The sequence below is a fragment of the Binatus sp. (SeqCode) genome (assembly GCF_050013435.1).
In the GTDB taxonomy this organism is placed as follows: domain Bacteria; phylum Desulfobacterota; class Binatia; order Binatales; family Binataceae; genus Binatus.
Genome location: NZ_JBEKFG010000015.1, coordinates 1 through 51,158, shown reverse-complemented (window position 1 = coordinate 51,158; position 51,158 = coordinate 1). Strand labels below are relative to the sequence as shown.

45 protein-coding genes are annotated in these 51,158 nt (G+C 62.3%); 37 read left to right on the top strand and 8 right to left on the bottom strand.

Annotated elements, in window-relative coordinates; all coding sequences use genetic code 11:
* Positions 1–60: 60 nt before the first annotated feature.
* From rpsT to ABSB13_RS04995, 3 genes are read right to left on the bottom strand one after another with little or no spacing between them, the layout of a single operon-like run.
* Entirely contained in the window at positions 61–348 is a 288-nt protein-coding gene (gene rpsT / locus ABSB13_RS05005) for a 30S ribosomal protein S20 (RefSeq protein WP_428106023.1), read from the bottom strand.
* 52 nt (positions 349–400) lie between these two features.
* Positions 401–1,222 (bottom strand): nucleoside triphosphate pyrophosphohydrolase, encoded by an 822-nt coding sequence (gene mazG / locus ABSB13_RS05000; RefSeq protein ID WP_428106021.1) that lies wholly within the window; start codon positions 1,220–1,222, stop codon positions 401–403.
* A gap of 4 nt (positions 1,223–1,226) precedes the next feature.
* Positions 1,227–1,889 (bottom strand): alpha/beta hydrolase, encoded by a 663-nt coding sequence (locus ABSB13_RS04995; protein WP_428106019.1) that lies wholly within the window; start codon positions 1,887–1,889, stop codon positions 1,227–1,229.
* 185 nt (positions 1,890–2,074) lie between these two features.
* On the opposite strand from ABSB13_RS04995, the gene ABSB13_RS04990 reads away from it, so the two are divergent.
* From ABSB13_RS04990 to ABSB13_RS04980, 3 genes are read left to right on the top strand one after another with little or no spacing between them, the layout of a single operon-like run.
* On the top strand, positions 2,075–5,245 hold the full coding sequence (locus ABSB13_RS04990; protein WP_428106016.1) for a phospholipid carrier-dependent glycosyltransferase: 3,171 nt from the start codon (positions 2,075–2,077) through the stop codon (positions 5,243–5,245).
* Positions 5,242–6,021 carry a hypothetical protein gene (locus ABSB13_RS04985; protein ID WP_428106014.1) on the top strand — a complete coding sequence of 260 codons (780 nt, stop codon included), beginning with the start codon at positions 5,242–5,244 and terminating at the stop codon, positions 6,019–6,021. The genes ABSB13_RS04990 and ABSB13_RS04985 overlap by 4 nt, the downstream gene beginning before the upstream one ends.
* Entirely contained in the window at positions 6,018–8,036 is a 2,019-nt protein-coding gene (locus tag ABSB13_RS04980; RefSeq protein ID WP_428106012.1) for a PA14 domain-containing protein, read from the top strand. The genes ABSB13_RS04985 and ABSB13_RS04980 overlap by 4 nt, the downstream gene beginning before the upstream one ends.
* 118 nt (positions 8,037–8,154) lie before the next feature.
* Here ABSB13_RS04980 and ABSB13_RS04975 read toward each other — a convergent pair whose 3' ends face one another.
* Positions 8,155–8,874 carry a hypothetical protein gene (locus ABSB13_RS04975; RefSeq protein WP_428106009.1) on the bottom strand — a complete coding sequence of 240 codons (720 nt, stop codon included), beginning with the start codon at positions 8,872–8,874 and terminating at the stop codon, positions 8,155–8,157.
* 176 nt (positions 8,875–9,050) lie between these two features.
* Between ABSB13_RS04975 and ABSB13_RS04970 the strand changes: the two genes are divergently transcribed.
* Genes ABSB13_RS04970 through ABSB13_RS04950 form a run of 5 tightly spaced genes read left to right on the top strand, consistent with a single transcriptional unit; the run spans position 9,051 to position 12,824 of the window.
* Positions 9,051–9,803 (top strand): YebC/PmpR family DNA-binding transcriptional regulator, encoded by a 753-nt coding sequence (locus ABSB13_RS04970; RefSeq protein ID WP_428106006.1) that lies wholly within the window; start codon positions 9,051–9,053, stop codon positions 9,801–9,803.
* A gap of 31 nt (positions 9,804–9,834) precedes the next feature.
* Positions 9,835–10,380: a crossover junction endodeoxyribonuclease RuvC gene (gene ruvC, locus ABSB13_RS04965; RefSeq protein ID WP_428106004.1), complete on the top strand. Its 546-nt coding sequence runs from the start codon at positions 9,835–9,837 to the stop codon at positions 10,378–10,380.
* Positions 10,377–11,018 carry a Holliday junction branch migration protein RuvA gene (gene ruvA / locus ABSB13_RS04960; protein ID WP_428106001.1) on the top strand — a complete coding sequence of 214 codons (642 nt, stop codon included), beginning with the start codon at positions 10,377–10,379 and terminating at the stop codon, positions 11,016–11,018. Before ruvC ends, ruvA begins: the two co-directional genes overlap by 4 nt.
* A complete protein-coding gene (gene ruvB / locus ABSB13_RS04955; RefSeq protein WP_428105999.1) occupies positions 11,005–12,060 on the top strand; it encodes a Holliday junction branch migration DNA helicase RuvB in 1,056 nt (351 codons plus the stop codon). Before ruvA ends, ruvB begins: the two co-directional genes overlap by 14 nt.
* Before the next feature lie 53 nt (positions 12,061–12,113).
* On the top strand, positions 12,114–12,824 hold the full coding sequence (locus ABSB13_RS04950) for a type 1 glutamine amidotransferase (protein ID WP_428105997.1): 711 nt from the start codon (positions 12,114–12,116) through the stop codon (positions 12,822–12,824).
* Positions 12,825–13,048: 224 nt separating this feature from the next.
* Here the strand turns inward: ABSB13_RS04950 and ABSB13_RS04945 are convergent, their stop codons facing one another.
* Positions 13,049–14,263 (bottom strand): acyl-CoA dehydrogenase family protein, encoded by a 1,215-nt coding sequence (locus ABSB13_RS04945; protein ID WP_428105995.1) that lies wholly within the window; start codon positions 14,261–14,263, stop codon positions 13,049–13,051.
* 428 nt (positions 14,264–14,691) lie between these two features.
* On the opposite strand from ABSB13_RS04945, the gene icd reads away from it, so the two are divergent.
* From icd to ABSB13_RS04820, 25 genes are all read left to right on the top strand, one after another.
* Entirely contained in the window at positions 14,692–15,939 is a 1,248-nt protein-coding gene (icd, locus tag ABSB13_RS04940; RefSeq protein ID WP_428105994.1) for an NADP-dependent isocitrate dehydrogenase, read from the top strand.
* Positions 15,940–16,068: 129 nt separating this feature from the next.
* Positions 16,069–16,974, top strand: coding sequence for an ABC transporter ATP-binding protein (locus ABSB13_RS04935; protein ID WP_428105991.1), 906 nt, complete (start codon positions 16,069–16,071; stop codon positions 16,972–16,974).
* A complete protein-coding gene (locus ABSB13_RS04930; RefSeq protein WP_428105989.1) occupies positions 16,967–18,241 on the top strand; it encodes an ABC transporter permease in 1,275 nt (424 codons plus the stop codon). The genes ABSB13_RS04935 and ABSB13_RS04930 overlap by 8 nt, the downstream gene beginning before the upstream one ends.
* A 236-nt stretch (positions 18,242–18,477) precedes the next feature.
* Complete coding sequence (mdh, locus tag ABSB13_RS04925) at positions 18,478–19,425, top strand: malate dehydrogenase (protein ID WP_428105986.1); 948 nt, start codon at positions 18,478–18,480, stop codon at positions 19,423–19,425.
* A gap of 17 nt (positions 19,426–19,442) precedes the next feature.
* The gene (locus ABSB13_RS04920) at positions 19,443–20,105 is read left to right on the top strand and encodes a succinate dehydrogenase/fumarate reductase transmembrane subunit (RefSeq protein WP_428105985.1); all 663 of its coding nucleotides are present in this window, start codon (positions 19,443–19,445) and stop codon (positions 20,103–20,105) included.
* An 11-nt stretch (positions 20,106–20,116) separates the two neighbouring features.
* Complete coding sequence (gene sdhA / locus ABSB13_RS04915; RefSeq protein WP_428105982.1) at positions 20,117–21,859, top strand: succinate dehydrogenase flavoprotein subunit; 1,743 nt, start codon at positions 20,117–20,119, stop codon at positions 21,857–21,859.
* 20 nt (positions 21,860–21,879) lie between these two features.
* Positions 21,880–22,629, top strand: a complete 750-nt coding sequence (gene sdhB, locus ABSB13_RS04910; RefSeq protein ID WP_428105980.1) for a succinate dehydrogenase iron-sulfur subunit — start codon at positions 21,880–21,882, stop codon at positions 22,627–22,629.
* 94 nt (positions 22,630–22,723) lie between these two features.
* Positions 22,724–23,887 (top strand): ADP-forming succinate--CoA ligase subunit beta, encoded by a 1,164-nt coding sequence (gene sucC / locus ABSB13_RS04905; protein WP_428105977.1) that lies wholly within the window; start codon positions 22,724–22,726, stop codon positions 23,885–23,887.
* Between the two features lie 9 nt (positions 23,888–23,896).
* Positions 23,897–24,775, top strand: coding sequence for a succinate--CoA ligase subunit alpha (sucD, locus tag ABSB13_RS04900; RefSeq protein ID WP_428105975.1), 879 nt, complete (start codon positions 23,897–23,899; stop codon positions 24,773–24,775).
* Between the two features lie 4 nt (positions 24,776–24,779).
* A complete protein-coding gene (gene ndk / locus ABSB13_RS04895) occupies positions 24,780–25,196 on the top strand; it encodes a nucleoside-diphosphate kinase (protein WP_428105972.1) in 417 nt (138 codons plus the stop codon).
* Between the two features lie 94 nt (positions 25,197–25,290).
* Entirely contained in the window at positions 25,291–26,364 is a 1,074-nt protein-coding gene (gene rlmN, locus ABSB13_RS04890) for a dual-specificity RNA methyltransferase RlmN (protein ID WP_428105970.1), read from the top strand.
* A gap of 30 nt (positions 26,365–26,394) precedes the next feature.
* Positions 26,395–27,258 carry an S-methyl-5'-thioadenosine phosphorylase gene (gene mtnP / locus ABSB13_RS04885; RefSeq protein ID WP_428105968.1) on the top strand — a complete coding sequence of 288 codons (864 nt, stop codon included), beginning with the start codon at positions 26,395–26,397 and terminating at the stop codon, positions 27,256–27,258.
* A gap of 86 nt (positions 27,259–27,344) precedes the next feature.
* A complete protein-coding gene (locus ABSB13_RS04880; RefSeq protein ID WP_428105965.1) occupies positions 27,345–28,268 on the top strand; it encodes a PfkB family carbohydrate kinase in 924 nt (307 codons plus the stop codon).
* The gene (locus tag ABSB13_RS04875; RefSeq protein ID WP_428105963.1) at positions 28,253–29,191 is read left to right on the top strand and encodes a glycosyltransferase family 2 protein; all 939 of its coding nucleotides are present in this window, start codon (positions 28,253–28,255) and stop codon (positions 29,189–29,191) included. The genes ABSB13_RS04880 and ABSB13_RS04875 overlap by 16 nt, the downstream gene beginning before the upstream one ends.
* Positions 29,192–29,200: 9 nt before the next feature.
* Positions 29,201–30,508, top strand: coding sequence for a UDP-glucose dehydrogenase family protein (locus ABSB13_RS04870; protein ID WP_428105961.1), 1,308 nt, complete (start codon positions 29,201–29,203; stop codon positions 30,506–30,508).
* A 15-nt stretch (positions 30,509–30,523) separates the two neighbouring features.
* The gene (locus tag ABSB13_RS04865; RefSeq protein WP_428105958.1) at positions 30,524–31,465 is read left to right on the top strand and encodes an NAD-dependent epimerase/dehydratase family protein; all 942 of its coding nucleotides are present in this window, start codon (positions 30,524–30,526) and stop codon (positions 31,463–31,465) included.
* 1 nt (position 31,466) lies between these two features.
* Complete coding sequence (gene lepA, locus ABSB13_RS04860) at positions 31,467–33,269, top strand: translation elongation factor 4 (RefSeq protein WP_428105956.1); 1,803 nt, start codon at positions 31,467–31,469, stop codon at positions 33,267–33,269.
* Positions 33,270–33,276: 7 nt separating this feature from the next.
* A complete protein-coding gene (gene lepB, locus ABSB13_RS04855; RefSeq protein ID WP_428105953.1) occupies positions 33,277–34,029 on the top strand; it encodes a signal peptidase I in 753 nt (250 codons plus the stop codon).
* A gap of 26 nt (positions 34,030–34,055) precedes the next feature.
* Entirely contained in the window at positions 34,056–34,655 is a 600-nt protein-coding gene (locus ABSB13_RS04850; RefSeq protein WP_428105951.1) for a hypothetical protein, read from the top strand.
* A gap of 172 nt (positions 34,656–34,827) precedes the next feature.
* Positions 34,828–35,370 carry a bifunctional pyr operon transcriptional regulator/uracil phosphoribosyltransferase PyrR gene (pyrR, locus tag ABSB13_RS04845; RefSeq protein WP_428105949.1) on the top strand — a complete coding sequence of 181 codons (543 nt, stop codon included), beginning with the start codon at positions 34,828–34,830 and terminating at the stop codon, positions 35,368–35,370.
* Positions 35,371–35,408: 38 nt separating this feature from the next.
* Complete coding sequence (locus ABSB13_RS04840; RefSeq protein WP_428105946.1) at positions 35,409–37,349, top strand: aspartate carbamoyltransferase catalytic subunit; 1,941 nt, start codon at positions 35,409–35,411, stop codon at positions 37,347–37,349.
* Positions 37,346–38,704, top strand: a complete 1,359-nt coding sequence (locus ABSB13_RS04835; RefSeq protein ID WP_428105943.1) for a dihydroorotase — start codon at positions 37,346–37,348, stop codon at positions 38,702–38,704. Before ABSB13_RS04840 ends, ABSB13_RS04835 begins: the two co-directional genes overlap by 4 nt.
* A 7-nt stretch (positions 38,705–38,711) precedes the next feature.
* The gene (carA, locus tag ABSB13_RS04830; protein ID WP_428105941.1) at positions 38,712–39,905 is read left to right on the top strand and encodes a glutamine-hydrolyzing carbamoyl-phosphate synthase small subunit; all 1,194 of its coding nucleotides are present in this window, start codon (positions 38,712–38,714) and stop codon (positions 39,903–39,905) included.
* A gap of 51 nt (positions 39,906–39,956) precedes the next feature.
* Complete coding sequence (carB, locus tag ABSB13_RS04825; RefSeq protein WP_428105938.1) at positions 39,957–43,166, top strand: carbamoyl-phosphate synthase large subunit; 3,210 nt, start codon at positions 39,957–39,959, stop codon at positions 43,164–43,166.
* A gap of 25 nt (positions 43,167–43,191) precedes the next feature.
* Complete coding sequence (locus ABSB13_RS04820) at positions 43,192–45,321, top strand: ATP-dependent DNA helicase RecG (protein WP_428105936.1); 2,130 nt, start codon at positions 43,192–43,194, stop codon at positions 45,319–45,321.
* Positions 45,322–45,330: 9 nt separating this feature from the next.
* Here the strand turns inward: ABSB13_RS04820 and ABSB13_RS04815 are convergent, their stop codons facing one another.
* Positions 45,331–46,671, bottom strand: coding sequence for a hypothetical protein (locus ABSB13_RS04815; RefSeq protein WP_428105934.1), 1,341 nt, complete (start codon positions 46,669–46,671; stop codon positions 45,331–45,333).
* Positions 46,668–47,309, bottom strand: a complete 642-nt coding sequence (locus tag ABSB13_RS04810; RefSeq protein ID WP_428105931.1) for a septal ring lytic transglycosylase RlpA family protein — start codon at positions 47,307–47,309, stop codon at positions 46,668–46,670. Before ABSB13_RS04810 ends, ABSB13_RS04815 begins: the two co-directional genes overlap by 4 nt.
* Before the next feature lie 203 nt (positions 47,310–47,512).
* On the opposite strand from ABSB13_RS04810, the gene ABSB13_RS04805 reads away from it, so the two are divergent.
* The 4 genes from ABSB13_RS04805 to ABSB13_RS04790 all read left to right on the top strand — a co-directional run bounded on the left by ABSB13_RS04805 (position 47,513) and on the right by ABSB13_RS04790 (position 50,724).
* The gene (locus ABSB13_RS04805) at positions 47,513–48,673 is read left to right on the top strand and encodes a deoxyguanosinetriphosphate triphosphohydrolase (protein WP_428105929.1); all 1,161 of its coding nucleotides are present in this window, start codon (positions 47,513–47,515) and stop codon (positions 48,671–48,673) included.
* A 22-nt stretch (positions 48,674–48,695) separates the two neighbouring features.
* A complete protein-coding gene (locus tag ABSB13_RS04800) occupies positions 48,696–49,301 on the top strand; it encodes a tetratricopeptide repeat protein (RefSeq protein ID WP_428105927.1) in 606 nt (201 codons plus the stop codon).
* A gap of 54 nt (positions 49,302–49,355) precedes the next feature.
* Positions 49,356–49,685 carry an EthD domain-containing protein gene (locus tag ABSB13_RS04795; protein WP_428105925.1) on the top strand — a complete coding sequence of 110 codons (330 nt, stop codon included), beginning with the start codon at positions 49,356–49,358 and terminating at the stop codon, positions 49,683–49,685.
* 361 nt (positions 49,686–50,046) lie between these two features.
* Entirely contained in the window at positions 50,047–50,724 is a 678-nt protein-coding gene (locus ABSB13_RS04790; protein ID WP_428105923.1) for a hypothetical protein, read from the top strand.
* On the opposite strand, the gene ABSB13_RS04785 is transcribed toward ABSB13_RS04790, so the two are convergent.
* Complete coding sequence (locus tag ABSB13_RS04785; protein ID WP_428105921.1) at positions 50,721–51,029, bottom strand: hypothetical protein; 309 nt, start codon at positions 51,027–51,029, stop codon at positions 50,721–50,723. The two genes, ABSB13_RS04790 and ABSB13_RS04785, sit on opposite strands and share 4 nt — an antisense overlap.
* Positions 51,030–51,158 lie beyond the last annotated feature (129 nt).

Below are 51,158 nucleotides of genomic sequence, written 5' to 3'. Positions count from 1 at the left end.
GGATTGATCCTCGATCTGATGAGCGCGCCCGACTAGAAACCGCCCGTGCGAGCGGCTCGCTTACGCTTTCTTGCCGAACTTGCGATGCAGGCTGGAGGACAGCCGTGCAACTTTGCGGCGCACCGTGTTGCGATGCATGGTGCCGCTGCTGATCGCCTTGTACAGCACCTTGGTGGCCTGCTTGAGCGCTTCGCGCGCCGCAGCTTCGTCGGTGCTTGATGCGATAGTTTCCGCCGCGGTCTTGGCCAACGTGCGGGCACGTGTCCGGACGACGCGGTTGCGCTCGGCGCGCTTGACGCTTTGCCGATGGCGCTTCTCGGCCGATGGATGAACTGGAATATGAGGCATAACCAGTCATTTCTAACAGTGCGCGAGCGCCGGAGCAATAGAGCGGTTCAATTCATTGCTTCATGCGGGGGCCCGCGGCGCGCATCGCGGCTTTCGCTTCGGTCCACAGCGCGTCGATTTCGGACGGGGTCATCGCTTTGAGATCGAGGCCGCGCGATGCGGCGATTCGCGCGACTTCGTCAAATCGCGCGACGAACTTGTCGCAGGCGGCGCGCAGCGTCTGTTCGGCATCTTTACCGATGAAGCGGGGCGCATTGGCGACCGCGAGCATCAGGTCGCCGATTTCCTCGGTGGCGCCGGCGGTGTCGCCGCGATCGACTGCATGCTCGATCTCGGCGATTTCCTCGCGAGCCTTCGCCAGCACTTCGCGAATATTGCCCCAATCCATGCCGGCGCGGCGCGCCTTCTCGCCGAGCTTTTCCGCGCGCATCATCGACGGCAGTCCGCGGCCGACGTGCGCGAGACTATTCGCGCCGTCGGGCTCCTTGCGCTCGCGTTCCTGCTGTTTGATCCGTTCCCAATTTTCGAGGACCTGCCCGACACTATCGGCCCGCGTGTCGGCATAGATGTGCGGATGGCGCCGAATGAGTTTTTCCGCGGCGTTTCGCAGGCCGGTGGCGATGTCGAACTTTGACTGCTCGGCAAGAATCAAGCCGGCGAACAGGCATTGCACGATCACGTCGCCAAGTTCCTCCGCGACGTCGGGAAAGTTGCCGCGCGCGATCGCGTCGCCCACCTCGTACGCTTCCTCGATCAGATGGCGCGGCGTGTCGGCGAGTTTCTGTTCGCGATCCCACGGGCATCGGGCGCGCAGTTCCGTGACGACCGCGAGCAGTTTCGCAAACGCTTGCGCTGAAGTGGTGTCGTCACTCATGGCTTTACACCGCGACGATCGGTTCGAGCACCTTCTCGGTGAGAAAGTTTGACAGATCGTTCAGCCCCTCGGCGGTTATCTCGTGACCGCAATCGTACTCGCGATAGGTCAGCGGAACCTTCAGGGCGCGCAACGATTCCACCGACGCGCGCCCGCGCGCGATCTCGATCATCTCGTCAGCGCGGCCATGCTCAACGAGCGTCGGCAGCGCTTCGAGAGCGGCGGGATCGCTGACTTCATCCTTCAAGTCGGCGGGAAAGTAGGTCGAGAGGGCCACCAGCGCCGCGAACTTCGAGGGATTTCTGAGCGCGAGCCGATACGCCAGCATGCCGCCCTGGCTGAATCCCAGCACCACCAGTTTTTTTCGATCGACCGGATACTTCTGCAGCGCCGCATTGAGAAACGCGGTCAGCATTTTGTTTGCGTCGTCAATCGCGGCGCGATCGGGGGAGGCGCCCATCCGAATCGGAAACCATGCGTAACCGCGCGTGGGACCGATCGGCACTTCCATCGGACCCTGCGGACAAATCACCATGAAGCGGCCGCCCGCAACATACGGCGCGAGTCCCAGGAGGTCGAGCGCATTGGCGCCGAACCCGTGCATCGCGATTAGCGTGGGATGAGGTCCTTCGCCGGCGGGCTCATATACCGTATGAATCAGTCGCATCGATGGGTTCTCCTTCACACCAGTCTCGCATCATAGATCGCACCCCAACGGCGTCGCCAGCCGACTTGCGAGCGCGCCGGCCGGCGGTGGCCCGGCCGGGCCTGATGCCCGAGGCTGTTCATCGCAGCCTCAATAACCGCTATCTTAGCGGCGCGCGATATGGGCAATAGCAGGATGATCGAGCGTTGAAGGTCGCGGGCGACAGCGATCGGGGATGGATTGCGGGGACACCATTTTTGCGGTGGACCGCTGCCGCGTTGTCGGTATTTTCGATCGCGGCCGCATCGGCTCCTGAAGGGCCCAGCGGCAAACTGGCGGGATTCATTGCCGGCGCGATTCTGATCGGGCTGGTCGCCTACGCGCTCTTCGACTACCTCCGCCCGCTCATCGACGATCGCGACTCCGGGATTACCGCCGCGCTGCTCGTGCTCGGCGCGTTGGCCGCCGTGAAGCTCGCGGTGATGCCGTTTTTTCCCGGCTTCGGCCCCGACGTTGGCGACTACCAGGCGTGGGCGGGCCAAATCGCGACCTACGGTCCGGCGCACACTTATCAGGCGGGATTCTTTCTCGACTATCCGCCCGGCTACCTGTACGCGCTGTGGGTGGTGGGGCTCATCGCGCATGTCATCGGCGCGTCGGGAGATTTTTACCGGGTCATAATCGAGAGTCCCGCGATCGTCGCCGACTTCGCGCTGGCGCTTCTGATGTATGCGTTCGTGCGGCGTGGCAGCCGGCCCGCGATGGCATTTATCGCGATGCTGATGGTCGCACTGAATCCGCCGCTGCTGTTCGACACCGTGGTCTGGGGTCAAAGCGATTCGGTGATGGCGTTCGTGACGCTGCTCAGCATCGTGGCGATTCTCGGCCGGCAGTACGAGATCGGGTGGGGACTCGCCGCGATCGCGGTGCTGGTCAAGCCGCAGGGATTGATGATCCTTCCGGTGCTCGGCGTCTGGACGATGCTCGAGGCCGACTTCGCGACGTGGGTCAAGTCGGGAGTCGCGCTGATTGCGGTCGCGATCATCGGCATCGCGCCGTTCCAAATCGGCCATGAGTGGAGCTGGATTTTCAAGCTCTATACTTCCACCGCGGCCTACTACCACGAGACTTCAGTCAACGCATTCAACCTGATGGCGCTGATCGGCGGACTTCGCCAGGCGGATTCGGGCACTTTCGCGGGAGTATCGTACTTTGCGCTCGGGATGAGCCTGCTGGTGCCGCTCTACGGATTCATCGCGTGGATCTTGTGGCGCGGCCGCACGCCGACGCGCCTCCTGTTCGCCTCGTTCATCGCGATTTTTGGATTCTTCATGGTCGCGCCCAGGATGCACGAGCGGTACCTCTACCCCGCGGTCGTACTTGCGGTGCCGTTGGCTCTGGAAGCGCCCGAGATGCTTGCAGTCTTCGTAGTTGTCTCGCTCACCAGCTTGATCAATCTGGCTTACATCCTGCACACGCTTAACACCGTGGTGTTCCTGGACGCGCGCGACGGGCTGGCGATGGCGACCTCGGCGCTCAACGTGGTAGCGCTTGCGCTGGCCGTTTACTACGGCGCAACGCGGCTGCAGGGCAAAAGCGAGCTGAATGCCGCCGTCGCTGCGTTCTTCGGGAGATTCACCATGCCCCCCCGGCAGGTCGAGGATTACATTGAGGAACCGGCCGTCGCGCCCGCGTGGATCGCCACCGATACCATCATCATCTCGGCGCTGTTGATCCTCGCCGCGATCACGCGCTTCTGGCACCTTGGGCATCCCAACGAGATCGTATTCGATGAGGTCCATTTCGTCGCGCAAGGACGCCATTATCTGCACGGCGAGTCCTTCCTCGATCCTCATCCGCCGCTGGCCAAGCTCATAATCGCCGCGGGCATTTTCATTTTTGGCGATCATCCGTGGAGTTGGCGGGTCGGCAACGCGACGCTTGGGACCGCAATCGTGGGAATCACCTACCTGCTCGGGCGCCGGATGTCGGGCTCGCGGCTGGTCGGAGCGATCGCCGGCGCGATCATCCTGTGCGACGGGATGTACCTGGTCGATTCGCACTACGCCGTCATCGACATCGTCTATCTTACCTGTGCGGCGGTCGCGTACCTGCTGTTTTTCAGATTCGCGCAGACCCACGATGCGCCCGCGCGCCGGCGCATCCTGCCGTGGATTGGTCTGGTGCTGGGCCTGTGCCTGGCGAGCAAATTCTATATCCCGGCGATAACCTTTCTGATGGTGATGGGTTTCATTCTCTATGTGCTGGCGAAGGACCGTCCCAAGGCCGCGCCCGCCGCGCCACCGGTCGTCGAGCCAAAGGCGCCAATCGATTCCAAGCCGAAGAAAATCAAAGTGCCCGCTCCGGTCCCGGTTCGGATCGATCCCTTCGATCTGCCCGGGATAGCCTTCACCGCACTCATCTGTATTGTCCTCGGCTTGGTGCTGCTCCTGTTCGGCGAAACATTCGCGCACATCCTGCTGATCGTTCTCGTGGTTCTGGCAATCCGCTTTGCTGAGATTTTCTGGCGCAGCCGCTCGTCATCGGCGGCGACGGCGTGGCGGATGCCATCGCTGGCGATCCTGCTGGAGCCGATGAGCGTTGGCGCAGTCGCGCTGGTTGGGTCGGTCGCCGCGATTGTATACCTGGCGGTGTTCCTGCCGCATTACTGGTTCGGATGGTGGGGCGGCATCTCAGATCTGTTCTTCTACTACAAAGACATCGTCTGGTATGAAAAGAGCGTCGCGTCCGCCAGCCATCCGTACGCGTCGCCGTGGTGGAGCTGGCCGCTGATGCTGCGCCCGATCGCATACTGGCAGAACTTCCCCAAGACGGGCGATGTGCAAACCGTGTGGGGCGGAGGCAACCCTCTCCTATGGTGGGGCGCGCTGACCGCGATCACGATCACCGCCGTCAACGCGCTCGAGCGCCCGAACCTGACCCGATCGTTCCTGGTCATCGGCTATCTCAGCTATCTGTTGATCTGGGCCTGGATCGGCCGCACGCTCTTCCTCTACCACTACATGGCCTCGGTTTACTTCGGATACCTCGCGCTGGCCATTTTGCTCGGCGAATGTTTCAAGGAGCGCGCCGAGCCGTGGGAGCACCTCGCGCTGTTGCTGACGATGACGCCGGTCTTTTTCCTCGGGATGCCGCCGACCTGGGGATGGATCACTTTCATCGTCGTCCTCGGCGCGTACGGCTTTTTCCTGCTGCAGACTCGATACGCCGGCCGATACGTTGGCAGCGTGTTCGTGGCCGTCGCGCTGATTCTGTTCGTGTACTACTTTCCGATTTGGGTCGGCATGTCGATCAGCCGCGACGGATACTACGCGCGGATGTGGCTGCAAGCCGCGGGGCTGCGCAATTGGATATGATCGCTTACCTGCATTCGTATCATCGCCGCCGCGCGATTTTGCTCTGCGCAGTTTTCCTTGGCGCGACGTTTGCCGCCGCGCTGTCCACACCGCGAAGCGCCGCCGCCGCGCAGAACCTGCTGGCTAACGGCGACTTCGCCAAGGGCTCCGAGGATCAGCCCGATTTGTGGCGTACCGAAGCCTGGGTTAACAAGCCCGACTCGTTCCAGGCCCATTGGCATTCGTATTCCGACAAGCCCAGCGAGCTGGAGGTCGATAATCTCAAGGCCAACGACGGGCGCTGGATGCAACCGCTGACCTTGCAACCCGGATGGTATCAGCTCAGCGTCGACGTCCGCACGGAAGATGTGGGCGCCAAGGAAAGCGGCGCGTCGATTTCAGTCATGGAAGACGGCATCATGTCGGCCGACATCCACGGCACCACCGACTGGCAGCACGTGACGCTGTACCTCAAGGTCGGGGGACACGGCGCGGACATCGACGTCGCGCTGCGAGTCGGCGGATTCGGCAGCCTCAACACCGGCAAGGCATTCTTCAGAAATGCGACGCTGGTCCGGATTGACGCGCCTGGGCCCAGCGCGACTCCGACTTACGACTTGCTGGCGATTCGGCAGCAGGCGGCTCCGGTGCCGCATGGCGCGCCGATCTCGCTGGCGGCCACATTTTTGGCGCTCGCGGCGATTGGATGGGCGGGCTGGCGCATATTCGGCGACGACGATTTTCGCATCTTCAACACATTTCGCGCCGCCATGTCCGGGCGCTCGAAGAAAAGATGAAGTGGGGCGCCGCGAACTCTGCTGTCGCGATCGCACCGGAAGATCGCGTTCGACAAATCGAGACTGCGGTCTTCCTGATCCCGTTCATCACCTACGCCTACTTTTATCAGGGCGCCGATCAGAGCGTCGCGTGCCGCTTCGACCTGATGCGCTCGATGATCGAGAAGAGCGCTCTGTGGATCAACGATTTCTGCGGCTACAACACCGCCGACATCATCACTCTCCACGGCCACATTTATTCGGTTAAGGCGCCGGGCACGTCCTACACGGCGTTGATTCCGTGGATGGTTTTCCGGCTCGGGCTGCTGCCGCTGAGCGCGGCTCACGAGCCGGTGTACTGGGCCTTTGTCACTTACCTGACGACAGTGTTCACGACCGGGCTGCTGGTCGCGGCGATGTGCGTGGTGATGTTTCGCTTCGCGCGATTTCTCGGCGCTTCGGATGGCCGTGGCGCCGGCGTCGCGCTGATCCTCGGCCTTGCGACGATCGCGTTTCCGTACGCGACGGAACTCACCGGCGAGCCCGTCGCCGCGGTATGCGTTTTCACCGCGTTCTACCTGCTGGCGACGTTCGCTTCGCGTCCGTCGCGGACGCGCGCGCTGGCGGCGGGGTTTCTGGCGGGATGGGCGGTGCTCAACGATTACCCGGTCTTCCTGGTCGCCGCGGCGGTCGGAATCTACGCCCTGTTCAAACTGCCCGAATGGAAGCATCTGGCGGCGTTCTCCGCCGGCGCCGCGATCACCGTCGCGGTGATGCTCGCTTACAACTGGGGCGCCTTCGGAAATCCGCTGTTCTTCAGTTACCAGGCGTTCAAGCTCTCGCCCGCCGAAAATCGTCAATTCCCCGAGCAAGCGGTCGGATTCGTCGGTCTGACCTATCCGAAGATCCGCATTCTCTGGAACGTGCTGCTCGATCCTCAGCGCGGATTGTTTTTCTGCAACCCCGTGCTGTTGCTGTCGATCGTCGGCGTCGGCTATTTCGCGCGGCTGAAGCGATGGCGCGCCGAATTCATCGTCACGGTCTATTCGTTCGTCGTGCTGTTCCTGTTCAACGCTTCGTACGGCGAATCGATCATATCGTGGGGAGGCGGCACCGCGACCGGCCCGCGGCAAATTGTCGCCTCGGTTCCGTTCATGGTCCTTGCGCTTGCTTTTCTTCCCGCCGCCTGCGACTACCTGCTCGGCGCGATGGGCGCGCTGTCGGCGGTGTTCATGCTGATGGCGACGGCGACCAATCCGCACTTTCCCTACGAATATGACAACCCGGTGCGCGATTTCGCCCTTCAGCAATTCATGCGCGGCGACTTCGCCACCAACCGCGACGCATTTTTCGGCGGCGGCATGATCGTCGGCGACTCGGTCGCCTTCAACCTCGGCAAGCTCATCGGACTGCCCGGCCCGTTTCAGCTATGGCCGCTGGCGATGCTTTGGATCTTCGGCTCGTTCGATCTGTCGGAATCGCTGGGGCTGTGGGGACGTGGCGTGTCGCGCCACTTGGCGCAAATCGCCATGACGATGGGAATCGCGGCGGTGTTCCTGCTCTCGATTAATCAGCGAGTCAGGCAGGGGTTCTCGGTTAGTGGCCGCCAGGGATTACTGGGCAGGTACTACGTGGGCGAGCAATGCGGCAATAGCGCGCCGCACATAATGCGAGTCGATCGGCAACTGGACTTCGATGACATTGCGGAGATGGGCGCGATGCCGTTTCCGTCGTGCGACATCTGGCGAGGCCAGCTGATCGCTCCAACGACCGGCGAATACGAGTTTACAATCGACGTTGACGATTCGGGATGGGTCACGGTGGATGGCACGCAGGTGATTCACGATCCCGGCTTGGTAAGCAAGGGTCATGACGCCGGCCGTATCCAGCTCAGCGAGGGGCCGCATCGGATTGAGGTTGGCGAGCGAAATCTCGAAGGCGGCTCCTACCTGCACCTGTATTGGAGAATCCCCGGCTCGACCGACAATCAAATCGTGCCCGCCGACGCGCTCGTCCCCGACCGCCCCGGCACCTAAGCGCGACCAGTGCTAGTCGCGCGCGGGGATCAATCGTGCGTGCGTGAGTTTGCGGCGTTCGCGTTTGTCCAGCGCCTCTGCCGCGCGTGAATGCCAAGCCCACGCGAATCCTCGGGCATCAGTTCGGAGGGGGCGCGGGCAATTTGGGGGTATTGGAAAGCCCGTTGAGCGAAAACCCACGCATCGACGCCGGCACATCGCTTTGAGTTTTATCGATCGAGGACGGGGGCCTCGGCTGACTCCGCACCGTCGCCGGCGCCGGCGCCGGCGATTGCACCCTGGCTGAGGACGCCGCCGGTTGCGGCGGGGCGATTGGCTTGGCGAACGCCGGGCGATGGGTCTGCTTCGCCGCGACCAATACTTCGCGGAGCAGGTCCGATTCCTGGATTCCATGCGATACGCAATCGACGTCGGTGGCCGGACGCAACGGGACCTTGACCGACGAGTTGAACGTGGCGCGCACCTTGACGATGCTCGCTTCGGGACCCCGTGGCCGCACCAGGAAATTGTACACCGACGACGAATTCAGCTCCGGCTCGGCCGTGTAAGTGCCGGCGATACTCTTTATTTTCCCGCAGTCGGCGTCGTGCAGCGTGAAGCGGGGGCCGACCGCCTCGATGATCCCGTTGGTCATGTCCTGCGCCTGTACGTGGAACGCATTTTGGGTGATGACCGCGTTAACCGCATCCCACGCGAGATCGTACGGCAGCGGAATCACCACTTCCTGCTGTTCGTCCGGCGGTGGCTGTGTAACCGGCGGATAGAAGCACCCAGTGGCGAACAGCGCCGCAATCACGCCCAAAATCGAAAGTTTCACCCCAATCATTACCCCGTTCATCGGCTCGTTTGCCCCGACATGATAACAGAAGCGGGCGGTTGTGAGTCCAACTTTTCCACACTCGCCGGGCGCGGCGCTATCGCCTCCGCGCCATTCCCCCTTGGACGAATCTTTATGATAATCTCGGCTTCGCCGGGACCTGCCCGCCAAGGCGGCTCCGGTCGAGGGTATTTGTCATGTCGGGTCATTCGAAATGGAGTTCGATCAAACATAAGAAGGCGATTACCGATTCCAAGCGCGGCCGCGCCTTCACCAAGCTGATCAAGGAAATCACGATCGCGGCGCGACTCGGCGGCGGCGACCTCAATTCCAATCCGCGCTTGCGCACCGCGGTGACGGTGGCCAAGAAGCAATCGATGCCCAACGACAACATCGATCGCGCCATCAAGAAGGGCACCGGCGAAATCGGCGGCGCTTCGCTCGAGGAAATCACTTACGAAGGCTACGGCCCGGGCGGCGTCGCGATAATGGTTGACGTGCTCTCGGACAATCGCAATCGCACCGTCGCGGAGCTGCGCTTCATCTTCTCCCGGCGCGGCGGGAACCTGGGCGAGGCGGGATGCGTCGGGTGGATGTTCAAGAAGCGCGGCGTGATCGGAATCGAGAAATCCGCCATCGACGAGGACAAGCTGCTCGAACTCGCGCTCGACGCCGGCGCCGACGACGTGACCAGCGACGGCGATACCTTCCAGGTGCTGACTTCGCCCGACAAATTGAACGCCGTGCGTGACGCGCTGGAAAAAGCCGGGCTTGCGATCGCGCATTCGGAACAAACGCGGATTCCCGAAAATACGGTCGCGGTTTCCGGCCATGCGGCCGAGCAGGTGCTCAAGCTGATGGAAGAATTAGAGGATCACGACGACGTGCAGAACGTCGCCGCGAACTTCGACATCAGCGACGAAGAGATGGCGCAGTTCTCGGCGGCCTAGCGGCGCGCGGGTTCTGCTGCGGAGGTGGGGTATGCGGATACTCGGGGTGGATCCCGGGAGTGCGGTATGCGGTTACGGCGTCGTCGAAGGTCCCGGCGCACGCTACGTGACGGCAGGCACGATCCGATGCGCATCGCTGGCGCCGGGACCCGGGCGCTTGCTCCGAATCCACGAAAATCTTCTCGCCATCATCGACGAGTTCTCGCCCCAGGCGCTGAGCCTCGAGCGTCATTTCGTCGCCGCCAATGTGCAGAGCGCATTTCGCCTCGGCGAGGCGCGCGCGATGGCGATGCTGGCGGCGGCGGAGCGCGATCTCGCGATGTTCGAATATCCGCCCAACGAAGTTAAACTCTGCGTCGCCGGTCACGGACACGCCGACAAGGCGCAGGTGAAATACATGGTCCGCAAGACGCTGAAACTCGACCCGGCGATCGATCTCGCCGACGACGCCGCCGACGCGCTCGCGCTGGCGCTTTGCCATCTTGGCCGTGGACGCGTCCCCAACCTGGTCGAGGCGATCGAGCGCATTCGTCCGAGCGCGCCGCGCCGAGGCAAGCCCCGGATGGTGCCGCAATGATCGCGACGCTGACGGGCGCGCTGGCGGTTCGCGATGCGGGCCGGATCGTAGTCGAGACCGGCGGCGTCGGCTACGAGGTGCTGATTCCGCTGAGCACCTACTACCGATTGCCGCAACTCGGCGACCGCGTCGCGCTCGAGATACGCCAAGTCGTGCGCGAGGATGCGCTCACGCTTTACGGATTTTCCAGCGCCATCGAAAAACGCGCCTTCGACCTGCTGATGAGCGTGCAGCACGTCGGCCCGAAACTCGCGCTTGCGATCCTGTCGGTCCTTGCGCCCGAGGAACTGGTCGCCGCAATCGGCAAAGGCGACGTCGACCGAATCGACGCGGTACCCGGCGTCGGTCCCAAAGTCGCGGAGCGGGTCGTGCGCGAACTGCGCGACAAAGTTGCCGACTTGAAGATGGCAGCGCCGTCAACCACCGGGCCCGGCGGTTATCTCCGCCCCGCGCCGGATGGAAACGGAAGACCGGCCGGCCCAGCCGACGAAGCAGTTTCCGCGCTCGTGAACCTCGGCATGAAACCGGTTGAAGCCAAACGCACGGTTGACGCGGTCGTCGCCGCGGACGCCGGCGCGGCGGAAAATCCGGAAGTGATAATTCGCAAGTCATTGGCGGTGCTGCTTGGCGAAAAGTAAGCCTACGGAAAATTCAAGCACGGCCGCGCCCGCCGCCGAAGGACCCGTCACCGCGCGCGCCGGTCGCGATGACGATCGCCGGCTCGATCTCGCGCTCCGCCCGCGCGCGCTTGCCGAATTCATCGGGCAGGAGCGCACCAAAAAAATTCTGGGCATGTCGATCAAGGCCGCCCGCGGTCGCGCCGAAGTGCTCGATCACGTGCTCTTCGCCGGACCTCCCGGCCTCGGCAAGACTTCGCTGGCGCACATCATCGCGCGCGAGCTCGGCGTCAACCTCCACGTCACTTCGGGTCCCGCTATCGAACGCGCCGCCGACCTAGCCGCAATCGTGAACAACCTCGAAGCGCATGACGTGCTCTTTATCGACGAGATTCATCGCCTCCAGCGGGTCGTCGAAGAGCGGCTCTACTCCGCGATGGAGGATTTCGAGTTTCATATCGTGGTGGGCGAGGGGATGGGCGCGCGCACGATGAAGCTGTCGGTAAATCCGTTCACGCTGGTGGGCGCGACCACGCGCTCGGGGTTGCTGAGCTCGCCGCTGCGCGACCGATTTGGCCAGCATTACCATCTCGACTTTTACGATCACGCGGAACTGGGCGAGATAGTGCGCCGCTCCGCCGGCTTGCTGAAGGTGGCGATCGACGAAAAAGGAGCCACTGAAATAGCCTCGCGCTCGCGCGGGACGCCGCGCATTGCCAACCGCCTGCTGCGCCGGGTGCGCGACTTCGCGCAGGTCAACGAGGCGCCGGTCGTCACGCGCGAAATCGCGCTGGGCGCTCTGGATCTGCTCGAAATCGATAGCGCGGGCTTCGACAAGATGGACCGCGCGATTCTCGGCGCGATCATCGACAAGTTCGACGGCGGACCGGTCGGCGTCGAGAGCCTATCCGCCGCGGTCGGCGAGGAATCCGACACCATCGAGGAAGTTTACGAGCCCTACCTGTTGCAGGAGGGATTTCTGGCGCGGACTTCGCGCGGCCGCGTCGCAACCCAGCGCGCCTATACGCATCTCGGCCGCATCCGCCGCGGCACGATGCTCTAGGGATTTGTTTCGATCGCGTCGAAGAGTGAAAGAACGAAGAGGCGTTTCGGTCGATGGCGAAGATTTATGTTCTGCAGCATCATCGGGTCGAAAATCTCGGTGCCATAGCTGACGCGCTCGAAGGCGCGGCACTCGCCTGGCAATACCTGCGCGTTCACGACGGCCAGCCGGTGCCGCCGAGCATGAAGGGTGCCGGCGGCCTGATCGTGATGGGCGGTCCGATGGGTGTCGATCAGACTGACCGGTATCCGTGGCTGCGCGACGAGATGCGCCTAATCGAAGACGCGATGAAATCGAATCTGCCGGTGCTCGGCGTATGCCTGGGCGCGCAGATTCTTGCGACGGTGCTCGGCGCGAAGGTCGATCGCAATCCAAACGGCAAGGAAATCGGATGGCACCCGATCCGGCTCGACGATTCGGCCAAACACGATCGTCTGATGTGCGATTTGTCCGAGACGATGACGCCGTTTCATTGGCATGGCGACATCTTCGATCTGCCGCCGGGTGCAGTCTCGCTCGCATCGTCGGAGAAGACGCCGTGCCAAGCGTTTCGCCACGGCGACAAGGCGTACGGCTTCCAGTTTCATTTCGAGGTGACGGGCGAAGGGGTCGCGGCGATGGCCGAGGCGTTCGCCAACGAATTAAATCGCGAGAATATCGCGGCCGATCGAATGATCGCTCAGGCCGCCGAGTTCACGGCGTCGCTGGAAAACATTTCCGACACGGTTTTCTCGCGATGGGCCTCCCCAATCCAGGGCACGTAATAAATGATCCGGGTTCCTTCGCTGCGCTCAGGATGACACAAAAAACGGGCGCGCGGGTCCTTGCATTGCGTAGTCGCGAAAAGATGCGTTGCGCAGATTTTCGCGTCTTCCTAACACCGGGTGCAAGGGTCAGCCCTGCCCAAGGAAGCGTGAAACCCACGGTGGGTTTCACATAAAACCAAGTTCTTTGATTTTAGTTTCGCACCCCGAGTGCGCGGCGCGCGTTAGCCGCGGGGCAGCTTGAGGACCCGCTCGCCGATGATGTTGTGCTGAATCTCGCTCGAGCCCGCCGCGATCGTCAACCCGCGCGCCGCGAGCGTCCGATGCATCCAGCGGCCGCCATCGATCGCGCCGAGGCTGCCACCTTCGACGTTGGCGAACGCGCCCAGCATCTCATCGGCGAACATCGCCGCTCTCAAGTTCAGCTCGGTGGCGAAAAGTTTGCCGAATGAACTCTCCGCGCCCGGCAGCTTGCCCTTGAGCTGTGCCGACAGCGAGCGATGACGCGACAGGCGCAGGCATCGCGCCTCGATTGCGAACTGTGCGAGTTTCTGGCGCACGTACGGATGCTTCCACGCGGGGACGCCCTCGAAATCCACTTTCATCGCGAGCTCGAGCAGCTCGCCGATGGTGCGTTCCACCGGATGGCGCGTGCCGCCGGAAACTCGTTCGTACATGAGCGTCGCGATCGACACCTGCCATCCCGCGTTCAGCTCGCCGACCAGGTTTTCCTTGGGCACCCGAACGTTGTCGTAAAAAACCTCGTTGAATCCGGCGTCGCCCGTGATCTGAACCAGCGGACGCACCGTAATTCCGGGGCTATGCATATCGACCAGCAGGTAGGAAATCCCCTTGTGCTTGGGCGCCGCGGGATCGGTGCGGACCAGCAGCACCTGCCAGTCCGCGCGATGCGCCAAACTGGTCCATACTTTCTGCCCGTTGATCACGAAGGTGTCGCCGTCGAGCACCGCACGCGTCTGCAGGGCCGCGAGATCGGAGCCCGCGCCGGGTTCGGAATAACCCTGGCACCAGATTTCCTCGCCGGTCAGCATCTTGAGCAAGTAGCGCTCTTTCTGCTGCTCGGTGCCCAGATGCATGATGGTCGGGCCGATTCGATCGATCGCGAGCTGATTGGCGCCGTAGAGCGGCAGCGCGAGCCGCAGCACTTCGTCCTGGTAGATGGCCTGGTCGATCATGCTTGCGCCGCCTCCGCCCCATTGCTTGGGCCAGTGCAGCGCTACGTAACCCGCCTTGTAGAGACGGCGATGGTAGTCGAGCAGTTGATCCCATCGCCCGTCGTCGCGAACGTCGAGCAGGCTGGCGGTCGAGCCGCCGAGACCCTCGCCCGTGCGCCCGAAGGCTTCGGCGGAATTCTTTTCAAGCCAGCGGCGCAGTTCGTCGCGAAATGTTTCCTGTTCCGGCGTGTAGCTGAAATCCATCGGATGCTCCGCGGGCGGCCTCGTCGATCGTCGAACGCTTATGCTACATACCAGACGATGCCGAAGCGTGAAACCGCGCGGGTCTTCAAGATCGGCCGGATTCAGGCGGTGCGGATTTTCCCCGCTGTTTGGTCTGGTGGCCGCTGCATTTTTTCGCTCTTGGCCTGGGCACGCGGTTACATGCTTCGGGTCAAAAGCAGCAAGCCGCTCTAATCTCCGCGCTCGCGTCAAAGAAGCGCAGGCGATGGACCGTGTATCCTTCCGATACACTGCCGAAAGCGATTTACCTCTGGTATCGCAAGCGCATTGATGTATGATGAGCGGATAAATCAGAGTGACTGCGCGACGCCGTGGAAAGCGAAAATGCGGAAATGTGCGTCGCGTCTGCGCTCAATCACTGAACATAAGAGAGGCTAAACGAGAGACCGATGGCATATCAGTACATCAAAGTTCCCACCAACGGCGAAAAGATTACTCTTGGCGCCAACCAGACCCTGAAGGTTCCTGACCGCCCGATTATTCCCTTCATCGAAGGCGACGGCACCGGCCGCGACATCTGGCGCGCATCGCAGTACGTCTTCGACAACGCCATCAAGAAAATTTATGGCGGCAAGCGCCAGATCGCGTGGATGGAAGTGTACGCGGGCGAGAAGCCGTTCGAGAAGTGGAAGACCTGGCTGCCCGACGAAACCGTCGAGGCATTCCGCGAATTCCTGGTCGGCATCAAAGGCCCCCTCACCACTCCTATCGGCGGCGGCATCCGCTCGCTCAACGTGGCGCTGCGCCAGATGCTCGATCTCTACGTATGCCTGCGCCCGGTGCGCTACTTCGCGGGCGTGCCCAGTCCGGTCAAGCATCCCGAGAAACTCGACGTGGTAATCTTCCGCGAGAACACCGAGGACATCTACGCGGGAATCGAATGGCCGGCGGAGTCGCCCGAGGCAAAAAAAATCATCAAATTCTTGCTTGAGGAAATGGGCGTCAAGAATATGCGCTTCCCCAATACCTCGGGAATCGGCATCAAGCCCATCTCGCGCGAAGGCTCCGAGCGTCTGATTCGCGCGGCGCTCAACTACGCCATTAGCCACAAGCGCAAGAGCGTGACCTTCGTCCACAAGGGCAACATCATGAAGTTCACGGAGGGCGCGTTCCGCGATTGGGGTTACGAACTCGTAAAACGCGAGTACAAGGGCAAGGCCGTGGGATGGGACGATTGCAACGGCAAGCCGCCCGCCGGCCAGTTGCTGGTCAAGGATGCGATCGCGGATATCACCCTCCAGCAGATTCTCACCCGCCCCGATGAATTCGACGTCGTCGCCACGATGAACTTGAACGGCGACTACCTCTCCGACGCGCTCGCGGCGCAGGTCGGCGGACTCGGAATCGCTCCAGGCGCCAACATCAACTACATCACCGGCCACGCGATCTTCGAAGCCACCCATGGCACCGCGCCCAAGTACGCCGACCAGGACAAAGTCAATCCGGGCTCGGTTATCCTGTCGGGCGTGATGATGTTCGAGCACATGGGATGGCAGGAAGTTGCCGACGGGATCATCCGCGGCATGGAGAAGACCATCGGCAAGAAAGAGGTTACCTACGACTTCGAGCGTCTGATGACCGGCGCGAAGCTGCTCAAGTGCTCAGAGTTCGGCAAGGCGATCGTGGACAATATGTAGCGCTCCTGACTGACTAAGGTCGAATCCTTGACGGGGCTGCCGCGCGCCTGCGCGACAGCCCCGTTCTCTTTGCAGGGGTGCCCCCGCCGGTTCTCTTTTGTGCTGATCCGGCGTAATCATTCACTCGCAGTGACTCCAACCGTCGAGCTGATCCGGGTCCGAAAGTCGTTCGGCGGCTTTACCGCCGTTGACGATCTCTCGTTCGAAATTCCGCCGGCGCGCATTTTCGGCCTGCTGGGACCCAACGGCGCCGGCAAGACCAGCACCATCCGCATGATGATCGGCATCACCGCGCCCGATTCGGGCTCCGTGCGTATCTTTGGCGAGCCGCTGCGCCGCCGCGCGCTGCGCCGGGTCGGCTATCTGCCCGAGGAACGCGGTTTGTACCGCCGGATGACGGTGGGCGACAACCTGGTTTTTCTCGGCCGGCTGGCAGGGCTGTCGGTCGCCACGTCGAAGGAACGAATCGAAGCATGGACGCGGCGGCTCGAGATTGCGGACTGGGTCGATCGTCGCGTCGAGGAGTTGTCGAAGGGGATGCAGCAGAAGATCCAGTTCATCGCGGCGCTATTGCACAATCCCGACTTGATCGTCATGGATGAGCCGTTCGCCGGCCTCGATCCGGTCAACACCATGCAGCTCAAGGATGTGCTGGTCGGGCTTCGCACGGCGGGAAAGTCGATCCTGTTCTCGACCCATCGGATGGACCAGGTGGAAAAGCTGTGCGACTCGATCTGCCTGATCGATCGCGGCAAATCGGTGCTGCAAGGGAGCCTGAGCGAGATCAAAGCCGGTAACGGCCGGCGCTATGTGCAGATCGACTATGAAGGCGACGGCCGATGCCTGGCCGGCAACCCGTTCATCGATTCGTTGAATGACTACGGCAATCACGCCGAAATCCGCCTCAAGCCGGATGCCGACCCGCAGGAACTGCTGCGGACCGCGACGCGCGGGTTGCGCGTGATCCGATTCCAGGTGATGGACCCCTCGCTCGAACAAATCTTTATCGATCTAATAGCCGGCAGAGATGACTGAGTTCTCGATTCACAAAGTCTGGATCATCGCGAAACGGGAATACCTCGAGCGGGTCAAGACGCGCTCGTTTCTCCTTTCGACATTCGCGACCCCGGTGTTGATGGCGGCATTTCTGGTGCTGCCCGCGATGATCAGCGAATCGATGGCGCGCGGTATCGTGCGCGACAGCGAGCGCCCGGCGCGAGTCGTGATCGCATCCGACAATCGCGCGCTGGCCGAACTTGCCAGCGGCGAATTGATGCGCCAGCGGGGTACGCGCTACGCGCCCTCGGTCGTTTCTCCGGCGTCGCCGGACGAGCACGAGCAACTCGACAAGCGCCTCGATGCGGGCGACATCGAGGGCTACGTGTGGCTCGACGGCGCGGCGCGCGCTTCCCGTCACGTCGTCTTCACGACCGGTCGCATGGGCGACTTCATTCTTGAGCACCGGCTCGGCGACGCGCTGTCGTACGCGTTCGCCGCGGATCGCCTGGTGGAGCAGGGCGGCAGCTCCGGCGACGTGGCCGCGACGCTGCAGCCCGTCGACCTCACGGCGGTCCGCGCGGGCAAGTCGTCCACGGCCTACAACGCGGTGCGCGGCGCCGCGGTCGTGTTGGTTCTCATGTTCGTGATGTTGTTTTCGCTGCTGTCCTACGGCGTGATGGTGATGCGATCGGTCATGGAAGAAAAGAGCTCGCGCATTACCGAGGTGTTGCTGTGTGCGGCGAGCGCGCAGGAACTGATGACCGGCAAGATTCTCGGCACCGGCAGCGTCGGTCTGACGCAGATCGCGGCATGGCTTGCGATGGCGGCGTTCGGCGCATCGCGAAACCTGTACTTCCGCACCACGATGACGGTGCTCGACGTGGGTCCGTCGCTGATTGTCTATTTCGTCGTCTTCTACATATTAGGTTACCTGCTGTACAGCGCGATCTTCGCCGCCGTCGGCGCGATCTTCAATTCGATCGATGAAGCGCAGCAGTGGAACTTCGTGATCATCCTGCCGCTGATCGCTGCGTCGGGATTGATTCTGCCGGTGGCTACGTCGTCGGACTCGCCGGTCTCGGTGGCAGTTTCGTTATTTCCGTTCTGCTCGCCGATCCTGATGTTCGAGCGCATCGCGGTCCACGATCCGCCGCGATGGCAGCTCGCGCTGTCATTGCTGTTGCTGGTCGCGACGATTGGCGCGGTGATGTTCATCAGCGGGCGAATCTACCGAATCGGAATTTTGATGTACGGCAAGCGCCCCACGATTCGCGAGCTCTCGCGATGGCTACGCCAGGCTTGAGTGTGGCCGGGAGGGCGTACCGCCCGCGCCGTCACCGATAGCCTGATCCGATTGCTTCACAACCTCATCAAACGCTGCTATCTATCGGGCGGTTGGGCGCCGCGTCCGGGCGGCGCCCGCGATGCGGTGAGGGCGGCGGTCTGGTTGCCTCGGCCGCTTAAGTCTTGCTCATTACCAAATACATGAATATAAGGTAGGCTTCAGAAGAAGAACGACCCGAAGTTAGGGAGCAACCCATGGCTCGGAAAAAAATTGCGTTCATCGGAGCGGGTAATGTCGGCGCGACTTGCGCCCATCTATGCTTCCTGCGCGGACTCGGCGATATCGTGCTCTACGACATCATCGACGGACTGCCGCAGGGCAAAGCGCTGGACATGCTCGAATCGGCGCCGGTGCTCGGCATCGACGCCAACGTCATCGGCGGCACCGACATCAAGCTCATCGAGGGCGCCGATTGCTGCGTCGTCACCTCGGGCTCGCCGCGCAAACCCGGCATGAGCCGTGACGACCTGCTCAAAATAAACGCCGCGGTGATGACCGACGTCGGCGCCGCAATCAAGAAACACGCGCCCGGCGCTTTCGTGATCGCGGTGACCAATCCGCTCGACGCGATGGTTACGCAGCTCAAGCGCGTGACCGGTTTCGCGAAAAGCCGGATCGTCGGGCAGGCGGGCGTGCTTGACTCGGCGCGCTACCGCACCTTTCTGGCGTCGGAGCTGGCCGTGTCGGTGGAAAGTATTTCCGCGATGGTGCTCGGAGGGCACGGCGATGACATGGTGCCCATTCGCAGCTACACGACGGTCGGCGGCCAGCCGGTGGAACGCCTGGTGGGGGCGAAGCGGCTGGAAGAAATTGAGAAGCGCACGCGAGGCGGTGGCGGCGAGATCGTCCAGCTGATGAAGACTTCGTCGTATTACGCGGCAGGGGCCGCGGCTTACAAAATGGTCGAGGCGTACATGCTCGATCGCAAACAAGTGCTGCCGTGCGCCGCGTTTCTAGACGGCGAATACGGCGTGAAGGGACTCTTTGCGGGAGTTCCGGTCGTGATCGGCGCGGGCGGCGTCGAGCGGGTTGTCGAAATTCAGCTGAGCGCCGCCGAAAAGGCAGCCTTCGACAGTTCGGTGGCACACGTGCGCGAACTGGTCGAGGCAATGGACAAGGTAATCGCGGCCGGACAGGGCTAGCGATTCGGGAAAGGCTTATGGCAGAAGCAGAGGCAGTTGCGGCGCCTGCGATCGCGGCAGGGATGACGGCAGACGAGCGGCACTGGCTGCTGCGCAGGTTGCACTCGCTGTCGGGAATCATTCCGATCGGCGGATTCTTATTTTTCCACTTCTTCGAAAACGCCTACGTCCTTAAGGGCGGCGCGATGTGGTGGAAGGAGACCGAGTTCACCCGCAATCTCCCGTTTCAGATCGCGGTCGAAGCGTTCGTCCTATGGATTCCGATTCTCTACCATGCGATTTACGGATTGGTCATTACCGCCACCGGGCGGCCCAACGACTACCCCTACGAGCGCAACTACCAGTACACTTTGCAGCGCATCACCGGGATACTCGCGTTCCTGTTTATCGGCTTTCACGTCCTCTCGACGCGCGGGGTCTACTACGCCACCGGCGTCGAGGCGGATTACCTGCGGATGCATAACTTCATGATGAATCCGCTGATCCTGACCGCTTACGTGGTCGGGACGCTGGCCTGCGTCTATCACCTGACCAACGGCATTTTCACCTTCACGATCACGTGGGGAATTGCGGTCGGCCCCAAGGCGCAAACGCTGGTGAACCGCGTGTGCATCGCGCTGTTTATCATCATGGCGATCGCCGGCGTTTCAATTCTGATCGCATTTCGCGCACCCGCCTGAGGAGAGAACCAATGCCAGGGAATCATATAATCGTAGGCGGCGGGCTGGCGGGTTTGACCGCGGCAATGAAACTCGCGGAGCAGGGCGAGCAGGTCGATCTCTTTTCCATCGTCCCGGTCAAGCGTTCTCATTCGGTGTGCGCGCAAGGCGGAATCAACGGCGCCGTCAACACCAAAGGCGAGGGCGACTCGCCGATGATTCACTTTGACGATACGATTTACGGCGGCGACTTCCTGGCGCATCAGCCGCCCGTCAAGGCGATGTGCGAGGCGGCGCCCGCCATCATCTACCTGTTCGATCGGATGGGCGTGATGTTCAATCGCACGCCCGAAGGCCTGCTCGACTTCCGCCGCTTCGGCGGCACCAAGCATCATCGCACCGCATTCGCGGGCGCCACCACCGGGCAGCAGCTCCTGTACGCACTGGACGAGCAGGTCCGCCGCTACGAGGCCGCCGGCCTGGTGCGCAAGTTCGAAGGCTGGGAGATGCTGAGCCTGGTGCAGGACGAGTCGGGGAACTGCCGCGGGATCGTTGCGATCGACACGCGCTCGCTCGAGATGCGCGCGTTTCCCGCCGATACCACGCTGATCGCAACCGGCGGCCCGGGCCTGGTCTTCGGCCGCTCGACCCAGTCGCTGGTCTGTACCGGATCGGCGGTCAGCGCCTGCTACCAGGCGGGCACGACCTACGCCAACGGCGAGTTCGTCCAGGTGCATCCCACCGCAATGCAGGGTGAGGACAAGAATCGCCTCATCTCGGAGTCGATTCGCGGCGAGGGCGGGCGCGTGTGGACCTATCGCGACGGCAAGCCGTGGTACTTCCTTGAAGACATGTACCCGGCGTACGGGAACCTGGTGCCGCGCGACATCGCGACCCGCGCGATTCACAAGGTGGTGTACGAGATGAAGCTCGGCGTTGACGGCAATCCGCTGGTTTACCTCGACGTGAGCCATCTCGATCCCGAGGAACTCCAGCGCAAGGTCGCGGGCGTGCTCGAAATCTACGAGAAGTTTGCCGGCCAGGATCCGCGCAAGGTCCCGATGAAGATTTTTCCGGCGATGCACTACTCGATGGGCGGTCTGTGGGTCGATTACCATCAGCAGACCAACGTCCCGGGGTTGTTCGCAGCCGGCGAGTGCGACTTTCAATATCACGGCGCCAACCGGCTCGGCGCCAACTCGCTGCTATCGTGCATACACGCCGGCAACATTTGCGAGCCGGCAATGATCAACTACGCCAAGTCGCACAAGAGCGCGGCCAGTTCGCAGATCTTTGATCAGGAGCTCAAGCGTCAGCGCGAATCGTTCGACCACATTTTCAAGATGAGCGGTCCGGAGAACGCGTTTGCCGTGTGGCGCGAACTCGGCGACATCATGACCGAAAACGTCACCGTCGTGCGCTACAACGACAAGCTCAAAGCGACCGACAACAAGCTGCTCGAGCTCAAGGATCGATGGAGCCGAATCGGGCTCAACGACAAGGGCAAGTGGGCGAACCAGGAAGTGTTGTTCGTCCGCCAGCTATGGAACATGCTCGAGCTCGCGCGGCCGGTGACGCTCGGCGCGCTCAATCGCAACGAATCGCGCGGCGCGCATTACAAGCCGGATTTTCCCGAACGCGACGATCAGAATTTCATGAAGACCACCATGGCTGCGTGGTCGTCCGACGGCCCGCGGTTCAGTTGGGAGCCGGTCGACGTGAGCCTCATCAAGCCGCGGCCGCGGCGCTACGACATCGAGAAATCCGCCGCGTAGTCCCCAGCAGGAGCATCCCAGTGGCAGAAAAGACGCAAGTCTTGAGAATCAAGCGCCAGGAAACGCCGAACTCCGAGCCTTACTACGAGGAGTTCGAGATACCGTATTTGCCGCATCACAACATCGTCTCGATGCTGATGGAGATTCGGCGCAACCCGGTCACTCGTCAGGGCAAACGCGTCGCGCCGCCCGTCTTCAACGCCAACTGCCTGGAGGAAGTTTGCGGCGCGTGCACGATGGTGATCAACGGGCGCGTTCGCCAGGCGTGCTCGCAGCTCGCCAACAGTCTCCACGGGCCGGTGACGGTCGAACCGATGACGAAGTTCCCGGTGGTGCGCGATCTATGGGTCGATCGATCCACAATGTTCGCATCCTTGAAGAAAGCGCGCGCGTGGATTCCGATCGACGGGACTTACGATCTCGGTCCGGGCCCAAAAGTCGCGCCCGACGTTCAGCAGTTCGCGTACCTGTTCTCCCGATGCATGACTTGCGGATGCTGCCTGGAGGCGTGCCCGCAGATTAACTCGCATTCGAAATTCATGGGCGCATCCGTCATCGGGCAGGTCTATCTGATGAGCCAGCATCCGACCGGCAAAATGAACCTCGAGGAGCGGCTCGAAGCGATGATGGGGGAGGGCGGAGTGGCCGACTGCGGCAACGCGCAGAACTGCGTCGAGGTCTGCCCCAAGGATATTCCGCTCACGACCGCAATCAGTGCGATCGGGCGCCAGACGACGATCAAATGGCTCCGCGACCTCTTTATGAAGTGACATTGCCGCCGCGCTAATGTCATTGTGAGCAAGCGGGTCGATTCGACAGATTCCGGATCCTTATCCAAAATGAGGTTGATGCCTGGGTAACTGAATGAACATCCACGAATATCAAGCCAAGCAGGTTCTGGCGCGCTTCGGCGTTCCCGTTCCAAAGGGGCAGTTCGCGACCACGCCTGACGAGGCTGCTGCTGCATTCACCGCGCTGGGCAAGCCAAAAGCTGTGGCCAAGGCGCAAATCCATGCGGGCGGCCGCGGCAAGGCTGGCGGCGTCAAACTGCTGACTGTTGCCTCCGACGTGCGCGATTTCGCAGCCAAGCTGCTCGGCAAGCCGCTCGTCACGCATCAGACCGGCCCCGAGGGCCGGGTGGTGCGCCGAATTTACGTCGAGGAAGCGAGCGACGTCGCTCGCGAGCTTTACCTTGGGATGCTCGTCGATCGAAAGGCGGGAACGGTTTCCGTGATCGCGAGCACCGCGGGCGGCATGGATATCGAGGAAGTCGCCGCCAAGACGCCCGAAAAAATCCTCACCGAGCCGATCAATCCCCTGCTGGGAGTGGCCGGGTTTCAGGCGCGCAAGATCGCATTCGCGCTCGGTCTCAAGGACAAACAAGTCGGCCAGTTCGCGGCGCTGCTCACGTCGCTCTATCGGGCCTTCATCGAAACCGACGCGTCGCTCATCGAGATCAATCCGCTGGTGGTGACGACTGACGGCCGTGTCATCTGCCTGGACGCGAAGATGTCATTCGATGACAACGGCTTGTTCCGCCATCCGGACATCCGCGAACTGCGCGACGCCAATGAGGAAGATCCCGCCGAGACCGAGGCGGCGAAGTACGATCTCAGCTACGTGCATCTCGACGGCAACATCGGATGCATGGTCAACGGCGCCGGTCTCGCGATGGCCACGATGGACATCGTCAAGCTTTATGGCGCCGAGCCGGCCAACTTCCTCGACGTTGGCGGCGGCGCCAGCACCGAGAAGGTTGCCGCTGCATTTCGCATCCTGCTCGCGGACAAGCGCGTCAAAGGCGTGCTGATCAACATCTTCGGCGGCATCATGCGATGCGACGTACTGGCGCAGGGCGTCGTCGAGGCGGCCAAGCAAGTGAAACTGAACGTGCCGTTGGTGGTCAGGATGGAAGGCACCAACGTCATCGAAGGCAAGAAGATCCTTGCCGACTCCGGGATCAAGGTGGTCAGCGCCAGCGACATGGCCGACGCCGCCCGGCGCATCGTAAAAGAAATCGGAGCCTAGAATTTTCAGATGAGTATTTTAGTTGACAAAAACACCCGCGTGCTGACGCAGGGAATTACCGGCGCGACCGGCCAACTCCACACGCGCGCGTGCAAAGAGTACGGCACGCAAATGGTCGGCGGAGTAGTGCCGGGCAAGGGCGGCACCGACTTCGAAGGTATCCCGATCTTCGACACCGTCGAGCAGGCGCGCAAATCGACCGGCTGCAACGCGACCGTGATCTATGTGCCGCCGGCGTTCGCCGCCGACGCGATCCTGGAAGCCGCCGCCGCCGGCATCGAGCTGGTCATCTGCATCACCGAAGGCGTTCCGATCCTCGACATGGTCAAAGTGAAGGCCTACCTGGCGGGCACCAGGACGCGCCTGATTGGTCCCAACTGCCCGGGAATCATCACGCCGGGTGAATGCAAAATTGGCATCATGCCCGGCTACATCCACAAGCCAGGCGATATCGGCGTCGTGTCGCGCTCGGGCACGCTGACTTACGAGGCGGTGTATCAACTGACCCTGCTTGGAATCGGGCAATCGACCTGCATCGGGATCGGTGGCGACCCGATCGTCGGCACAACGCATATCGACTCGCTGAAGTTGTTCAACGAGGACCCCAAGACGCGCGCGGTCATCATGATTGGCGAAATCGGCGGGACGGCTGAGGAAGAAGCCGCCGAATATATAAAGCAATACTTTAAGAAACCCGTGGTCGCGTTCATCGCGGGACAAACCGCGCCGAAGGGACGGCGGATGGGTCACGCCGGGGCGATTATCTCAGGCGGACGCGGCACCGCGGCCGATAAAATCGCGGCGCTCAAGGCCGCGGGAATCACGGTTGCGATGAGCCCGGCCGACCTCGGCTCGACGATGAAATCCGTGCTCGAGGCCAAGCGGTAATTCGATGGAACGAACTTTCGCAATCGTCAAACCCGACGCGGTGCGGCGCGGGCTCACCGGCGACATACTCAAACGAATCGAGGCTTCGGGGCTGACGATCGTCGCGCTGCGCAAGCTTCATCTCCCGCGCGCCGACGCCGAGAAGTTTTACGAGGTGCACAAAGCGCGGCCGTTCTTCCGCGGGCTGTGCGACTATATGACTTCCGGCCCGGTGGTGGTTGCGGTGCTGCAGGGCGACAACGCGATCAGCAAGTGGCGTCAACTGATGGGCGCAACCGATCCCAAAAAGGCCGACGCCGGCACGATTCGCAAGGACTTCGGAATCGACGTCGAACAGAACGCGACGCACGGCTCGGATGCGCCCGAGACGGCGGCCCAGGAAATCGCCTTCTTTTTCCCCGCTCGAGAGATTCTGGCATAGACACATCGCAAGCGTCCCGTCCGCAACTACCGGTGCTCGCGAAGCAAGCGACCGTCCTGCTTTCATGGCTGCGTTTCGACTAGAATAGTTGGCCGTGAACGCGAACAGCCAAATATCGGGCGAGCCGGCGCCCACGGGCACGGATTTCCGCGACCTGACGCTCGATGAGGTCGAGCAAGTGGTCGCGAGCCGGGGCGAACGCTCATATCGCGCGCGCCAGATTCTGCATTGGGTACACGCTCGCGGCGCGGAGTCGTTCGACGAGATGCGCGATCTACCGGCTGCGCTTCGCAATTTTTTGAAGCAGAGTTTCACCATCGGGCATCCGGTGTCGTCATTCGTTTCGCGTTCGTCGGACGGCACCCGAAAACTGCTGATTGCGCTCGACGACGGGGAAGAAATCGAATCGGTGATAATTCCCACCGAAAAACGCGTCACGCTTTGCATGTCGAGCCAGGTGGGATGCGCGCTGGCCTGCGAATTCTGCGCGACGGCGCGCATGGGACTGCGTCGCAACCTGACCGCTTCCGAGATGCTGGCGCAGATCCCCGCCGCTCGGCGCGAGCTGGCCGCGGGCGAGGAACTTACGAACTTTGTTTTCATGGGGATGGGTGAGCCGCTGGCAAATTACCCGCGCCTGGTGCGCACGCTGGCGATAATGACTTCCGACTGGGGGATGGGCATCTCGGCGCGCAGGATTACCGTCTCGACGGTTGGCCTGGTCCCGATGATGGAGCGGTTGCTGGGCGAGACTCCGGTTAACCTGGCGGTCTCGCTGCATGCGACGACCAACGAGCTTCGCGACCGGCTAGCGCCGATCAACCAGCGCTATCCGCTGGAAGTGTTGCTCGACGCATGCCGGAATCTGCCGATCAAGCGGCGCAGCCGGATCACGTTTGAGTACGTGATGCTGGCCGGGGTGAACGATTCGCCGGCGGACGCGCGCCGGCTGGTGAAGTTGCTCGCGCCGTTGCGCGCCAAGGTGAACCTGATTTTTTACAATCCGCTGGCGGGGTCGGCGCTTGCGGGCAGCACGCGGGCGGCGGTGGAGGCCTTTCAAGCGATCCTGAAGAACGGTAATTTGACCGCAACAATCCGCGAAAGCCGGGGTCTCGATATTGCGGCGGCATGCGGCCAGCTTTACGCCGAACAGCACAATCCGGCCTGACGCCAGTTCAGGATTAGCGCCAGAAACACGATGCCACAAAACATACTCGGAGTGATCGGGGGCAGCGGCTTCTACCAGATGAAGGGCCTGGACAAGGTCGAGCCGCGGGAGCTCGAGACACCGTTCGGCCGTCCGTCGGATTCGTTTTACCAGGGACGAATCGGAGAAACCGAGGTCGTTTTCCTGGCGCGACACGGCCGCGGCCATCGATTGTTGCCGTCGGAAATAAATTTTCGCGCCAATGTTTTCGGGATGAAGCAGCTTGGCGTGACCCATCTCGTTTCGGTGTCCACGGCGGGCAGCCTGAAAGAGGAAATTCATCCGGGCGAACTGGTAATTCCAGATCAGTTTATCGATCGTACGTTGAAGCGCCCCATGACATTCTTCGGTGACGGTCTTGTGGTGCACGTTTCGATTGCCGATCCCGTGTGCGCAAATCTCGCGAGCGATCTGTCCGTCGCAGCGCGCGCGGGCGGCGCGGTGATTCACGACGGCGGGACCTATCTATGCATGGAAGGTCCGCAATTCTCGACGCGCGCCGAGTCGAATCTTTTCCGGAGTTTTGGCGCCAGCGTGATCAGCATGACCGCGATGCAGGAAGCGCGGCTCGCCCGCGAGGCGGAGATGTGTTACGCGACGCTGGTGCTGGTGACGGACTACGATTGCTGGCACGATACGGCGGCGGCGGTGGATATCGGCGAGATCCTGCGCGTGATGAAGCTGAACGTGGACAAGGCGCAAAGCGCGGTGTCGGTGCTGGCGCACCGGCTTAGCAATCGTCCGCGGACATGCGGATGCCAGGACGCGCTCAAGAACACGATAATTACCGATCGCGCGGCAATTCCGCAGCGCTTGATCGACGACTTGCGGCCGCTGGTGGGCAAGTATCTTTAGGATCATCGAAATCCGGGGAGAGGATCCGGGGTCCCTCGGCTTCGCTCGGGATGACAGAATAAGAGGGGGCGCGGAAGGTGCAATAGATGAGTATCGTTGTGGTCGGATTTCTAGCCTACGACACGGTCGAAACGCCCGGTGGGAAAGTCGAGGAAGTGTTGGGCGGCGGAGCGAGCTATTTTTCGATAGCGGCGCGATTTTTTTCCCCGGTCAGCATCGTCGCGGTGGTCGGCACGGATTACCGGCCCGAGGATTTCCAGTTGTTCACGGATCGGAATATCGACGTGCGCGGAGTAGTGAAACGCGAAGGGCAGACCACGCGATGGCACGGCCGTTATCACGAAGACATGAACGTGCGCGACACGGTCAAGCTTTCGCTCAACGTGCTGGAGAACTTCACGCCGGAATTGCTGCCCGATCAATGCCGCGCGGACTACCTTTACCTGGCGCCAAACGATCCGGTGCTTCAGGAACACGTACTGGACCAGGTGCTTAGTCCCAAAGTAGTCACGGCAGATCTCTATGACTATTGGATCCAGACCACGCGCCCCGGCCTGACCAAGGTGCTCGAGCGAATCCAGATACTGCTTTGCAGCGACAGCGAGGCGCGCACGCTTACGGGAGAGCACAACCTGGTGAAGGCGGGGCGCGCGATTCTGAAAATGGGCCCGTCCACCGTTCTGATCAAGCGCGGCGAGTATGGCGTGCTTCAGTTCAGCGATGAAGGAATGTTCGCGGTGCCCGCGTATCCGCTGGAAGAGGTGGTCGATCCCACCGGGGCGGGCGATACGTTTGCGGGCGGCATGATGGGGTTCCTGGCGCGGCATGGGCGGGTGACAGAATCCTCGCTGCGCACGGCGGTGGTGTACGGCAGCGTGATGGCGTCATTCGTGGTCGAACGTTTTTCGCTGGAGAGGCTATTAGCACTGACCTGGGAAGAGATAGACAATCGCTATCGAGAGTTTATCAATCTAATCGACTCTCATCATTCGAGATGGAATACTCAGTAGTTATTCCGCTCTACAACGAGCGCGATAACCTCGCCCCGCTGCATGCAGAGTTAAGCCGCGTGATGCAGGGGTTGGGCCGCGCCTACGAACTTGTGTTCGTGGACGACGGCAGTATCGACGGGAGCCTCGAGGTGCTGCGCCAGATCAAGTCCGCGGACAAACAGGTGCGCGTGATCTCGCTGGCGCGCAACTCCGGACAGACGGCCGCGCTGGCCTGCGGCTTCACGCACGCCACCGGCGACGTAATAATCGCGATCGACGGCGACGGACAAAACGATCCCGCCGACATCCCGCTGCTGCTGGCCAAGCTCGACGAAGGCTACGATCTGGCCAGCGGCTGGCGCACCGAGCGGTGGCAAGCGGAGCGGTTTACGCGCCGGCTGCCTTCATTGGCGGCAAATTCGCTGATTTCGGCGATGACCGGCGTCAAGCTTCACGACTACGGATGCACCTTCAAGGCCTACCGGCGGGAGCTTGCGCGCAGTTTGCAGCTCTACGGCGAGATGCATCGATTTGTCCCGGCGATTGCGGCGGAGCAGGGCGCGCGAATCGCGGAAGTCGAAGTCGGATTTAGGCCGCGCCGTGCGGGCACCTCGAAGTATGGACTGTGGCGCATCGTGCGCACGCTGCTCGACCTAATTACGGTAAAATTTCTGTCGGGCTATTCCACCGCGCCGATACAAGTGTTCGGCCTGATCGGGATCGTGCTGGGCGGACTCGGCGGTCTGTGGACGTTCATCCTGGTGCTGGAGAAGATACTACTGGGACGCGAACTGGGTAATCGGCCGGCGTTGCTATTGGCGGTTTTGCTGGTAGTCGTCGGAGTACAGTTTGTGAGTATCGGACTGCTGGGCGAGATGCTCGCGCGGACCTATCACGAATCGCAGGGAAAGCCGATCTACGTAATCAAGGAAGAATTCTAGGGGCTATCGATGAACATCGCAGTCGTGGGGAGCGGATATGTCGGGTTGGTGAGCGGCACCTGCTATGCGGAAAGCGGCAACGAAGTATTCTGCGTTGACATCGACAAGGATCGAATCGCCGGCCTTTGCGAGGGCAGGATTCCGATCTATGAGCCGGGCCTCGAAGAACTGGTGCGCCGCAATTTGAAGGAAGGCCGGATTCATTTCACCACCGACGTCGGTGAAGCGGTCAAGCAATCGATGGTCTCGTATATCGCCGTGGGCACTCCGATGAGCGCGTCGGGCGCGGCGGACTTGACGGCGATTTTCCAGGCGGCCGAGGATATCGCAAAAGCGATCACCGGCTATCACATCGTGGTGATCAAGAGCACCGTACCGGTCGGCACCAGCGACCGGGTGCGGGAAATCGTCGGCCGCTTCGCCAAGCATCGCGCCGACGTGTGCTCGGTCCCGGAGTTTCTCAAGGAAGGCTCCGCGATAGAAGATTTCATGCGGCCGGACCGGGTCGTGATCGGAAGCCTGAGCGAGCAGGCGACGGCTATCCTCAAGGAAATTCACAACCCGTTCGTGCGCACCGACAATCCGATCCTGGTGATGGATCCGCGCTCGGCGGAGCTGACCAAGTATGCGTCCAACGCGATGCTCGCGATGCGCATCTCGTTCATCAACGAGATGGCGAATCTGTGCGACGCGGTGGGCGCCGACATCAATGCGGTCCGGCGCGGACTGGGCTCCGACAAGCGCATCGGCCCGTCGTTCCTGTTTCCCGGTGTCGGTTATGGCGGCTCATGCTTTCCCAAAGACGTGCGGGCGATGATTCATACCGGCAGCGAGTACAACCTTGATTTCGCGCTATTGCGCGCGGCGGAAGCGGTGAATTCCCGGCAGAAGCGGCTGATTCCGGCGCGCGTGAAGCAGCATTTTGGAGAAAATCTGAGCGGCCGCGCGTTTGCGATTTGGGGGCTTGCCTTCAAGCCGCGTACCGACGACATGCGTGAAGCGCCAGCGCTGGTGGTGATCGAGGAACTGCTGCAGGCGGGCGCGAAATGCCGGGTGCACGACCCTGAAGCGCTGGAAAATGCGCGCAAGATTTTTGGCGATCGCGTCACCTACCACAAAACCAACTACGAGGCGCTCAAGGGCGCCGACGCGCTGCTGATTCTGACCGAGTGGAACGAGTTCCGGCATCCCAACTTTCAGCGCATCAAGGCCGAGCTCAAACAGCCGGTGATATTCGACGGCCGGAACCTGTATGATCCAGATCTGATGAAGGCGCTCGAGGTGCGGTACTACTCGGTCGGACGCCACCCGGTTTAGGACAAGGACGCTACAATGAGAATTATGGTGACCGGCGGCGCCGGCTTTATCGGCTCGCACACGGTGGATGCGCTGGTCGCGTCGGGCGCGGGCGAGGTGTCGGTGCTGGACGATCTTTCCACCGGCAAGCGCAACCAGGTGAACGCGAAAGCCACGCTCTATCAGACCGATCTGCGCGACGCCGCGGCGGTTGGGTCCGTCGTCGAGCGGGCGCGCCCCGAGATTATCTTCCATCTCGCGGCGCAGATGGACGTGCGGCGTTCGGTCGCCGATCCTGCGTTCGACGCGCAAGTGAACCTGGTGGGATTTCTCAACCTGATCGAATCGGCACGCCGCCACGGCCTGAAGCGGGTGGTCTTTGCTTCGACCGGCGGCGCGATTTACGGCGAGCAGGACGAATTCCCGTGCAGTGAAGAGCATCCGCGCCGGCCGGTAAGTCCCTACGGCGTCGCGAAGCTGGCGACCGAAGCCTATCTGTTTTTTTACCAGGCCGAGTATGGAATCGACTACCTGGCGCTGCGCTTCGGCAACGTTTACGGCCCGCGCCAGGACCCGCACGGCGAAGCCGGGGTGGTTGCGATCTTCTGCGGACGAATCCTCGACGGCACGCCGGTGACGATTTACGGCGACGGCACGCAGACGCGCGACTACGTTTACGTCGGCGACGTGGTGCGGGCGGTGGTCGCGGCGGCGAAATCGAGCGCGTCGGGAACCGCGATCAACATCGGCACCGGTATCGAGACCAACGTGAACGATCTTTATTCGACGCTCGCTGGCATCGCGGATTTCCCGACCCGGGCGGAGCACGCGGCGGCGCGTCCGGGCGAGCAGAAGCGCTCGGTCATATCGCCGGCGCGCGCCGGGCGGGAGCTTGGCTGGCGCCCCGAAAAGAAGCTCGCGGACGGACTCGAAGAGACGTTCAAATATTTCAAGCAGCAGCGCGCGCGCCCGAGTTGAAATGACCGAAGCCGCCTTGATTCGCAATTTTTCGATCATCGCGCATATCGATCACGGCAAGTCCACGCTGGCCGATCGAATCCTCGAGCGCACCGGTGCGCTCACGATGCGCGAGTCGAAGGATCAGTTTCTGGACTCGATGGACCTCGAGCGCGAGCGCGGAATCACGATCAAGGCGCGCTCGGTGCGGCTGAATTACACGGCCAAAGACGGAAAAGGCTACGTGCTGAACCTGATCGATACGCCCGGTCACGTCGATTTCGCCTACGAAGTTTCGCGCAGCCTGGCCGCGTGCGAGGGTGCGCTGCTGGTGGTCGATGCGAGCCAGGGCGTGGAGGCGCAAACGCTCGCCAACGTTTATCTCGCGCTCGATCACGGGCTCGAAATTATTCCGGTGATCAACAAAATCGATCTGCCGAGCGCGGATGTCGAGCGCACCCGGCATCAAATCGAGGAAATCATCGGGCTGGATGCCTCCGAGGCGATTCTTACCAGCGCCAAGGAGGGCGTGGGGATCGACGATGTGCTCGAAGCGATCGTCGCGCGAATACCGGCGCCGAAAAGCACCGGCGAGGACGCGGTTCGCGCGCTCATCTTCGACAGTTGGTACGACGTGTACGAGGGCGTGATCGGATTGATCCGCGTCTTCGGCGGCGAAATCCACGTCGGGATGAAAGTTCGGCTGATGGGCACCGACAAGCTGGGCGAAGTGATGCGCCTGGGGCATTTCACGCCGCACGAACGGCCCACCGACGCGCTCGGCCCGGGCGAGGTCGGGTTTGTCGTGGCGGGGATCAAAACCGTCGCGGACATGCGGGTGGGCGATACGATTACCGATGCGGACAATCCCGCGGCGGCGCCGCTGCCAGGCTTCAAGGAGTTGAAGCCGATGGTGTTCGCGGGCCTGTATCCGACCGAGGCGAATCAGTACGGCGCGCTGCGCGACGCGATCGAAAAGCTGCGGCTCAACGACGCGAGCCTCATCTGCGAACCCGAGACCTCGCAGGCGCTGGGCTTCGGCTTTCGCGCAGGGTTCCTGGGCTTGCTGCACATGGAAATCGCGCAGGAGCGCCTGGAGCGCGAATTCGGAATCAACCTGATCGTGACCGCGCCGACGGTCGCCTACCAGGTGCGCACGGTTTCGGGCGAGCTGATGACGGTGGACAATCCCGCGCATCTGCCCGATGAGAACACGATCGAGGCGATCGAGGAGCCGTTCATCCTCACTTCTATCCACATGCCCGAGGAGTACCTCGGCGCGGTGATGAAGCTGTGCGAAGACCGGCGCGGCATCCAGCGCGATCTGCGTTTCCTCGGTGAAAAGCGCGTGATCCTGCACTACGAATTGCCGCTTGCGGAGATCGTCTTCGATTTTTACGATCGGCTGAAATCGGTGAGCCGTGGCTACGCGTCGTTGGACTACGAGTTTCTGGACTTCCGTGCCGGGCCTCTGGTTAAATTGGACATTCGAATTAACGGCGAGGTGGTGGACGCGCTTTCGATTATCGTGCATCGCGACAAGTCCTACGAACGGGGCCGGGCGTTATGCGAAAAGATGCGCGAACTGATTCCACGCCAGATGTTCGAAGTCGCGATTCAAGCCGGGATCGGTTCCAAGATTATCGCGCGGGAATCCGTGAAGGCGCTGCGCAAGAACGTCACCGCCAAGTGCTACGGCGGCGACATCACGCGAAAACGAAAGCTGCTCGAGAAGCAAAAGGAAGGCAAGAAGCGGATGAAGCAGGTCGGGCGGGTCGAGATTCCGCAAGAGGCTTTCCTGGCCCTGCTCAAGGTCGGGGAGTAGGGCAATCGTGGCCGAAACAGCGCGCAACATTTCCAAAGCTCAGCCGCAAAACGCCGCCGAGACCGCCAATCACGCGCCGGCGCAGAAGTCCGTCACGCGCGAGTATGGCGAGGCGATGTTCATCGCGCTCGTGCTCGCGATCTTCATCCGCACGTTCTTCGTGCAAGCGTACAAAATTCCGTCGGGCTCGATGGAACCGACGTTGCTCATCGGCGACCATATACTGGTCAACAAGATTGTTTACGGACTGCGGATGCCGGACTCGCTTCTCGGCCTCGAGATTCCCGGCCTGCCGTTGGGCGACTATGTTTTTCATCTCGCGCCGGTGCATCGCGGCGACGTCGTAGTGTTCGTCTTCCCGCCCGATCGCACCAAGGATTTCATCAAGCGCGTGATCGGCGTCGCCGGCGACACGATTGCGGTGAAGAACGGCGTCGTCTGGCTCAACGGTTCCGAGATGCCCGACCCGCATCGGCACTGGGAGGTTTCCCCGCAGGATCGATCGCCGGTCTCGCCGCGCGACAACTTCGGACCCGTAACTGTCCCGCCCGGCAAGCTATTCATGATGGGCGATAATCGCGATCGCAGCTACGACAGCCGTTTCTGGGGCTTCGTCGATCTCAACGACGTCGAAGGGCGCGCCACAATCATCTACCTGCCCTGGAATGAGGAGAAGGCGGATGGCGCCTCGATGCTGAGCGACATCCTCTTGTGGTTCGAGTACATCAGGTGGGATCGAGTCGGGATGATCGTGCACTGACCGGAGATCCGAAAAGGGAGCATCAGGTGGCGGACGAAGCGGTAAACCGGATTGGCGCGATCCTCGAGGAGCTGGGCGCCCGCTTCGATCTTGTGATCGAGGCAGTCTCGGGCTTCGGCGGACGCATGGACACGCTGCGCGATGAGATCTTCGAACAGTTCGCGGAGGTCGGCGGGCAGATTCGCTTCCTGTCCGAGCAGATTGCCGAAAATCGCCGCGGTATCGTCGCGACGCGCGACGATCTCGGCGCCGAGATCGTGCGCATCGGCGAGGCGCTTGGCAAGGCGCGCATCGAGTTCCGCGACGAGCTGCTCGGCGCTGAGAAGGGCCTGCGCGGCGAGTTCGCCGCACGCGCCGTCGAGTTCCGCGAAGAAGCCGCCCGCGCAGTGGCGTCCACCGGCACGCAGGCGGCGGACTCAAGGAGCGAGACGACCAGGATTCTCAAGCGGGAAATAGCGGCGTCCGCGGAAATGGCCGCGAAGAAACTCGGCGCCGAGCTCAGGCAAACCAGCAAATCGCTGGCCAATCTCGCGCGCAAGTTCGACCGCTTCGATGACCGGATCACGGTTCAGACCCGCGACCAGGATCAACGCTTAAAAAAACTCGAGCGCAAGGGCGGCGCATGACTCTCGCCGGGATGTGGAGCGGGATTGAGCGCGGGGTTGACGCGCATCCTTCGCGATCGTAAATTCTAGTCACCTTTAACCCGCTACTGAGATAGCGAAAAGGGACGACGATGAAAGTGTACATTTCCGGACCCGGCTGTTTTTGCAGCCGGGATTTTTTTTGGGCGTCGCGATGAGCGCCGCGCCCAATGTCGCACTCGACGCCGCTCAGCTCGGGCGCTCGCTCAAGCGGATCGCGATGGAGATAGCCGAGCGCAACGGCGGCGCGGACAATATCGTGCTGGTGGGAATCGTCCGGCGCGGCGCCACGCTCGCCGAACGGATCGCCGCCGAGTTGCGCGCCAATGGCAGGCGCGCGGTCCCCGTCGGTACGCTGGACATTTCTTCGTACCGCGATGACGGCAAGGGCTTGCCCGGCGATCCCCGGCTAATCGGCCGCGACATTCCTTTTTCCCTCGACGCCAAGCGGGTCGTGCTGGTTGACGACGTGCTGTACACCGGGCGAACCGTGCGCGCCGCGCTCGATGCGATCTCCGATCTCGGCCGCGCGGAATCGGTGCAGCTCGCCGTTCTGGTCGATCGCGGAGAGCGCGAGCTTCCGATTCGCGCCGACTACGTGGGCAAGAATATCCAGGCTCCGCCGGGCCAGCGCGTTTTTGTGCGGCTGGCTGAAATCGACGGCGCGGACGCGGTCGTGGTTGGCAACGCAAGATGAGGTCGAACCCCCGCGCGCGCTGAAGGACGAACGATACAATGTCACGGCTGGCAAAATTTGACGTCGTTTCGATCGAGGACCTCGAAACCTCGGACATCGAACGCGTGTTTGCGCTCGCCGACGGCTTTGCCGCCCAGCTCGAGCGCGGCGAGCAGATCACTACAGCCGCCGGGCTGATCATGGCGACGCTGTTCTACGAACCCTCGACGCGCACGCGGCTCAGCTTCGAGTCGTCGATGCATCGCCTCGGCGGCTCCGTGATCAGCTCGGCCGATATGCACGCGAGCTCCGCCGCCAAGGGTGAGAGCCTGGCCGATACCGTGCGCGTCGTCGCCGGCTACGCCGACCTGATCGTGCTGCGCCATCCGCACGACGGCGCGGCCCGCGTGGCCGCGGAGTATGCGCCATGCCCGGTGCTGAACGCGGGCGACGGCAGCCGCGAGCATCCCTCGCAGACGCTTTGCGATCTCTACATTCTGCGCAAAAAGAAGGGCCATCTGAAGGGACTCACGGTCGCGCTATGCGGCGACTTGAAGTTCGGCCGCACTGTGCATTCGCTGATCTACGCGCTCGCGCGTTTCGGCGCGAACATCGTCGCCGTGCCGACCAGCGGCATGGACGTTCCGGATTACGTCCTCGAGCGGCTTGCCACCGAGCGCAACTACAGCTTGTCGACCGTCACGATGGATGAGCTCAAGTCGTTGGCGGGCGGCCTCGACGCTCTCTATCTGACTCCCAGCGCGCCGCATCAGATGGCGCTTTTTACCGGCGACGGCGCGCTTCGACAAATCCCGGTGGCCGAGCCTCCGGCCGCGCTCGATGCATTCTACGTCACGCGCCTGCAGAAGGAGCGCATGTCGGGAAAGGAGGCCGGCGCCGGGGAGTATGTCCGCTTCGACGCGCGCGCGCTGCGCACCAGCCGCACGCAGGAAGCCGTCGTGATGCATCCGCTGCCGCGCCTCGGCGAGCTGGCGTACGAGCTCGATGCCGATCCGCGTGCGGTTTATTTCGAGCAGGCCGCGGCCGGCGTGCCGGTCCGAATGGCGTTGATCTCATTGCTGATGGAGAAAGCCGCCGGCGCATCCACCGGTCCGCGGCCGATAGCCGAGGCGATTCGCTTCAAGACCGAGCCGCTGCCGCGATGCTCCAATCCGAACTGCGTCACGCGATTCGAGGGCGCCTACCTGGCGCCGCGATTCACGCTCGGGCGCAGTATCGATACCACCGTGCTCGCGCTGAAGTGCGGCTTCTGCGAGCGCGAACTGAAGACCGAATACGTCGGTCATGCGCGAACGCATCGCTACTATCGCTTCGACGAAAACCAGCAAGGCTATGTCCGCCAATGGATCGAAGAAGGCTCGCTGGCCGTATTCGAGAGCCGCAAGCAGGCCGAAGAGGCCGGCTACGAGCCGTACCGGCGCGGTCCGCAGCGCGAAATCATGAATGAAGAGGAAGTAGTCGGTGCGATCGAATCGCTCGCCGACCAGGTGATTGCCGACGTTCACGATATGCCCGCAGTGTCGATTGTGGGTGTCGTCAGTCACGGCGCGATGCTTGCGCTTCGGCTGCGCGACCTGATTGGAGCGAAGACCGGAGTTCTTGCTCCGTGCGCGGCGCTCGATGCGTACAAGCCGGCTGACGCGTTGCATCCGATCGACGGCGCCGAGGATTTCAGCGTCGAAGACCGCACGATAATTCTTGTCGATGACGTGATTAACAGCGGCTGGACCGTGCAACGCGCGATGGCGACGATCTGGCAGCGCGGGCGTCCGGCCGCGGTCAAACTGGCGGTGTTGATCGATCGCGGGCATCGCGCCGTTCCGATTCGGCCAAACTATGTCGGCAAGAATATTCCGACCTCGCGCGGCGAGCGCGTGCAGGTGCGCTTCGCCGCGGCCGGCGCGGAGAGCAAATCGCACGATCGCGTAATGATCTATTCAATCGTCGAACCGCTGAAAGAGCCCGAGGCGGCGCATTGAACTCAATCCTGCTCAGAGGCGGGCGGGTGCTCGATCCCGTTAGCGCACTCGACGGCCAGTATGACTTACTGGTGCGCGACGGCGAGATTGCGGCGGTGGAGCGGACCGGGACTCGGATGAATTTGGACGATGCAAGTATAGTCGACGCGAGCGGATGGTGGATCGTGCCCGGCCTGATCGACCCGCATGTACATTTGCGCGACCCCGGCTTCCCTGAAAAGGAAACGATCCTGACCGGCTTGCGCGCGGCGGCCGCCGGTGGTTTTACGACCGTGGCCGCCATGGCGAATACCTCGCCGGTCAACGACTGTCCTGCCATTACGCGCTACATGCTCGAGCGCGCCGCGCAAGCCCATTGCACGCGGCTGGCGCCGGTTTCGGCGGTCACGCACGGGCTTGGCGGAATCGAGCCGGTGGATTTCGCCGCAATGGTCGATGCGGGTGCGCGACTGTTTTCCGACGATGGGATTCCGATCGACGATGCCGGCGTCCTGTCGCGCGCGTTGGATGAAACCATGCGGCTTGGATATGCGGTCGCGCTCCATGAAGAGGATCGCGCGTTGTCATGCGGTGGAGCGGTGAACGCCGGCGCGGTAGCCGAGCATTTGGGCGTCAGCGGCTATGTGCATTCGGCGGAACCGAATCGCGTGCGCCGCGATCTCGCGATCGCGATCGGCTCGGGCGCGGCGGTTCACGTCGCGCACGTATCGACCGCCGAGTCGCTCGAACTCATCCGCGCCGCTCGCCAACGTGGCGCGCAAGTCACCTGCGAGGTGACGCCGCATCATTTCACGTTGGACGAAAGCGCCGCGCTGACCTGGGGGCCGAACGCGAAGATGAACCCTCCGCTTCGCAATCGCGACGACGTCGAAGCGCTCCATGCGGCGATTCGCGATGGCACCGTTGACATGATCGCGACCGACCATGCGCCGCACGATCCGAAATCGAAGCGGATGGAGCAACTCGGCGCCTTTTTCGGTCCGGGGCGCCAGGCCGGGCATCTCGAGCGCGACGCAGCCGAGCTATTCGCGCACGCGGCGAACGGAGTCGTGGGTCTCGAGACCTCGCTCGGACTTGCGCTCGGCCTGGTGCATCGATCCCTGATCGAACCGGCGCGCCTGGTCGAGATGATGTCGCTCAATCCCGCGGCGCTGCTGCGGCTGGAGGCAGGCACGCTTGCGGTTGGCGCGGTCGCGGACATCACGGTGATTGATCCCAACCTCGAGTGGACCGTTGCGCCGGAAAAATTCCTGTCAAAGAGCCGCAACACTCCGTTCGCGGGGATGCGGCTGAAGGGCAGGGCGGTGCTGACTATCGTTGCGGGCGAAATCGTTTTCGACGGAAGGAAGGCGTAGCGGATCGATGAGCAAAGGGCGCGAAGCGATACTGGCGCTGGCCGACGGGCGAATTTTCCGCGGCCGCGCATTCGGCGCGGTGGGTGAGACCGTGGGCGAAGCGGTCTTCAACACCGCGATGACCGGCTACCAGGAAGTGCTGACCGACCCGTCGTACAAGGGCCAGCTGGTCTGCATGACTTATCCGGAAATCGGCAACGTCGGAATCAACGCCGAGGATGCAGAGTCGCGGCGCGTGTACGTCGAGGGTTTCATCGTCAAGGAATACTGGGAGCGGCCGTCGAACTGGCGCTCGGAGATGGCGCTTGGAAAGTACCTGGAAGAGGCAGGCGTGGTCGGTATCGAAGGTATCGACACGCGCGCGCTGGTCCGACATTTGCGCACGCGCGGCGCGCAGGAAGCGGTGATTTCGAGCGTCGATCTGGACGCCGACTCGCTGGTGCGCAAGGCCAAGGCGTCGCCGGGAATGATCGGCCGCGATCTCGTGAAAGAGGTCACCTCCACCGAGGCTTACGATTGGGACTTCGGCGATTGGAAATTGGGAAGCGGCCACGTCCGCATGAGCCACGAAGCGATGCGCGATGCGCCCACGATTGTCGCGCTCGACTACGGGATCAAGCTGAACATATTGCGCCGGCTGGTCGCGACCGGCTTTCGCGTGAAGGTGATCCCGGCGACCTCGAGTGCCGACGAGATCCTCGCGCAGAACCCCGACGGAATTTTCCTGTCGAACGGGCCGGGCGACCCTGCGGCGCTGCCGTACGCTTACAAAGCCATCGCGGGCGTGCTCGGCAAGAAGCCGGTGTTCGGCATCTGCCTTGGCCATCAGTTGATCGGGCTGGCGCTGGGCGGCAAGACTTACAAGCTCGACTTCGGGCATCATGGCGCCAATCATCCGGTGATGGACTTGCGCACCCGGCGCGTCGAGATCACGGCGCAGAACCACGGCTTCGCCGTCGATGACGAGTCGTTGAGAAGACGCGCGACGCTTTCGCATCTGAACCTCAACGACAACACTGTCGAAGGCCTGCAGGGAACCGGAGTGCCGTTCTTTTCCGTGCAGTACCATCCCGAGGCCTCGCCGGGGCCGCACGATTCGAGCTACCTGTTTGCGCGATTCAAAAAACTGGTCGAAGCGTTCCCGCGTTACGGCGCGCAGGCGCTGGACCGAATCCTTGCCGCCGAGGCATCGGCGCAATGACCCGATCAACGCATCGACTCGATCCAGCTTCGAGATATTGGGACAACCAAGTTGCCGCTTCGTAAAGATTTGAAATCGGTGTTGCTGATTGGCTCGGGGCCAATCGTCATCGGGCAGGCGTGCGAGTTCGATTACTCGGGCACGCAGGCGGTCAAGGCGCTGCGCGAGGAAGGGCTGCGGCTGGTCCTGGTCAATTCGAATCCGGCGACGATAATGACCGACCCGGACCTGGCGGATCGCACCTATGTAGAGCCGATGACGCTGGCGGTGCTGACGAAGATCATCGAGCGCGAACGGCCCGACGCGATCCTGCCGACGGTCGGCGGGCAGACCGCGCTGAACCTGGCGATCGAGCTTGCCGAGGCGGGCGTACTCGATCGATTCAAGTGCGAACTTATCGGGGCGAAGCTCGGCGCGATCAAGAAGGCCGAGGATCGCGACCTGTTCAAGCAGGCGATGCTGAAAATCGGGCTCGAGGTGCCGCGTTCCGCCATTGCGCGTTCGTCGGCCGACGCCGACGCGGTGCTGGGCGAGCTTGGCCTGCCGGTGATCATCCGGCCGTCGCGAACGCTGGGCGGAACGGGAGGCTCGATCGCCCGCGAACTCGACGACTATCGCGCCAAGGTGGCGTACGGGCTTGAACAATCGCCGAGCCACGAAGTGCTGATCGAGCAATCGGTCGAAGGATGGAAGGAATTCGAGCTCGAGGTGATGCGCGACACGGCGGACAACGTCGTGATCATCTGCTCGATCGAAAATCTGGATCCGATGGGCGTGCACACCGGCGATTCGATAACGGTGGCGCCCGCGCAGACGCTGACCGACAAGGAATACCAGATCATGCGCGACGCGGCGATTCGCATCATCCGCGAAATCGGCGTCGATACCGGCGGATCGAACATCCAGTTTGCGATCGAACCCAGGACCGGACGGATGGTCGTGATCGAGATGAATCCGCGCGTGTCGCGCAGTTCGGCGCTGGCGTCGAAGGCCACCGGATTTCCAATCGCCAAGATCGCGGCGCGGCTGGCGGTGGGCTACCGGCTCGACGAGATTCCCAACGACATCACGCGCATGACGCCGTCGTGCTTCGAGCCGACGATCGACTACGTGGTCACCAAGATTCCGCGCTTCACGTTCGAGAAGTTTCGCGGCGCGGCCGACGAGCTGGGGCCGCAGATGAAGTCGGTCGGCGAGGCGATGGCGATCGGGCGGACCTTCAAGGAGTCGCTGCAGAAGGCGCTGCGCTCGCTCGAAATAGGCTCGCACGGGCTGGAGAGCGGGCTCCCACAGCCGCCGAGCGGTCATGCGACGGCGCAGATCCGCGCTCAAGTCGGGATCGCCAGCAGCCATCGCCTGTACCATCTGGCGGACGCTTTGCGGCTGGGAATAACGCGGGCGGAAGTTTACCAGTTGAGCAAGATCGATCCGTGGTTTATCGACGCAGTCGCGGATCTGGTGGCGGAGGAAAAGCGCGTCGCGCGCGAGCCGCTTGGCGCGGCATATTTCCGGGAGTTCAAGCCGATGGGATTTTCCGATCGGCGAATCGCGGAACTGCGCGGAATCGATGAAGCTGCGGTGGCGTCGGCGCGGCGCCAGGCGGGAGTACTTCCGGTTTTCAAATCGGTGGACACCTGCGGCGCGGAATTCGAGGCGTTCACGCCGTACCTCTACTCGACTTACGAAGGCGAGGACGAGGCGCCGCCGACCGCGCGCAAGAAAGTGATCATTTTGGGCGGCGGGCCGAACCGCATAGGACAGGGTATCGAGTTTGACTACTGCTGCGTGCACGCAAGCATGGCGCTCAAAGAGGGCGGCTTCGAAACGATCATGGTGAACTGCAACCCCGAGACTGTCTCGACCGATTACGACATCTCGGATCGTCTGTACTTCGAGCCGCTGACGTTCGAGGACGTGATGGCGATCGCGGAGCGCGAGAAGCCGGTCGGCGTGATCGTGCAGTTCGGCGGGCAGACACCGCTCAAGCTCGCGGTGCCGCTGGAGCGGGCGGGCGTGCCGATTCTGGGGACGAGTCCCGATGCGATAGACCGCGCCGAGGATCGCGAGCGATTCAACGCGATGGTGACGCAGCTGGGGCTGCGCCAGCCCGAGGGCGTGTTGGCGCGCGGGCTGGAGGATGCGATCGCGGGCGCATCCAAGGTCGGCTACCCGGTGCTGATCCGGCCGTCGTACGTGCTGGGCGGGCGCGCGATGGAGGTGATCCCGAACGAAGAGGAGCTGCGCCGATACGTGACGCAGGCTCTACAAGCCTCCGAGCGGCATCCGCTGTTGATCGATCGCTATCTGCAAGGCGCTATCGAAGTGGACGTGGACGCGATCGCCGACGGCGAGACGGTCGTGATCGGCGGAATAATGGAGCACGTCGAGCACGCCGGGATTCATTCGGGCGACAGCGCGTGCGCGATCCCGCCGACCACGCTGAGCGCCGCGATCCAGCAGCAGCTGATCGCGCAGACCAAAATGCTAGCGCGCGAACTCGGCGTGATCGGGTTGATCAATATCCAGTACGCGATTTACGAAGGCGAAGTTTTTATCCTGGAAGTCAATCCGCGCGCGTCGCGCACGATTCCGTTCGTCAGCAAGGCGATCGGCGTGCCCCTGGCAAAGTATGCCGCGCTGGTGATGGCGGGGAAGAAGCTCGGCGAAATTGGTTTCACCACGGAACGCGTGCCGACTCACGTTGCGGTCAAGGAGTCGGTGTTTCCGTTCGGGCGATTCCCGGGCGTCGATACGATTCTGGGACCGGAGATGAAATCGACCGGTGAAGTGATGGGAATCGACACGACGTTCGCGATGGCGTTTGCCAAGGCGGAGCTGGCTGCGTCGTCTAATCTGCCCGACGCCGGGCGGGTGTTCATCAGCGTCCGCGACGAAGACAAGCGATACCTAGAGCCGATAGCGCGCGGGCTCGCTGCGATGGGATTCGGTCTGATCGGGACGCGCGGGACCGCGAAGCATATTCAAAATCTCGGACTCGATTGCGAACGCGTCAACAAGGTGCTCGAAGGCAGCCCGCATATAGTGGACGCGATGAAGGATGGGCGGGTTGCGATGGTCGTCAACACGCCGGACGCGAGCGGCACGAAGGATTCGTTCTCGATTCGGCGCACCGCGCTGGAGCTTCGGCTGCCGTATTTCACGACGATGGCGGGGGCGAAGGCGGCGGTCGAAGGAATCTTCGCACTGAAGCACGAGCCGCTCGAGGTGCGCGCGCTGCAGGATTACCATCGGCAGGGGTGACCCCTGCACTCAATGTTAGGAAAAGATGCGGCCTGACGGCTTGTCAGAAGCGGTACTAGGGCACAAGCGCGGGGCGCTTCAGATCGATAGCCCGCTTGCCGCGATGGCGGGGATCGGTCCCAAGCGCGCGGCGGCTCTGGAAGCGCGCGGGATCGTGACGGCAGGCGATCTCGTTTTTCATTTGCCGGCGCGTTACCAGGATTGGCGCGAGCGGACGCCGCCTGATGATCTGCGCGCCGGGAACATCGTCGTCGTCGAAGGCGACCTCGGCAAGATTTCCGAGCGGCCGATGCGCGGCTCGCGGTGGCGCCGGCTCGCGTCGGGATGGCTCACCGTGGGCGAGATGCGGATTCGGGTCGTGTGGTTCAACCTGCCCGCTTACATGCGCGGCTATCTTCCGGGCGGCGAGCGTGTGTTGGTTCGCGGGCGAGTGGCGGCGGGACTCGACGGCGGAATCGAGATAGTGCAACCAGAGTTGCATCCGCTGTCGGATGGTGAGCCGAAGGCGATCCGCCCGGTTTACCGTGTCCCTTCGATAGTCGGGCAACGGCTGTTCGCGAGTCTGGTGGCGCGCGCGCTGGCCGAGACGGGCAGCTCGATCCGCGGAGCGATCCCCGACGAAGTGCGCAGCGAAGTTCCGGCGGTTCGCGACGCACTCGGCTACATTCACGATCCGCCGCCCGATGCCGACTTCGATGCCCTGGCCAACGGAGAATCGCGCGGCCATCTGGCGCTCGCATTCGATGAACTGTTCGCGTTCGAGCTGGCGCTTTCGATTGAACGCATCCGCAGCGCGCGCCGCAGCGGAATAGCGCTCGCTGGCTTCAGGAGCCTCAGCGCGAGGATGACGGAGGATCTGCCGTTTGTGCTGACCGGGTCGCAATCGCGCGCGATAGAGGAAATCGGCGCCGATCTGGCGCGGCCGAACCAGATGAACCGGATGCTGATGGGCGACGTCGGCAGCGGCAAGACGATTGTTGCGTTCTGGGCGATGATCCGGGCGGTCGAATGCGGGCATCAGGCGGCGATGATGGCGCCGACGGAACTGCTCGCCGAGCAGCATTACCGGGGATTCGCGCGCGTGTGCGGGCGGCTCGGAGTAAAGAGTGCGATCCTCACGGGGAGCGTGACCGGTGCGGCACGCAGCGAGATTTTGCGCGAACTTTCAACCGGCGAAACCGGCGTCGTGTTCGGAACGCATGCGCTGATACAGGAGCGGGTGCGAATGCGCGGCCTCGCGCTCGGCGTGATCGATGAGCAGCATCGATTCGGCGTTTTCGATCGCGCGAAGATGAAAGCATTGGGGCCGAAGGCGAATCTGCTGATGATGACGGCGACGCCGATCCCGAGAAGCCTGGCGATGAGCCTGTTCGCAAATCTCGACGTATCATTTCTCGACGAGCTGCCGGCGGGGCGGACGCCGATCGCGACCGAGATTCACACTGAGGACGATATCGCGCGCGTGCATGAGGAGCTGCGCGCCGAGATCGACGGCGGTGGACGCGCGTACTACGTCGTGCCGTTTATCGAGGGCGACGAAGACGAAGCCAAGTCGGTATCCGCCACGGCGGCGCGGCTTAAGAAGGGGGTGTTGCACGGCGCGAGAATCGGCACGATGCACGGACGGATGGTGACCTCGGAAAAGGATCGCGCGATGCGTGAATTTCGCGACGGCGCGATCAACGTACTGGTCTGCACGACGGTGGTAGAAGTGGGAATCGACGTGCCGGAGGCGACGATAATCGTGGTGGTCGCGGCGGAACGCTACGGCCTGGCGCAATTGCATCAGCTGCGCGGCAGGGTGGGGCGCGGCGAGAAGCCGTCGCGATGCTGCCTGGTGGCGTCGAGCGACGCGGACGAACCGGCGCTGGAGCGCCTCGCGGTCATGCGCGAGAGCATGACGGGCGCGGAGGTCGCGGAGGCCGACTTGCGGCTGCGCGGTCCGGGCGATTTGCTCGGCGCGCGGCAGACCGGGGCGCTGCCGCTGCGCTTCGTTCATCTGATTCGCGACCATCGCACGATCGAACGCGCGCGCAAGCTGGCTGACGACTGGATCCGGCGCGATCCGTCGCTGGCGAGCCGGGAATCGGAAGGCGCGCGGGCGGCGGTCAGGAAAATGCTGGCGCTGGGGTTCAGTCTGGGCGACGTAGGGTAGGGCGGAGCCCTATTGAGCGGCAGCCGCGGCGGAGGTCTTGATACGCGCGGCGGCGCCGCCTGATTCGATCGCGCTGGCGCTCCAAATGGCAGGCGCGAGAGTCTCGAAATAATTCGCGCCCGGCCCGATCACGACCAGCACTGCCTTCGAGCGGGTATCGATGCGATGCGGGGTGGAGGCGCCGAGCAAGCGATCGAGCAAAGCCTGATAGACGGCGGCGAAATGGCCGGCAGTCTGCTCGTCGCTGAACGCGAGCATCCAGATCACGTTCACGCTGCCGCTCTGCTGCAGGATGATCATGCGGTCCGCGGTCCATCGCGAGGCGAGTCCGACTTCGCCGGATTGTTTGCCCAGATTGCGCTCGAGGATCACCCGCAGGAGCAGCTCGCCGTAAGTATCGTCGTCGGCTTTTTTCCAGCCGCTCATGATCCGGTCGTACCCGGCGAGCTCGATTCGCGGCTGGGGCGTGGGGCTGTCGAAGTAGAGCGCGGGATGCAGAATCTGGTGGCTCGACTGCGGCGGATTGCGATAGAGCGCATCGACGCCAAGCCATCCACCGCGGCGATAAGCCTCGGCGACGAAGCGGACGCCGTCCGAATATTGGAACAAGAGTGGAACGCTGAGGCCCTCGGGCGTGCCGGGCGCCTGCGCGGCGAGCGCTTGCGGGAGTTTCTTGAGACTGTCAACGAGCGTGTCGGCGACGCTGTTGTCCATCCTGCCCACCACGTAAGCGAATCCGGCGATGGTCGCATCTCCTTCCGCGACAGACTTGAGCGCGAGCGCGCGATCGTCGTCGTCCTTGGCCTTGTCGAGGCTCGATTCGAGATCAAAATTCTGATCCTGGAGCGCATGCGTCAATTCGTGCGCGAGCAGCATCTCGCCGACGACGTCGCGCTGAATCATGAACTGGGCCGCGCTGTTCCAGAGGCCAACATCGGCGCCGCCTTCGACCAGAACCATTTCCTTGCCGTGCGGATCGTAAAAGCCCGCCACCTGGCTCTTGAGCAGCTTGAGCGACGCGGCCTTGAGATCGATCCCCGCGGGAAAAAGACCGGTGAGTGCGCCGGCGACGGCGTCGACCTTGAGCTGGTTGTCGGTGTAGTCGCGCATCAGGTCGGCCTCCATCATGGCCTCGGCCTGGTCGGGAGATTTGACGACGAGCGGGACCGGTTGCTTGAAGCGAAGCTGGCGAACGACCTGGATGCCGGTCTCGATTTTTGCGGCCTGCTGCGAATTAATCCGGTCGCCGTTGACCAGCGAGTAGGCGCATCCCCAGAAAAGGACCAGGGCGATGACAGCGCAGATTGGCCACCAGAGCCGTCGTGTGAAGTAGATGGCTCGGCTGGTCATTCGGTGACGATCACGACTGGAAATCCAAAACGAGCGGCGGCGGACGCGCGCGCCTCGGCGGCGGAGCGAGTCGCGAAAGCACCCATCCGCACACGGTAATAGCGGCGATGGTCGGCATCAAGCCGATCGACATGAACGTCGGAGTAGGAGGCGGCCAATTTGCGTCGCAGCTGCTCGGCGTTGCGTTGTTCGGAAAATGAACCTACCTGAACGAAGTAGCGCAGTGGCGCGCCAACTTCGCGCGAGCCGGCCGGCTTGCTGATCAGCGAAATACGAACCCGCGCGGTGCCCTGGTCGAGCATCCCGATCATGCGCGCCGCCTTATGCGAGAGATCGATCTTGCGCCCCTTCAGGAACGGTCCGCGGTCGGTAATCGTCACTTCGACGGACCGGCCGTTGTCGAGATTCGTGACCATCACGCGGCTCCCCAATGGAAACGCGACGGAGGCCGCGGTAAGGTCCTCCTGGTCGTAAACCGAGCCGTCCGAGGTTTTGTGACCGTGGAATCCCGGCCCGTACCACGACGCCATCCCGACTACCTGCGGCGTCGGAGTTGGCTGCGGCACGACGGGGGCAGGTGGAGGACTCGGGAGTTGGACGGGACGGGAAAGCGAGCAGGCGGCGAAAAGCGCGCTCATTGCGATCGTCAAAGCGATCCGGCGGACGGCGCCGTGGTTTCCAATGCCAGACACGTCAGCTAACCCGGGTCAGATTATAAGAGCCCAGCGTCGGCGGCATAAGGCCGCAGCATGTTTACCGATGTCGACCGAGGCGCTTCGAGAGCCGTCGATGGCGTGGTAGCATCTCGGATGTTTAACCCAACCGCGGGATAAGGGCTGCGATGCTGCGCACGAGGCAGGAACTTGAGGAAATAGAGGCGCGGACGCTGGCGCCGTATGCGATGGCGTCGCGGGCCAGTCGCGGGCGCCGCTTCCCGGAACCCGAGCATCGGATTCGCACCGCCTTTGCGCGCGACCGCGACCGGGTTATCCATTCGGCCGCGTTTCGACGCCTGGAATACAAAACCCAGGTCTTTGTCAATCACGAGGGCGATTACTACCGCACCCGGCTGACGCATACGCTCGAAGCCGCGCAAATTGCGCGCACGGTAGCGCGGGCGCTGGGTCTCAACGAGGAACTTGCAGAGGCGGTAGCGCTGGCGCACGACCTGGGGCATACGCCGTTCGGCCACGCCGGGGAGAAAGTGCTCAACGAGCTGATGGCGCCGTACGGCGGCTTCGATCACAACGCGCAGAGCTTGCGCACCGTGGACTGGATCGAGATCCGCTACCCGAATTTTCGCGGACTCAATCTGAGCTTCGAGGTGCGGGAGGGAATCGTCAAGCATTCCCACTTCCAGGATCGTCCGGCAGCGCAGGAGTTTGACGTGAGCACGTACCCATGCCTGGAGGCGCAAATCGTCGACCTGGCGGACGAAATCGCGTACCTGGCGCATGACGTTGACGACGGATTGAAGGCGCAGATGCTGACGGTCGACGAACTTAACCAGTCTGCTCTGTTCAGAGAATCGGCGGCAGCGGCGCGCGGCGCGGACCCGGCGGCCGAGATGCGCGTGATCCGCTATCAGACGGTCATCAGGATGATCGACGCGATGTCCACCGATTTGATGACCAACCTCGCCGGCGAACTGGAGCGCAACAAGATCCGCAGCGTCGAGGACGTGCGACAAGCGGGGAGGGCGCTGGCGTCTTTCGGCGCCGCGGTGGGCGCGAAGGTCGAGGAAATCAAGCAGGTCATGCGCGATCGCCTCTATCGGCATTACAGGGTCAGCCGAATGACCGAGAAGGCGGGCAGGGTGCTGGCGCAGCTTTTCGAGACCTACATGACCGAGCCGCGCCAGATGCCCGAGCACGTGGTCGCGCGCGCGGAGCGCTACGGCGAGCCGATTTCACGTGCGGTGGCGGACTACATAGCCGGGATGACGGACCGCTTCGCGCTCGACGAATATCGCAAACTGTTCGATCCCAATGAACGCGTCTGACGGACAGAAGCCACCGAGAAAGATGCGCGCGCGGCGATCGCTCGTGATCCGGCGAAACGATCACGTCGGCGACCCGGTCGGGATGGCATTCCTCGAGTCGCCGGAGACCAACGGCGATGCGGTTCTCGAGCGGCTGCGCGAATACCTCGGCGACAAGCTGAAACTCGTCAAGGCGGAAGTATCGCACGGCGAGATCACGGTGGAAGTCGAATCGCGGGGATGGACCGAGGAGGGCGCCCGAATGGCCGCCGCCGCGCGCGATCTATATCAGAAGGGAGCCAGACGCGGGGCGTTGTCGATGTATCGCGACGCGCTCGAACTCGACCCGCTGAACGCGGAGGCGATTTTAGGACTTGGTTTTGCGCTTGCCAATCAGGAAAAATATGCGGAGGCGTTCGCTGCGCTCAAGCGCGCGCGTGAATTCGGCGCCGACGGCATCGAGCTGCTGATCGCGATGGGGCGATGCGCCGTGGGGTTGGAGCGAGGCGCCAATGCGATTGCGTATTACGAGGAAGCGTTGAAGATCGAGCCACGCAACTTCGTAGCGCGCAGGGCGTTGCGCGCGTTGGGGCACAAGCCCGCGACGCCCGCTAAGGAAGCCGCCGCTGTACGCAGCGGCCGGGATTAGCTAAAACTGTGCCAAACCGGCATTTTCTTTTTCACGGTTAACTGGGAGCATCCATTGCCAATCGTCAAGATCGTTTATTGCATCAGCAAGCTGCCGCATCTCAGCAATGAGGAATTTCATCGCTACTGGCGCGACATCCACGGTCCGATCGCGGGCCGGATTCCAGGCTGCCGCAAGTACGTTCAGAGCCACACGATTCATCGCGCGCTCGGGGCGCGCGAGCCTGCGTTCGACGGCGTCGCGGAATTGTGGTTCGATGATTGGAAGGCGCTGGAGGCTGCGATGGCGACCCAGGAAGTCGCAGCCGCGCTGGAAGACGAACGCAAGTTTATCGACCATTCCCGCACCGCGTTCTTCGTCGCCGAAGAACATCACGTAATCTGAGCCGGATAGAAAAAACACTCGAAACGGGGAGCGTTGGAGCACTCAATGATTTCAGGCCTTTTTCGGTTTTCAGGCATGCCGCGTAGTGGGGATTAGGTGAATGTTGACACTCACGGAATATGTTAATAATTAAGCATGTTTTCAAGGATTCTGACCTCCGCGGGTAAAATCGGATCACTAGTAGCGCATCTGCGGCGCGGGCGCGAGCAGTCCGGCGACGGCGTCCAGCATGATTTTCAGCAGGATTTTCATTTGGAACACGCCATAGTCGGCGTGTACTGTCGGATGCACTATGAATCCGGCGCGAGCTTGCGAATTCGAGTCCCCATTTGAAGCGGAGCCAGATCGAAGGATCGAACTAATGCGCTTTACGCTTTATTACGACGGGCCGTTAAGGTCGGCTGCAAAGCAGTCTCGACTTGAAGATAAACAAAATATCCGCCGCATCTTACACGCTCAACTCTTACAGCTTTTTCGTACTCATCCGGGCTTGCCAAAATTCAGCACAGGACGCCGGAACGTGGCAAATGTTTCCATGATGCCAACCGTGATCGGCGCCCTGTCAGATTGGGCGGATTGGCCCAAATGGCAATGGCCTTCTGAAGTCTGGCCTGAACCTTGGCGGGAACAGGATGCGGTCACACGGATCGGAAATTTACATTTCGTGCCGTTGATCAGGGCCAATCTCGGTCTTACTTGCGAGTTAGATATTTTATTTTTGAGGAAAGGAAGGCCAGGTTCTATCTTTGGTACGGAGGGAGATATTGATAATCGACTACTTACGCTCGCTGATGGCTTGCGGCTTCCGAAACATGAAAGAGAACAAGCTTATGTGATCAAGGATAGTTCTCTGAGCCGAACCAGTCCGATCTTCTGTTTGCTGGAAGATGATTCGCTTATCACCCGGTGGAATGTCCGCGCTGACCAACTTCTCGATCCCGTCCGTGCTTCAAATAATGACAATGTCCGGCTCGTTATCGATGTGACAACGAAAATCGCCAACATGACTTGGGCAACAATTCCGCTTGCGGGCGATTAGTCATGCTCGCCTTTGGCCAGGCACCCGTTGAGCGTGGCGGCAGCCTCCTGATCTGGTGTAAGGGTCTCTCCGTATATTTGAGTTATCAACGCCTCGCCAATGTTCCTCAGTTTTGGTGCCAGGGTGGCGACCGAAGCCCGGAGCGCATCGGAACTGATCCCGCTATCCCGTTGCTTGGTAATTTCCCGCGCCAAGTCCGCTGCTGCGTTGCAAGTCGCCAACTTGTCCGAGTTTCCGGCCAAAACGGATACCGGGGAAAGCGCCAATACCGCCGCGATGATGCCGAGCACTTTCAGCTTTCCCATATCAACGCTGAGACCGAGATGAATTGGTCACGGTTCTCGTATCTTGGAAGCCGCATTGTTTACATTTCAAAAAGTGTTGCCGCGCCCCTAAGTGCCCCAACGGGCCCGCGTCTGGTTCTGATCTTTCGA

Coding starts and splice junctions, on each gene's coding strand:
- rpsT (WP_428106023.1), bottom strand. CDS start 348: ATGCCTCATATTCCAGTTCATCCATCGGCCGAGAAGCGCCATCGGCAA.
- mazG (WP_428106021.1), bottom strand. CDS start 1,222: ATGAGTGACGACACCACTTCAGCGCAAGCGTTTGCGAAACTGCTCGCG.
- ABSB13_RS04995 (WP_428106019.1), bottom strand. CDS start 1,889: ATGCGACTGATTCATACGGTATATGAGCCCGCCGGCGAAGGACCTCAT.
- ABSB13_RS04985 (WP_428106014.1), top strand. CDS start 5,242: ATGATCGCTTACCTGCATTCGTATCATCGCCGCCGCGCGATTTTGCTC.
- ABSB13_RS04980 (WP_428106012.1), top strand. CDS start 6,018: ATGAAGTGGGGCGCCGCGAACTCTGCTGTCGCGATCGCACCGGAAGAT.
- ABSB13_RS04975 (WP_428106009.1), bottom strand. CDS start 8,874: ATGAACGGGGTAATGATTGGGGTGAAACTTTCGATTTTGGGCGTGATT.
- ABSB13_RS04970 (WP_428106006.1), top strand. CDS start 9,051: ATGTCGGGTCATTCGAAATGGAGTTCGATCAAACATAAGAAGGCGATT.
- ruvC (WP_428106004.1), top strand. CDS start 9,835: ATGCGGATACTCGGGGTGGATCCCGGGAGTGCGGTATGCGGTTACGGC.
- ruvA (WP_428106001.1), top strand. CDS start 10,377: ATGATCGCGACGCTGACGGGCGCGCTGGCGGTTCGCGATGCGGGCCGG.
- ABSB13_RS04950 (WP_428105997.1), top strand. CDS start 12,114: ATGGCGAAGATTTATGTTCTGCAGCATCATCGGGTCGAAAATCTCGGT.
- ABSB13_RS04945 (WP_428105995.1), bottom strand. CDS start 14,263: ATGGATTTCAGCTACACGCCGGAACAGGAAACATTTCGCGACGAACTG.
- icd (WP_428105994.1), top strand. CDS start 14,692: ATGGCATATCAGTACATCAAAGTTCCCACCAACGGCGAAAAGATTACT.
- ABSB13_RS04930 (WP_428105989.1), top strand. CDS start 16,967: ATGACTGAGTTCTCGATTCACAAAGTCTGGATCATCGCGAAACGGGAA.
- mdh (WP_428105986.1), top strand. CDS start 18,478: ATGGCTCGGAAAAAAATTGCGTTCATCGGAGCGGGTAATGTCGGCGCG.
- ABSB13_RS04920 (WP_428105985.1), top strand. CDS start 19,443: ATGGCAGAAGCAGAGGCAGTTGCGGCGCCTGCGATCGCGGCAGGGATG.
- sdhA (WP_428105982.1), top strand. CDS start 20,117: ATGCCAGGGAATCATATAATCGTAGGCGGCGGGCTGGCGGGTTTGACC.
- sucC (WP_428105977.1), top strand. CDS start 22,724: ATGAACATCCACGAATATCAAGCCAAGCAGGTTCTGGCGCGCTTCGGC.
- sucD (WP_428105975.1), top strand. CDS start 23,897: ATGAGTATTTTAGTTGACAAAAACACCCGCGTGCTGACGCAGGGAATT.
- ndk (WP_428105972.1), top strand. CDS start 24,780: ATGGAACGAACTTTCGCAATCGTCAAACCCGACGCGGTGCGGCGCGGG.
- mtnP (WP_428105968.1), top strand. CDS start 26,395: ATGCCACAAAACATACTCGGAGTGATCGGGGGCAGCGGCTTCTACCAG.
- ABSB13_RS04880 (WP_428105965.1), top strand. CDS start 27,345: ATGAGTATCGTTGTGGTCGGATTTCTAGCCTACGACACGGTCGAAACG.
- ABSB13_RS04875 (WP_428105963.1), top strand. CDS start 28,253: ATGGAATACTCAGTAGTTATTCCGCTCTACAACGAGCGCGATAACCTC.
- ABSB13_RS04870 (WP_428105961.1), top strand. CDS start 29,201: ATGAACATCGCAGTCGTGGGGAGCGGATATGTCGGGTTGGTGAGCGGC.
- ABSB13_RS04865 (WP_428105958.1), top strand. CDS start 30,524: ATGAGAATTATGGTGACCGGCGGCGCCGGCTTTATCGGCTCGCACACG.
- lepA (WP_428105956.1), top strand. CDS start 31,467: ATGACCGAAGCCGCCTTGATTCGCAATTTTTCGATCATCGCGCATATC.
- pyrR (WP_428105949.1), top strand. CDS start 34,828: ATGAGCGCCGCGCCCAATGTCGCACTCGACGCCGCTCAGCTCGGGCGC.
- ABSB13_RS04840 (WP_428105946.1), top strand. CDS start 35,409: ATGTCACGGCTGGCAAAATTTGACGTCGTTTCGATCGAGGACCTCGAA.
- carA (WP_428105941.1), top strand. CDS start 38,712: ATGAGCAAAGGGCGCGAAGCGATACTGGCGCTGGCCGACGGGCGAATT.
- ABSB13_RS04820 (WP_428105936.1), top strand. CDS start 43,192: ATGCGGCCTGACGGCTTGTCAGAAGCGGTACTAGGGCACAAGCGCGGG.
- ABSB13_RS04815 (WP_428105934.1), bottom strand. CDS start 46,671: ATGACCAGCCGAGCCATCTACTTCACACGACGGCTCTGGTGGCCAATC.
- ABSB13_RS04810 (WP_428105931.1), bottom strand. CDS start 47,309: ATGAGCGCGCTTTTCGCCGCCTGCTCGCTTTCCCGTCCCGTCCAACTC.
- ABSB13_RS04805 (WP_428105929.1), top strand. CDS start 47,513: ATGCTGCGCACGAGGCAGGAACTTGAGGAAATAGAGGCGCGGACGCTG.
- ABSB13_RS04800 (WP_428105927.1), top strand. CDS start 48,696: ATGCGCGCGCGGCGATCGCTCGTGATCCGGCGAAACGATCACGTCGGC.
- ABSB13_RS04790 (WP_428105923.1), top strand. CDS start 50,047: ATGCGCTTTACGCTTTATTACGACGGGCCGTTAAGGTCGGCTGCAAAG.
- ABSB13_RS04785 (WP_428105921.1), bottom strand. CDS start 51,029: ATGGGAAAGCTGAAAGTGCTCGGCATCATCGCGGCGGTATTGGCGCTT.